The 57,671-nt window shown below is 37.1% G+C and carries 45 protein-coding genes (2 of these 45 cut by a window edge); 15 read left to right on the top strand and 30 right to left on the bottom strand.

Features of this window, described 5'->3' with window-relative positions; all coding sequences use genetic code 11:
- From ACFINF_RS03885 to ACFINF_RS03870, 4 genes are all read left to right on the top strand, one after another.
- A protein-coding gene (locus ACFINF_RS03885; RefSeq protein ID WP_375619756.1) for a hypothetical protein crosses the window boundary here: on the top strand, positions 1-33 show its 3' portion. It extends 330 nt beyond the left edge of the window; only the last 33 of its 363 coding nucleotides appear in the window; the start codon falls outside the window, past its left edge; the stop codon is at positions 31-33.
- Between the two features lie 623 nt (positions 34-656).
- Positions 657-2,054, top strand: a complete 1,398-nt coding sequence (gene thrC / locus ACFINF_RS03880) for a threonine synthase (RefSeq protein WP_375619755.1) — start codon at positions 657-659, stop codon at positions 2,052-2,054.
- Between the two features lie 83 nt (positions 2,055-2,137).
- A complete protein-coding gene (locus ACFINF_RS03875) occupies positions 2,138-3,412 on the top strand; it encodes a M16 family metallopeptidase (RefSeq protein ID WP_375619754.1) in 1,275 nt (424 codons plus the stop codon).
- Positions 3,413-3,812: 400 nt separating this feature from the next.
- Entirely contained in the window at positions 3,813-6,698 is a 2,886-nt protein-coding gene (locus ACFINF_RS03870) for an EAL domain-containing protein (protein WP_375619753.1), read from the top strand.
- A 42-nt stretch (positions 6,699-6,740) separates the two neighbouring features.
- Here the strand turns inward: ACFINF_RS03870 and ACFINF_RS03865 are convergent, their stop codons facing one another.
- Positions 6,741-7,325, bottom strand: a complete 585-nt coding sequence (locus tag ACFINF_RS03865; protein ID WP_375619752.1) for a YqgE/AlgH family protein — start codon at positions 7,323-7,325, stop codon at positions 6,741-6,743.
- Between the two features lie 71 nt (positions 7,326-7,396).
- Between ACFINF_RS03865 and ACFINF_RS03860 the strand changes: the two genes are divergently transcribed.
- A complete protein-coding gene (locus tag ACFINF_RS03860; protein ID WP_375619751.1) occupies positions 7,397-8,275 on the top strand; it encodes a protein-disulfide reductase DsbD domain-containing protein in 879 nt (292 codons plus the stop codon).
- Between the two features lie 27 nt (positions 8,276-8,302).
- Here the strand turns inward: ACFINF_RS03860 and rnhA are convergent, their stop codons facing one another.
- From rnhA to cyoE, 4 genes are all read right to left on the bottom strand, one after another.
- Positions 8,303-8,770, bottom strand: a complete 468-nt coding sequence (rnhA, locus tag ACFINF_RS03855) for a ribonuclease HI (RefSeq protein WP_375619750.1) — start codon at positions 8,768-8,770, stop codon at positions 8,303-8,305.
- Positions 8,771-8,775: 5 nt separating this feature from the next.
- Positions 8,776-9,735 carry a homoserine kinase gene (locus ACFINF_RS03850; RefSeq protein ID WP_375619749.1) on the bottom strand — a complete coding sequence of 320 codons (960 nt, stop codon included), beginning with the start codon at positions 9,733-9,735 and terminating at the stop codon, positions 8,776-8,778.
- 24 nt (positions 9,736-9,759) lie between these two features.
- Entirely contained in the window at positions 9,760-10,791 is a 1,032-nt protein-coding gene (gene ispH / locus ACFINF_RS03845; protein WP_375619748.1) for a 4-hydroxy-3-methylbut-2-enyl diphosphate reductase, read from the bottom strand.
- Positions 10,792-10,985: 194 nt separating this feature from the next.
- Positions 10,986-11,921 (bottom strand): heme o synthase, encoded by a 936-nt coding sequence (gene cyoE / locus ACFINF_RS03840; RefSeq protein WP_375619747.1) that lies wholly within the window; start codon positions 11,919-11,921, stop codon positions 10,986-10,988.
- Positions 11,922-12,252: 331 nt separating this feature from the next.
- Here cyoE and ACFINF_RS03835 point away from each other — a divergent pair, with 331 nt between their 5' ends.
- Together ACFINF_RS03835 and tldD are read left to right on the top strand one after the other, a co-directional pair.
- Positions 12,253-12,792: an invasion associated locus B family protein gene (locus ACFINF_RS03835; protein WP_375619746.1), complete on the top strand. Its 540-nt coding sequence runs from the start codon at positions 12,253-12,255 to the stop codon at positions 12,790-12,792.
- A gap of 109 nt (positions 12,793-12,901) precedes the next feature.
- Complete coding sequence (tldD, locus tag ACFINF_RS03830; RefSeq protein ID WP_375619745.1) at positions 12,902-14,326, top strand: metalloprotease TldD; 1,425 nt, start codon at positions 12,902-12,904, stop codon at positions 14,324-14,326.
- Positions 14,327-14,871: 545 nt separating this feature from the next.
- Here the strand turns inward: tldD and ACFINF_RS03825 are convergent.
- The 8 genes from ACFINF_RS03825 to ACFINF_RS03790 form a co-directional block, all read right to left on the bottom strand.
- Complete coding sequence (locus ACFINF_RS03825; protein WP_375619744.1) at positions 14,872-16,125, bottom strand: class I SAM-dependent RNA methyltransferase; 1,254 nt, start codon at positions 16,123-16,125, stop codon at positions 14,872-14,874.
- The gene (locus ACFINF_RS03820) at positions 16,118-16,867 is read right to left on the bottom strand and encodes a TlyA family RNA methyltransferase (protein WP_375619743.1); all 750 of its coding nucleotides are present in this window, start codon (positions 16,865-16,867) and stop codon (positions 16,118-16,120) included. The genes ACFINF_RS03825 and ACFINF_RS03820 overlap by 8 nt, the downstream gene beginning before the upstream one ends.
- Position 16,868: 1 nt before the next feature.
- Complete coding sequence (dxs, locus tag ACFINF_RS03815) at positions 16,869-18,791, bottom strand: 1-deoxy-D-xylulose-5-phosphate synthase (protein WP_375619742.1); 1,923 nt, start codon at positions 18,789-18,791, stop codon at positions 16,869-16,871.
- A gap of 235 nt (positions 18,792-19,026) precedes the next feature.
- Entirely contained in the window at positions 19,027-19,281 is a 255-nt protein-coding gene (locus tag ACFINF_RS03810) for an exodeoxyribonuclease VII small subunit (protein WP_375619741.1), read from the bottom strand.
- A 7-nt stretch (positions 19,282-19,288) separates the two neighbouring features.
- Positions 19,289-20,401 (bottom strand): 3,4-dihydroxy-2-butanone-4-phosphate synthase, encoded by a 1,113-nt coding sequence (gene ribB / locus ACFINF_RS03805; RefSeq protein WP_375619740.1) that lies wholly within the window; start codon positions 20,399-20,401, stop codon positions 19,289-19,291.
- Between the two features lie 15 nt (positions 20,402-20,416).
- Positions 20,417-21,505 (bottom strand): chorismate synthase, encoded by a 1,089-nt coding sequence (aroC, locus tag ACFINF_RS03800; protein WP_375619739.1) that lies wholly within the window; start codon positions 21,503-21,505, stop codon positions 20,417-20,419.
- Between the two features lie 148 nt (positions 21,506-21,653).
- Positions 21,654-22,472, bottom strand: coding sequence for an enoyl-ACP reductase FabI (gene fabI / locus ACFINF_RS03795; protein ID WP_375619738.1), 819 nt, complete (start codon positions 22,470-22,472; stop codon positions 21,654-21,656).
- Between the two features lie 129 nt (positions 22,473-22,601).
- On the bottom strand, positions 22,602-23,504 hold the full coding sequence (locus ACFINF_RS03790) for a DnaJ C-terminal domain-containing protein (RefSeq protein WP_375619737.1): 903 nt from the start codon (positions 23,502-23,504) through the stop codon (positions 22,602-22,604).
- Positions 23,505-23,829: 325 nt separating this feature from the next.
- On the opposite strand from ACFINF_RS03790, the gene pdxH reads away from it, so the two are divergent.
- The gene (gene pdxH, locus ACFINF_RS03785; RefSeq protein WP_273787902.1) at positions 23,830-24,453 is read left to right on the top strand and encodes a pyridoxamine 5'-phosphate oxidase; all 624 of its coding nucleotides are present in this window, start codon (positions 23,830-23,832) and stop codon (positions 24,451-24,453) included.
- Positions 24,454-24,689: 236 nt separating this feature from the next.
- Here the strand turns inward: pdxH and ubiA are convergent, their stop codons facing one another.
- The gene (gene ubiA, locus ACFINF_RS03780; RefSeq protein WP_375619736.1) at positions 24,690-25,694 is read right to left on the bottom strand and encodes a 4-hydroxybenzoate octaprenyltransferase; all 1,005 of its coding nucleotides are present in this window, start codon (positions 25,692-25,694) and stop codon (positions 24,690-24,692) included.
- 90 nt (positions 25,695-25,784) lie between these two features.
- Here ubiA and purD point away from each other — a divergent pair, with 90 nt between their 5' ends.
- Positions 25,785-27,059: a phosphoribosylamine--glycine ligase gene (gene purD / locus ACFINF_RS03775; RefSeq protein WP_375619735.1), complete on the top strand. Its 1,275-nt coding sequence runs from the start codon at positions 25,785-25,787 to the stop codon at positions 27,057-27,059.
- A 1,160-nt stretch (positions 27,060-28,219) separates the two neighbouring features.
- On the opposite strand, the gene ACFINF_RS03770 is transcribed toward purD, so the two are convergent.
- From ACFINF_RS03770 to ACFINF_RS03740, 7 genes are all read right to left on the bottom strand, one after another.
- A complete protein-coding gene (locus ACFINF_RS03770) occupies positions 28,220-28,747 on the bottom strand; it encodes a DUF6101 family protein (RefSeq protein WP_273787899.1) in 528 nt (175 codons plus the stop codon).
- A gap of 144 nt (positions 28,748-28,891) precedes the next feature.
- Positions 28,892-30,301 (bottom strand): FAD-binding oxidoreductase, encoded by a 1,410-nt coding sequence (locus ACFINF_RS03765; RefSeq protein WP_375619734.1) that lies wholly within the window; start codon positions 30,299-30,301, stop codon positions 28,892-28,894.
- Positions 30,286-31,266 carry an L-threonylcarbamoyladenylate synthase gene (locus tag ACFINF_RS03760; protein ID WP_375619733.1) on the bottom strand — a complete coding sequence of 327 codons (981 nt, stop codon included), beginning with the start codon at positions 31,264-31,266 and terminating at the stop codon, positions 30,286-30,288. Before ACFINF_RS03760 ends, ACFINF_RS03765 begins: the two co-directional genes overlap by 16 nt.
- 12 nt (positions 31,267-31,278) lie before the next feature.
- Complete coding sequence (locus tag ACFINF_RS03755; RefSeq protein WP_375619732.1) at positions 31,279-31,938, bottom strand: ribonuclease HII; 660 nt, start codon at positions 31,936-31,938, stop codon at positions 31,279-31,281.
- 165 nt (positions 31,939-32,103) lie between these two features.
- Positions 32,104-33,012, bottom strand: coding sequence for a 4-(cytidine 5'-diphospho)-2-C-methyl-D-erythritol kinase (locus ACFINF_RS03750; protein ID WP_375619731.1), 909 nt, complete (start codon positions 33,010-33,012; stop codon positions 32,104-32,106).
- A gap of 240 nt (positions 33,013-33,252) precedes the next feature.
- Positions 33,253-34,101 carry a S49 family peptidase gene (locus tag ACFINF_RS03745; protein ID WP_375619730.1) on the bottom strand — a complete coding sequence of 283 codons (849 nt, stop codon included), beginning with the start codon at positions 34,099-34,101 and terminating at the stop codon, positions 33,253-33,255.
- A 191-nt stretch (positions 34,102-34,292) separates the two neighbouring features.
- The gene (locus tag ACFINF_RS03740) at positions 34,293-35,081 is read right to left on the bottom strand and encodes a tRNA1(Val) (adenine(37)-N6)-methyltransferase (protein ID WP_375619729.1); all 789 of its coding nucleotides are present in this window, start codon (positions 35,079-35,081) and stop codon (positions 34,293-34,295) included.
- 180 nt (positions 35,082-35,261) lie between these two features.
- Between ACFINF_RS03740 and ACFINF_RS03735 the strand changes: the two genes are divergently transcribed.
- The 4 genes from ACFINF_RS03735 (at position 35,262) to glyS (ending at position 41,384) form a co-directional block, all read left to right on the top strand.
- On the top strand, positions 35,262-36,338 hold the full coding sequence (locus ACFINF_RS03735) for a polyprenyl synthetase family protein (protein ID WP_375619728.1): 1,077 nt from the start codon (positions 35,262-35,264) through the stop codon (positions 36,336-36,338).
- Between the two features lie 95 nt (positions 36,339-36,433).
- Positions 36,434-38,128, top strand: a complete 1,695-nt coding sequence (locus tag ACFINF_RS03730) for a tetratricopeptide repeat protein (RefSeq protein WP_375619727.1) — start codon at positions 36,434-36,436, stop codon at positions 38,126-38,128.
- A 92-nt stretch (positions 38,129-38,220) separates the two neighbouring features.
- Entirely contained in the window at positions 38,221-39,162 is a 942-nt protein-coding gene (locus tag ACFINF_RS03725; protein ID WP_375619726.1) for a glycine--tRNA ligase subunit alpha, read from the top strand.
- Positions 39,162-41,384 carry a glycine--tRNA ligase subunit beta gene (gene glyS, locus ACFINF_RS03720; RefSeq protein ID WP_375619725.1) on the top strand — a complete coding sequence of 741 codons (2,223 nt, stop codon included), beginning with the start codon at positions 39,162-39,164 and terminating at the stop codon, positions 41,382-41,384. Before ACFINF_RS03725 ends, glyS begins: the two co-directional genes overlap by 1 nt.
- 125 nt (positions 41,385-41,509) lie before the next feature.
- On the opposite strand, the gene ACFINF_RS03715 is transcribed toward glyS, so the two are convergent.
- From ACFINF_RS03715 to ACFINF_RS03680, 8 genes are all read right to left on the bottom strand, one after another.
- Positions 41,510-42,004 (bottom strand): F0F1 ATP synthase subunit B, encoded by a 495-nt coding sequence (locus tag ACFINF_RS03715; protein ID WP_375619724.1) that lies wholly within the window; start codon positions 42,002-42,004, stop codon positions 41,510-41,512.
- An 11-nt stretch (positions 42,005-42,015) separates the two neighbouring features.
- Positions 42,016-42,582, bottom strand: coding sequence for a F0F1 ATP synthase subunit B (locus tag ACFINF_RS03710; RefSeq protein ID WP_012754801.1), 567 nt, complete (start codon positions 42,580-42,582; stop codon positions 42,016-42,018).
- Positions 42,583-42,714: 132 nt separating this feature from the next.
- Positions 42,715-42,945: a F0F1 ATP synthase subunit C gene (locus tag ACFINF_RS03705; RefSeq protein WP_005773968.1), complete on the bottom strand. Its 231-nt coding sequence runs from the start codon at positions 42,943-42,945 to the stop codon at positions 42,715-42,717.
- 54 nt (positions 42,946-42,999) lie between these two features.
- Positions 43,000-43,758 carry a F0F1 ATP synthase subunit A gene (locus ACFINF_RS03700; RefSeq protein WP_026500261.1) on the bottom strand — a complete coding sequence of 253 codons (759 nt, stop codon included), beginning with the start codon at positions 43,756-43,758 and terminating at the stop codon, positions 43,000-43,002.
- Positions 43,759-43,765: 7 nt separating this feature from the next.
- On the bottom strand, positions 43,766-44,200 hold the full coding sequence (locus ACFINF_RS03695) for an AtpZ/AtpI family protein (protein WP_375619723.1): 435 nt from the start codon (positions 44,198-44,200) through the stop codon (positions 43,766-43,768).
- Between the two features lie 1,093 nt (positions 44,201-45,293).
- Positions 45,294-46,718 carry a ribosome biogenesis GTPase Der gene (der, locus tag ACFINF_RS03690; RefSeq protein WP_375619722.1) on the bottom strand — a complete coding sequence of 475 codons (1,425 nt, stop codon included), beginning with the start codon at positions 46,716-46,718 and terminating at the stop codon, positions 45,294-45,296.
- 4 nt (positions 46,719-46,722) lie between these two features.
- Positions 46,723-47,394 carry a tetratricopeptide repeat protein gene (locus tag ACFINF_RS03685; RefSeq protein ID WP_375619721.1) on the bottom strand — a complete coding sequence of 224 codons (672 nt, stop codon included), beginning with the start codon at positions 47,392-47,394 and terminating at the stop codon, positions 46,723-46,725.
- A gap of 595 nt (positions 47,395-47,989) precedes the next feature.
- Positions 47,990-49,762 (bottom strand): SLC13 family permease, encoded by a 1,773-nt coding sequence (locus ACFINF_RS03680; RefSeq protein WP_375619720.1) that lies wholly within the window; start codon positions 49,760-49,762, stop codon positions 47,990-47,992.
- A 354-nt stretch (positions 49,763-50,116) separates the two neighbouring features.
- Here ACFINF_RS03680 and ACFINF_RS03675 point away from each other — a divergent pair, with 354 nt between their 5' ends.
- Both ACFINF_RS03675 and nhaA read left to right on the top strand, forming a co-directional pair.
- Positions 50,117-51,823 carry a hypothetical protein gene (locus tag ACFINF_RS03675; RefSeq protein ID WP_375619719.1) on the top strand — a complete coding sequence of 569 codons (1,707 nt, stop codon included), beginning with the start codon at positions 50,117-50,119 and terminating at the stop codon, positions 51,821-51,823.
- A 145-nt stretch (positions 51,824-51,968) separates the two neighbouring features.
- Complete coding sequence (gene nhaA / locus ACFINF_RS03670) at positions 51,969-53,327, top strand: Na+/H+ antiporter NhaA (RefSeq protein ID WP_375619718.1); 1,359 nt, start codon at positions 51,969-51,971, stop codon at positions 53,325-53,327.
- A gap of 3,591 nt (positions 53,328-56,918) precedes the next feature.
- Here nhaA and ACFINF_RS03665 read toward each other — a convergent pair.
- Positions 56,919-57,671: the 3' portion of an aspartate kinase gene (locus tag ACFINF_RS03665; RefSeq protein WP_012754793.1), read on the bottom strand. 504 nt of this gene lie beyond the right edge of the window; the window shows 753 of its 1,257 coding nt (coding positions 505-1,257); its start codon lies off the right edge, out of view; its stop codon occupies positions 56,919-56,921.

The following is a 57,671-nucleotide window of genomic DNA, read 5'->3' as shown; positions in this document are numbered from 1 at the left end:
GGATGGGCAATAGGAAAACTTAAAGGCAAATAATTCAAAGATACTCAGTTATTTTTTCTATTTAAAATAAGAATATTTTACAGCCTGCTTCACATCATTTAGCAGGCTGTCGTATGTTTTCTATGGATAAACTTTAGGTTCCCATATTGTATAGAACAAATATAATATCTATTAGTATACAAAATAATAAATTAAGCTAAACAAAAATTATTCACAGTATAGATTTGCGCACGAAATGCCATAAAATTACCTTATAAATTTTCCAGTGTGAATTTTGAGTTGTATCATTTCAACATTCATTTTAGCAGATTTAATTGTTACAAAGTATAAGAGCATAAAATAACGATGAATGATTGAGTTTTACAAAAAAGTTCTTCAATAAATACCATTCTATCTATTTGACTTTATTATTTAAGAAGGTGCACAAATGAAGATACGTTGCAAAATTTAAGTGAGTGAATAATAGAGAGAAAATTTTCGACTTTAACAGATTTTCTGTGAAAATTTGACGTTTATATCTCAAAATAAAAATGCTTAAGACTATTTCCTTTCATTATTGGGTTAAAAACTCTATCCATTTAATAATTTAAATATTATGAAAAACGTGAAATAAATAACTTCACCAATTTTCCAGAAATAAAAAAAGGATAAGACTTATGGAATATATCAGCACGAGAGGTGAAGCCCCTGCTTTAAGCTTTACGGAAACGATCATGACGGGATTGGCAAGTGATGGGGGGCTTTATCTGCCAGATAAATTTCCTCAGCTATCATTTGATGCATTACGAGCACTTCGTGGTCAGTCCTATACAACAATTGCTAAAACTATTCTGTGGCCCTTTGTGAATAACGAAATCGAATATACAGCTTTTGAAAATATGATCGCTGAATCTTATGCAACCTTTCACCATCCAGCAATCTGTCCATTACGACAAACTGGAGCAGATGAATTTATCCTCGAACTCTTTCATGGTCCTACTTTAGCTTTTAAAGATGTAGCAATGCAGTTTCTTTCTCGACTGATGGATTATGTTTTGACTAAAAAAAATAGATGTGCAACGATTATTGCTGCAACATCAGGTGATACAGGAGGGGCTGCGATACAGGCTTTTGCTGGAAAAGAACACTCAGATATTTTTATTTTATTTCCTAAAGGACGTGTATCACCTGTTCAACAACGGCAAATGACAACCAATCAATGTTCAAATGTTCATGCCATTGCCATTGAAGGAAATTTTGATGATTGCCAAGCTCTTGTCAAAGCAATGTTTAATGACCACAATTTTCGTAAAAAAAGAGCGCTTTCAGGTGTTAATTCTATAAATTGGGCACGTATCATGGCGCAAATTGTTTACTATTTTTCATCTGCACTTTCCTTAGGAGCTCCTGATAGAGCTATTTCATTTACTGTTCCTACTGGAAATTTTGGTGATATTTTTGCAGGTTATGTCGCAGCCCGTATGGGATTACCTATTGCTCAACTGGTCATCGCAACGAATGATAACGACATCCTTGCACGTACATTGACCACTGGTACTTACGAAACACAACCAATAGTCCATACAACATCACCTTCTATGGATATTCAGGTCTCTTCTAATTTTGAACGTTTGCTCTTTGAAAGTGGCAATCGTGATCCAATGTGGATTCGCAATGCAATGGAAAACTTGAAACAATCAGGACGTTTTACTCTTGATGAAAAGCAACTCAAAAATATTCGTTCCATATTTTCCGCTGGGAAAAGCAACATGGCAGCAACAGCTCAAACAATTGATAGTGTCTATAAGGAAAGTGGCTATCTTGTTGATCCACATACAGCCGTCGCTCTTCAAGTAGCGCGTAAAAACAAAAAAAACCATATTCCAATGATCGTCCTTGCCACAGCTCATCCAGCTAAATTTCCTGGTACTATTAAAAGTGCTTGTGGACTTCATGCCCCATGGCCATCTCATCTCAATGATGTAATGAAACGCGAAGAACACTTTGTAAGTCTTGCTAATGATGAAAAAATAGTAAAAGATTATATCTCTTTAAAATCGCGTGCATCTTATTAAAGTTAGCTGCATTAACTTAAATCAAGAATATTCTAATACCCTTACAATGAGGTATTTAGTTTATTTAATGGAGTTGTAAATACATGGATGTAGATATATGTCGCCTTAGCAATGGCTTGACTATCGCCACACATACAATGCAACAAATTAATAGTGTTGCCCTCGGAATATGGGTTAAAGTAGGCTCACGCAATGAAACCTCCACACAGCATGGTATTGCTCATCTTCTTGAGCATATGGCTTTTAAAGGAACCGAAAACCGCACTGCTTTTCAAATTGCAACCGATATTGAAGATGTTGGCGGTGAAATCAATGCCACAACCAGTATTGAAACAACAGCTTACTTTGCACGTGTACTTAAAAGCGATATCCCACTTGCTATAGACATTTTAGCCGATATTTTAATGCATTCAAAATTTGACGACAATGAACTAGAACGAGAAAAACAAGTAATATTTCAGGAAATTGGTGCCGCTCATGACACTCCTGATGATATTGTTTTTGATCACTTTACAGAAACAGCCTTTCGTCATCAATCCCTTGGACGCTCTATTTTAGGAACAGCTAAAACTATTCAATCATTTACATCTACTGATCTCCATAATTTCATCAATAAACAATATAGTGCAGATCGTATGATTGTCGTTGCTGCAGGAGCTGTAAAACACGAAAGTTTCTTGCGAGAAGTTGAAAGTCGTCTTGGTACTTTTCGCTCCCATTCAACCGCACCTCTTACTAATCTTGCAAATTATGTCGGTGGCGACTTTCGTGAATATCGCGATTTAATGGATACACAAGTTGTTCTAGGGTTTGAAGGGCGTGCTTATCATGCGCGTGATTTTTATGCTGCCCAAATTCTTTCAATTATTCTTGGTGGTGGTATGTCTTCACGTCTTTTTCAAGAGGTAAGAGAGAAACGTGGATTATGCTATTCTATTTACGCTTTTCATTGGGGATTTTCAGATACTGGGCTTTTTGGTGTTCACGCAGCTACCGGACAAGAAGGGCTCAAAGAACTTATTCCCGTGATTCTTGATGAACTTTCCAAGGTCAGCAAAAATATTCACGCCAATGAACTGCAACGAGCACAAACGCAATATCGTGCGAATCTGACAATGTCACAGGAAAATCCCTCTAGTCAAGCACATCTCATTGCTCGCCAAATACTCCTTTATGGTCGACCAATTCCAATGTCGGAAACAATTGAACGCCTCAATCTCATCACGCCTAAAAGATTAACTGATTTAGCACATAGTCTTTTTACAAATTCCACTCCAACATTAACTGCTGTCGGACCTGTAGGACCCCTCATAAATTTTGATGATTTAACGTCAACTCTTTCATACAAGCTAAAGTAAAAAACTTCTTTTCAAAACAGCATCACAATAACATACACATATTTTATCGCAAAATTTACCACAAAAGCTCTTCTCATTAAATAAGTTTTGGAAATATTGGGCAAAGAAGCGTACAAAACTACCCAATTCATACTTCATGTGATAAAGATTCTAATGAGTGAAGCTATATCCGTGAAATCTGGAAATTCATGGTTTAACTTTGCCCTTTTAAAATACAGAATTTCATTTGCTTCAAGTTCCATTGAAGAAAATGAACATGTGGTCTATTTGTATATAAAACCACATAACTTAAGAAAAAGTGATAACAATTTATTATGTAAATAAATTATAAAAGGTGGACGTTTTTTCTCAAAAATCGAAATGAAAGTTAAACATCCTAAAATATTGAGAGTGGGACATTGTGAAGAGTTTGCGTAAAATAATTGACATCATTTTCATTGTAGTCGTTAGTTCTCTTGTCCATCTTACATCAGCACAAGCAATTGAGCCAGTTAAAATTTCTTCTCAGGATGCTGCTCTTGATCTCTCACAAGCAATTGAAATTCACCATACAAACAGCTCTATTTTTCAAACAAGTACAGCACCAGGACCAGATGGTATTGTTTGGCGTATTGAAGTGCAGGCAAAAAATGAAAAATTTTCCGGAAATTGGGCAGTTTTTTCTCTTGCAAATCCAACAGATGAACAAGTCGATCGTCTCATTGTTGCCCCCCATTACCGCATGGCGCGTTCTGGATTTTTTTGGCCAGACCTTGGATCAGCAAGGATACAATCCATAACGCCAAGCGAAGGTTTTTCCCTCGATCGTCAACTTAGTGCAAACTCTGATATCTTTCATATTACTCTTAACCCTGGTGCTGTTGTTACATTTGTGGCCGAACTTAACTCTGCAAATCTACCGCAAATCTATTTATGGCAACCTGAAGCTTATAAAGATGCAATTAATTCTTATACGCTTTATCATGGTATTCTCCTTGGTATATCTGGTCTCTTAGCACTTTTGTTAACTGTTCTCTTTGTCGTCCGTGGAACAGGGCTGTTTCCTGCAACAGCAGCTGTTGCCTGGGCTGTGCTTTTTTATATTGGTATTGACTTCAACTTTTTAAATAAATTCTTTGCAGTTACACTCACAACACAACCAATCTGGCGTTCTGGTACAGAAGTAGCACTTACTGCTACACTCTTCATTTTTCTTTTTACCTATCTCAGCCTTAACCGCTGGCATTATCATTTTAGTTACGGTGCTATCGCTTGGACCATTGCCTTTTGCAGTCTAGGAGCCTTTGCTATTTATGATCCAATCAGAGCAGCTGGAATTGCGCGTTTGTCTTGTGGTCTTACCGCTGTGCTTGGTATAATATTAATCATCTATTTCTCAATCAGAAGCTATGACCGTGCCATTATGCTTATCCCAACATGGTTGCTCCTTAGCTTTTGGTGTGTTGGAGCCTATGCCTGCATAGCTGGATATTTAAACAATGATATTATCCAGCCAGCATTAGCGGGAGGATTAGTGCTCATTGTTCTTCTCATCAGCTTTACTGTCCTGCAACAAACTTTTTCTAATGATGCTTTCCATGAAGGAATATTTTCCGACCTTGAACAACAAGTACTCGCAGCAAAGGGAGCTGGAAATATTATTTGGGATTGGAATATTGAGCGTGACCGTATTGTTGTACATCCAAACATGGCAACCCTTTTTGGTACTGAAATTCATAACCTCAATGGACCTATGCGCAACTGGATTTCAGCCTTGCACCATGATGATCGTGAACGCTTTCAAGCCGTATTAGATATCATTCTTAAAAATAAAAAAGGACGCATTGATCAAATTTTTCGGCTTTCTTCTGGTGGTGGTTATTATCATTGGTTTTCTCTTCGTGCACGTCCGGCTATGCAAAAAGATGGGAAAATCACACGTGTCATTGGAACCATTGTCAATATTACTAACCACAAAAAATCCGAAGAACGCTTATTGCATGATGCAATCCACGACAGCTTAACCGGCCTTCCTAATCAACAAATTTTCTTTGATAGACTACAAAATTATACCTCTTTGGCGAAAGCAAATATCAAAATTAGACCGACTGTCTTTATGATTGATTTTGACAATTTTCGCCAAATTAATCGCAAATTAGGCATAGCAGTTGGGGATACTGTACTGCTTATAATTGCACGTCGTTTAAACCGTCTCATTAATTTTCAAGACACCTTATCGCGCCTTTCAGCAGACCGCTTTGCAATTATTTTACTCAGTGAAACTGAACCACAAAAAATTGCAGCATTTGCAGATCATTTGCACAAAACAATTTCAGCACCTATTTCACTTTCAGAAAACAAAATAATCCTTTCAACGTCTATCGGATTGGTTACATGGAGTGAAAGCCGATCGACGGCTAAAGATATTTTTAATGATAGTGAATTAGCGATGATTCGCGCAAAACAAATGGGTGGAAACCATATTGAACCTTTCCGTCCTAATTTTCGCACTTTGGGTCTCGAACATAATACTCTGGAGAAAGATGTTCATTATGCCATAAAACGTAATGAGATAAAAATCCTCTACCATCCTATTCTTAATTTATCAGACGGACATATTATTGGTTTTGAAACAATTGTAGAATGGCATCATCCCACTTATGGAAATTTAAATGTCTCTGATTTCATAAAAATCGTAGAAAACGAACAAATTGTTATGAATTTGTCACAATTTATCATCGATAATGCCATTATCGATCTTATAAATGTACAAGAAAAGTTTTCCCAACAATCTTTCTTTATTTCAATTAATTTACCAAGCGCAGAAATGATTCATCCTCGTTTTATCAGTCAATTGCGCGCCGCTTTGCTTCGTCATCCGCTCCACAAGGGGCGTTTGATGATTGAAATATCTGAATTCGTCTTAAGAAATAATCCTGAACAATCAGCGCACTTTCTCGAACAAATTAAAACACTTGGAATGAATCTTGCACTCGATAATTTTGGAACAGGTTATTCGTCTCTGACCTATCTCGTACGTTATCCATTTGATATGGTTAAACTTGATCGTTCACTTATCTCAATCGACTCTCTTAAGAAGAAAATTGTTCTCAAGTCTATCATTAATATGGCAACAGATCTTAATTTGCAAATTATCGCAGAAGGTGTTGAAAATGAAAAAGAAGCAATCTTCCTCCGTCAAGAAGGCTGTAAATATGTTCAAAGCACACTTGTAACGAAACCGATTGCCATAGAAGAATTAATTACGCTCGTTCAGAGCCATTTCCCTTATAAAATAAAAACATAAGGGATAAAATAACGTGTAAAGTTAAAAAGCTTAGAAAAAACTCTACGCGTGTCCCATTTCAGAAGCAAGATAAGTTGGATCGATACCCATGCGTATTAAACTTTTATCATACTTGCAGCTTAAATCGCTTTCAAAAAGAAAACTAGGTGATGTAGAACTGATTAGCCAACCATTTGTAGAAATTTCTGCCTCAAGTTGTCCCGCTTTCCATCCAGCATAACCTAATGCTATCAGTGCATGTTGCGGACCTTGTTCGCAACTGATCGCTTTTAATATATCAATTGTCGCAGTAAAACAGACCTTATCTGCAATAAAAACAGTTTCTTCACAAGCATAATCATCTGAATGAAGGACAAAACCACGCGAAGGATCAACAGGACCACCATAGCGAACTGGAAACTGTTTTATTGGTTCAGAAAGGCTTTTTTTTTGGTCACTGTCTATGACTCCCAAGTGAAGCAAAAGCTCTGGAAAATCAATATGATGCAATTGATTAAGAATGATGCCCATCGCACCGGCATCAGAATGCGCACAAATATAAATAACAGAACGAATAAAGCGTTTGTCATTCATCCCAGGCATTGCTATGAGTAATTGTCCACCTAAAAAGCCATTACACCGCTTCATTAATCTGTTATTCTCCATAATTTACATGATAAAAGTTCGTTCATTTAGCATACTAGGAAAATAAAACTCCAATGAAAAAAAGTCATATATTTACAAATTTACAAAATATCGCAACTTTCTTTTATAAAAAGCTTTTAGTTACTTTAAGCTTAACATTCATAGTTTTAGAATTACTTAACATTCCTGTAAATGCTCAAACAAAACAAAAACTCCAGCTTTTCGCAACATCTTGGTATAAATCAGATGGTGGTCGTATCCGATTAGCAATCACAGAACCTTCTCTTTCTGGAATAAGAGAAGGCATTATTGAAATTGAGCTTAAACCAGGATGGAAAACTTACTGGCGTAATCCAGGTAATTCTGGCATGGCACCATTTTTTAATTTCAACCAACAGATTTCTTATGAAATCTTTTATCCTACTCCACAGCTTTTTGAAACAGAAAATGATTGGTCATTAGGTTATAAAGATAAAGTAATATTGCCCTTCAATCTTTCTGGTTCAAGCAAAAATTTAAGCGGTGCTTTCACTCTTGGATTATGTAATAAGATCTGTCTTCCATTTACTGTTAACTTTGATTTTTCGCCATCTGCTCTTAAAAATAAACATCTTCCTGCTTCCTTCTTAAAAAAGGCGCAAGATTCTTTGCCCCGCATGATGCAGAATGCACTAAAAATAAGTGCCGAAAAAAATAACAGTACCCTTCTTATAAAAATACAAAATAACAACAAAACTACACCTTCCTCTCTCTTTTTAGATGGAGGAGAAATGCAAATTGGAGCAGCAAGAAAAATCAGTGATAACGCAGAATATACACTCTTCAGTGCTCCACTCTATTTCGCACCAGAAGAAATAAACCAAAAAATTTTTTATACAGTTTCTTTTAAAGATCACGCCTTAAGTGGAACATTCATATTCCATACGCCGCCAACCCCTCTTACGACTCCGTGATAAAAGAAAAAAGCTCTCAAACAGCAATTATGCTGGAAAACGTCCATTTTCACGATATTGAGTAATTGCTTTGCGAGCAAGCGCATCTGCGCGTTCATTTTCTGGATGTCCCGCATGCCCTTTTACCCAGTGCCATCTGATAGTATGACGAGAACAAACATCCTCAAGAGCTTGCCATAACTCTCTATTTTTAACAGCTTTTTTTGATACAGTACGCCAATTATTCTTCTTCCATCCTTCAAGCCATAAAGATATACCGTTGCGCACATAAACAGAATCCGTATAAAGATCAACAGAACAAGATTCTTTAAGTGCTTTCAACGCACAAATTGCCGCCATCAGTTCCATTTGATTGTTAGTTGTTTGTACTTCTCCACCATAAAGCTCACGTTCATGACCATTCCAGCGTAAAATTGCTCCCCACCCTCCAACTCCAGGATTACCTGAGCAAGCACCATCTGTATAAATTTCGACGATTTTTTGCTTATTTAACATAAAATTCAAAAACCTAATTCACTTAGCGAATTTACATTACTGAAAAAACAAAGCTTGTGCCAATATTCCCACGGATCTTTCTTAACGACAAAACTACCGGGTGGTGTATTAAACCAATCATAAAGGCGCGTAAGTAAAAAGCGTAAAGCTGCACCACGCACCAAAAAAATAATTGCGTTCAATTCTAAGGGCACCAATGGCCTTATCTTTTGATAATTTTCCAATAGTCCACGTGCTTTGGTAAGGTTATAGGAATGGTCCTGTTCAAAACACCAAGCATTCAAACAGATAGCTAAATCATAAGCCCAAAAATCAGTACAAGCGAAATAGAAGTCTATAATACCAGAAAGACGACGATTCAAAAAAAACACATTATCATTAAATAAATCGGCATGAATAATACCTGTTGGCAAATTCGATGGCCAATTTTTTTCTAAAAAAGCCAACTCAGTATCAATTTTTCTTCCAAACTCTTTAAGCAACGTATCTTCACTTGTTTGGCAACTTTTCCATAATAGTTTCCAATCGACGAGAGAAAGAGTATTCCTACGGTTAAGCGAAAAATCCTGTCCTGCTAAATGCAATTGCGCTAGATTATTACCCACTTCACAGCAATGATATATATCGGCTTGACGAACCCACATTCCTTCCAGAAATGTAATAATAGCAGCAGGACGTCCTGCTAATTCCCCAATTGTTGTCCCATCACTTTGAATTACTGGTTGAGGGCAAGGGATTCCACGTCGCCCTAAGTATTGCATAAGACTACAAAAAAAAGGCAAATCATCTTTTGAAATACGTTTTTCATAAAGCGTTAGAATAAACTTCCCTTCCGTTGTATAAAGCATAAAATTAGAATTCTCGATACCCTCCGCTATGCCTTGATAGGACAGAAGTGAACCTATCGAATAACGTGTCAAAAATGCCTTCAAATCATTCTGATGAATATCAGTATAAACTGCCATTATTTTGCTTTCGTTTTAAGCCTTTTATGTATCATCATTTGCATTTGTTAACGACTCAGTTCGACCATTAACGAAAGCCATATCTTTAGGGGTTAAAATGACATCACGCAATTCCCGATTAACTAAAAATGTCTCCGTTTCTACTGCAGTCTCAGTTAATTCTATTTTAACGTCATAACGCTTACGAAAAGCTGTAATAATTTCATTAACAATAACTTCAGGAGCAGATGCACCAGCTGAGAGACTCACAACAGAAAGTGCTCCAAGACGATCAAAATCAATTTCGTTAACACCTTGCACTAAAATAGCTTGGCGCGCACCAAACCTCTCAGCAACTTCTACTAAACGTCGTGAATTAGAAGAATTTGGTGCACCGACAATTAAAAATAGATCACTTCCCAACGCTGCGGCTTTAACAGCTTCTTGCCGATTCGTTGTAGCATAGCAAATTGATTCAGCTGCCGGTGACTCTAACATAGGAAAACGCCGTTGCAACACATCAAGAATCTCCGCTGTATCTTCAACAGAAAGTGTTGTTTGCGTAACAAATCCCAACTTTTGGGGATCATCTGGTTGATAATGTAAAGCATCCTTTACTGTCTCAATTAATGTAACAGCCCCTTTTTCAAGCTGTCCCATTGTTCCTATTACCTCTGGATGACCAGAATGACCAATCAATATGACATGACGGCCATGCCGTTGATGTCTTATCGCTTGTTTATGAACCTTAGAAACCAAAGGACATGTTGCATCAAGATATAGCAAATTATATCGACGTGCTTCTTCTGGTACGGATTTTGGTACCCCATGGGCAGAAAATACAACGGGTTGACCACGATGCTCTTCTGGAATCTCATCAAGCTCTTCAACAAAAATAGCTCCACGCTGCTGCAAGCCCTCAACTACATAACGATTGTGCACAATCTCATGACGAACATAGACTGGAGCGCCATATTTTTTTAACGCGAGAATAACAATCTGAATCGCACGATCAACCCCAGCACAAAACCCCCGCGGACTACAAAGTCGCATTGTTAAAGGAGAGAATTTTAACATAATTTATCCCTTAATATTTATGCTTTTATTACATACCTCAACATACTATTGCTATATATCAGGCAGGAAAAACAGGCAGAAAAAAATTCTGAAATGTTATCTCCTTTATGGAACAGCATTTTAACCTTTTTTAGGTTAAGGTGGTACTTTATTAAGACACGATTTTCAATTTCCACTGCTTGATTACATCAAATTTAAGAGATGAAAAACCTCCAAACTAGAGATTCAATTAAAAGAGCTCCGAATATAGTAGCCAAATAAAATAACGAAAAGAAAAACGTCTTTTTTGCCATTAAAATAGTTGCATCATGCGTATTGGCTTTCCATAAACGATAGGCAAAATAAATAAAGATCATGCTTAAAATTGTCGAAAAAATACCATAGGAAATTCCCGCAAAACCACTCATAAAAGGTCCAGCGGCGCATATTGCCATAAGGACAGTATAAAATAAAATCTGCTTTTTTGTTGAATATTCACCTCGTACATTAGGCATCATAGGAATACCCGCTGCACCGTAATCAAGAGATGAAAATAAAGAAAGGGACCAAAAATGTGGGGGGGTCCACATAAAAATGATTAAAAACAACAAAAAACTCTCAATATTCACCGTACCCGTTGCTGCAGCCCATCCAATCACAGGTGGGAAGGCTCCAGCTGCACCACCAATAACAATATTTTGTGGCGTTATACGCTTTAGCCAAATTGTATAGACAACGATATAAAAGAAGATTGTGAACGCAAGAAGAAATGCTGCAAGCCAATTAATGAAGTTCCCCATAATCAATACCGCAAGCATAGAAAGAACCATGCCAAAAATAAATGCTTTTCGGGAACTGATTTTACCCATAGGAATAGGACGCTTTTGGGTCCGTTCCATCATGGCATCAATGTCAGCATCATACCACATATTCAGTGCTCCCGCACCGCCACCACCGATTGCAATACATAAAATCGCTAAAAAACCATACAACGGATTGATAGGAACAGGCGATACAAGCAAACCAACCAGAGCCGTAAAAACCACAAGAGACATAACACGTGGCTTTAATAATGTGATATAATCACCAATACCGGATTTTGGTGGCGTTGATTTACCATTCACAACCGATAACTCTCCTGAAACTGACATTCCGCTCAAAGCCCTTTTCCATTTCTATCGTTCAAAAACCAATATTATCTAGCGTATGGAAATGATCAATTAAGACCAATCGTATTTTTGAGAAAATATGAAATACCTCGTTCGCACGTATCCCCTAAAAATAGATGGAAATATTGGCAACAAAAATACATTTTTTCAATCAACATTCTCTCCTACATTACAAATGTATCATAAAAATATATCCTATGGATTAATATATTTTGGTAAATACTGATTTTGTGTTATAGTTTTTATGTGGGGAATTCATTTTTTTATGTAAATCTATGCATGGTTGTGTGTGTTGAGTCGGATAGGATTTTCTGTGATACTTTATAAATTACTTAAAAAAAATTTTTTTATTGGTTCTGTTCTTTACACACTTTATAGTAGTTTTATCAATCATGCATTTGCACAAACACCCTATGCGCAAAATGTCCCTGCTCCACAAACTTATGGTGCATGGACAAAAGTTTGTACTCTACCGCCAGGTACACCTAACATGCAGTGTGAAGTTGTACAAAACGTTCATACACAAGGTCGTCATGATATTACCTTGCGTGTTACATTTTATAAACTTCCTCAAAAGCAAGGTGCTTTGATGCGTGTTTTTGTTCCGATTCGCGTTGAATTACGTCCTGGCGTTGGAATTAAAATTGACGATAAAAATATGGGCAGAATGGAATATCGTCGTTGTCTTGGTGATAATTGTGTTGCTGAAGCCTTTCTTAAAGAAGATATATTGCAGCTCTTTTTAAAAGGAAAAATGGCAACCTATTTTATCTTTACAACTCCTGAACAAGGAATTGGAGGTTTCGTTGACCTTCATGGTCTTGGCGACGCCTATGCAACCTTACCTACATGAATGAAATCGATACACTTTAGACGATTAAAATCTCATTGTATATTTTGAAAGCTTCTTAAATTAGATTAATAAAAATCTTCTAAGTCTCCATAAAAATAGGATAATTCTTATGAAATCGCTGATTGATCATTTTGATATTAATTCCTCTAAAGTGCAATCACTTGTACAGGAAACGCTTCATCATGCTGATGATGGTGAGCTTTACCTTGAGTATACAGAAAGCGAAGCTCTTTTATTTGATAATGGACAGCTTAAAAACGGCTCTTTCCATCAAGATATGGGATTTGGTCTGCGTGTCGTTGCTGGAGAAGCTACCGGATATGCATATTCTAGTGAATTATCAGCTGCTGCACTTAAACGTGCCAGTGAAGCAGCTAAAGCTATTACCTATAATAATCATCCAGGGACTTATAGCATAGCACCTCAACAAACAAACAAAAGACTTTATCAACCGCATAATCCCCTTGATGCTCCATCATTTGAAGAAAAAAGTGCTCTTTTGCAAAAAATTGATGCCTATTTACGTGCTAAAAATGATAAATTGCATCAAGTGACTGCTTCTCTTTCCGGCTCGCTACAACATGTTGAAATTTTACGTGCAGATGGTTATTTGGTTCGTGATATTCGTCCCCTTGTGCGACTTTCTATATCTGTGGTCGTAGCTGAAGGCAATCGACGTGAAAATGGTTTTTATGGATGTGGAGGGCGACAAGCATTTGACAAATTTATTCATGAAGACAATTGGAAAAAAGCTGCGGATGAAGCCTTACGTATGGCTTTAACAAATTTAGAAGCAGAAGCAGCACCTGCAGGGTCTTTTGATGTTGTCTTAGCCAATGGATGGCCTGGCGTTATGCTCCATGAAGCCGTAGGTCATGGTTTAGAAGGTGACTTTAACCGTAAAAAAACATCTGCTTTTGCTGGACTTTTAGGACAACAAGTTGCGGCAAAAGGTGTTACAGTTGTTGATGATGGAACAATTCCACAATGCCGTGGCTCTCTCACTGTCGATGATGAGGGGACCCCTTCAGGATATAACGTTCTTATTGAAGATGGAAAGCTCGTTGGTTTTATGCAAGACAGGCTTAATGCACGGCTTATGGGAGGTAAATCAACTGGAAATGGACGGCGTGAATCTTATGCTCATGTACCAATGCCACGAATGACCAATACAATCATGCTAGGAGGAGATAAAACACCTGAAGAAATCCTTTCTTCACTCAAACATGGTATCTATGCTGTTTCATTTGGTGGAGGACAGGTTGATATTACTTCTGGAAAATTCGTCTTTGAATGTACTGAAGCATACCGAGTCGAAAATGGTAAAATTGGTGCACCAATCAAAGGCGCAACTCTTATTGGAAATGGACCGGATGCTATGAAACGTATTACAATGATTGGCAATGATAGTAAACTTGATAATGGTATCGGTATCTGTGGAAAAGCTGGACAAAATGTCCCTGTTGGTGTTGGGCAACCTCATCTTCGAATCAATAATATGACAATCGGTGGAACTGCGCTTATAAAGGAATAAGCTTTCTCATTCCTTTTCAATATTGCCTCCTCCTCATCTATCACGACCACTTTGTGAGGGGGGAGGTAAAATGCATTGATCTATAAAGATAATCTATCGTTGTTCATATTGAATTAGAACCTTGAATACCATAAGATTCTCTCATTTCAAATTCGTTCCATATTGAATCAATCAAAACCTTTCGTTTGTACGTTACAGGTGGGGGGAGTTATATGAATAAAAACTGTAAAAGACAGGACCAAAGATTTCTCTTATGTCCCCTCTCAAGTACCAAAAGTTGTAGCCACATTGGGAGATGGCAAATATAACACTGGCACCGGCTTGTTCAGACACATCTTCTTCGTAATACATTAGTCTTTTGTGTGGGGTAATTTACCTTTTATATATTCATAATAAAAAGTTTAAAATAAAAAACACTTTCTACATTCAGTGCTCTTAATTCAACGAGAAAAAGGTTATTATTATAGATGAATTTTGGAGAGATTTTATAATAATACTCAAGTAAACTTTTAAAAAAATCTTCATGGCATTAAAAAAATTTTAGGCTAAAGCTTCCAAGCTTTCTTTTTTTTCTTTTTGCTTAAAAAAGCAACAATTTCGACATGTGGTGACCATAAAAATTGATCAATCGGTATGATCTGTTCTATTGTATAACCACTCGCAACAAGAAGAGATAAATCACGAGCAAACGTAACAGGATTGCATGAAATTGCCACTACACATGGGATTGTCGCCTTCGCTAATTCACGCACCTGCTCTTGCGCACCAGCGCGTGGAGGGTCAAAAACAACGCACTCAAAACACTCAAGTTCCTTCCCAGAAAGTGGACGACGAAAGAGATCACGTTTTTCACAAGTTACTGTTTTTAAACCGGTCGCAAAACGTGCTGCCCGATTTAGATTCTCTAACGCTACCCCATCATTCTCAACCGCGTGAACATTTACTTTTTTTGCCATACGCAACGCAAATGTTCCCACTCCGGAAAACAAATCAACAGCATTCTTTGCCTTTTTTAAATGAGATAAAATAATATTACTCATAATATTTTCTGCTTCAAAAGTGGCTTGAAGAAAACCTCCAGGAGGAAGTTCAATACGAACATCTCCAAAGCAAACCAATGGTTTTTCTCGTTCAATCAAAACCTCACCTTCAACAGACAGACGCGTAATTCCACATGAAAGGGCTGCATGCACCATTTTCTGACGAATGTGCTCATCCCGCACAACACACCCATTCAAAGCAACGTCTAAGCCATTTTCAACAGACGTTATCGTAATATGAAACCGTTTGTTATGATTACTTACAAGACCACAAAGAACCTTGATATCATCTAATTTAGACATAATCTCTAAACGTGTGACTGGACATTCCTTGAGGGCGATAACATCATGAGATAAATAACGGTTAAAACCAATAATATGACCTTTCTGAGTGGCAAGCGCTGTTAAAGTAATTCGTCGGCGAGTGTGATGTCCACATTCAATTAAAGGAGAAACAGAGACATCAATCCCATGCCTTTTAAGCGCATCAACAACCAGTTGGCGTTTCCAAGAGCTATAAAAATCGCTACGCCAATGCTGAAGCATGCACCCTCCACAATGCTCAAAATGTTGGCAATTAGCTTCAATACGTTCTGGTGATTTTTCTTCTAATGTAATAAGTTTTCCATATTTCCCACGAAGAGAAACTAGAGCAACCTCTCCTGGTAAAGTAAAAGGAACATAGATAGAGCCATACGGTGTATTTGAAATAGCATAACCGTTAGGTCCGATATGGTCGATTATAACTCTGTTATTCACTCTTTTTTTCCCCGAATAACAAATATTCTATATTGCCATCACCACCTGCTATGGGTGAAGGAAGCAAACCTTTCGCGGTCCACTCTCTTTGAGTGTTTAGCCAATCAAAAAGATCTTCAGCAGTTTGTTTTGCTATTGATGGATTTCTCAATACCCCGCCCTTACCGATAGCTTCTCGACCAATTTCAAATTGTGGCTTTACCAATAAAACCGCTTGAGCTCCTTTCCTAGCTAAAGACAAAACGGGAGGTAATGCAAGTTTGAGAGAAATAAAACTAACATCTGATACTATGAGATCAATTTCCCGACCTTCTAAATGTTTCTGTTTTAAATCTCTAGCATTTAAGCCTTCTAATAAAGTTATCGCACTGTTCCCAAATAAACGTGCATCAAACTGATTATTACCAACATCAACAGCAATAATATGTGCTGCTCCACGCTCTAAAAGAACTTGTGTAAAACCACCTGTCGATGCACCAATATCAATGGCAGTTACTTTATCTGTTATAATCGGAAATGTATCAAGTGCACTGATCAATTTTAACGCCGCACGTGAAACATAATTTTGTGCAGGATCACAAACTACAATGTCTGCGTCATTAGAAATGATTTGCCCAGCTTTAAAAACTATTTCGCCATCAACTTTAATAGTTTGGCGTATAATGGCGTCGCGTACCCGTGAACGCGTCGTAAAAAAGTTTTTTTCAACTAAAAAAACATCAAGCCTTTTCTTAACGCCCATTTCATACTCGAATTTTCTGCATTGTCCGCATTTTTCGTCCTAAAGCAGTAAAGACAGTGTTAATAATACCAACAGCATCAAGTCCAATACGCGCAAGAACTGTCTCTGGTGAACCGTGATTCAAATATTTATCAGGAAGTGTTAATGTGCGAACTTTTAAACCATGCTCCAAAAGCCCTTCTTGTGCCAAAAACTGTAGCAAGTGTGCTCCAAATCCACCCATTGCGCCTTCTTCAATTGTTACCAATACTTCATGTTCACGTGCCAAACGACGCATCAAATCCTTATCCAAAGGTTTAGCAAACCGTGCATCCGCAACCGTGGTAGACAATCCTTCTGCACTTAACGCATCAGCAGCCATCAGCACTTCTGACATCCGCGTTCCAAAACAAACCAAAGCGATCCTATTTCCTTCACGCAGAACACGCCCTTTTCCAATTTCTAATAACTCACCACGTTGCGGTAAATCTATACCAATACCCTCACCACGTGGATAACGAAAAGAAATTGGTCCCTGATCATAAGCTGCAGCTGTACGCACCATATGCATCAGTTCAAGCTCATCAGAAGGCGCCATAACAACAAATTCAGGAAGAGTGGTCAAAAAAACAATATCAAAACTGCCAGCGTGCGTCGCACCATCTGCACCCACAAAACCTGCTCGATCAATCGCAAAACGCACCGGTAACTTTTGAATCGACACATCGTGAATAATCTGATCATAAGCGCGCTGTAAAAAAGTGGAATAAATCGCGACAAAAGGCTTGTAGCCTTCACAAGCAATGCCGGCAGCAAAAGTTACGGCATGCTGCTCAGCAATACCAACATCAAACATTCTTTCAGGAAATTTTTCAGCGAAAGAATCAAGACCCGTTCCTGTTGGCATTGCCGCTGTTATGCCAACAATCTTATCATCATGGTGAGCTTCTTCTATTAAAGCTTTAGAAAATACCTTGGTATAGGGTAGAATATTACTTGATGCTTTAACCTGTTTTCCTGTCGTGACATCAAAACGATTAACCCCATGATATTTATCAGATGAGGCTTCTGCAGGTGGATATCCCTTTCCCTTATGTGTGACAATATGCACCAAAACAGGACCATCAGGATATTCACGAACATTTTTCAAAACAGGCAATAAATGCCCTAAATTGTGACCATCTATTGGTCCAACATAGTAGAAACCAAGCTCATCAAATAAAGTTCCCCCAACCAAAAGGCCACGCGCAAATTCCTCTGAACGACGTGCCTTATCCAAAAAAAACTTTGGCAATTTTTCGCTCAACATCTTTACGCGTTCACGCAAATGACGATAAGAAGGACGAGATACTAATCGTGCAAGATGTGCACTCATAGCACCTGTAGGTGGTGCGATAGACATATCGTTATCATTAAGAACAACAATCAAGCGGGCATCCAAAGCACCAGCGTTGTTCATTGCTTCATAAGCCATGCCCGCAGACATTGCACCATCACCAATGACAGCTATGATATTACGTCTTGTCTCTGCTTTCAAAGCACTTGCCACCGCCATACCAAGCCCCGCTGAAATAGAAGTAGACGAATGACCCGCTCCAAATGGATCATACACACTTTCTGAACGTTTTGTAAAACCTGATAATCCACCCTCTTGACGTAATGTGCGAATTTTTTCTCTACGCCCCGTTAAAATCTTGTGTGGATAGGTTTGATGACCAACATCCCAAATAATCCTATCCTCTGGTGTATTAAAAATATAATGTAATGCAACAGTGAGCTCAACAACACCAAGTCCCGCCCCAAGATGACCACCTGTTACAGATACCGCATCAATTGTTGCGGTCCGCAACTCATCAGCCAACTGTACCAAATCAGACTCAGGCAATGCCCGCAAATCTTGCGGAAAACAAACACGGTCAAGTAATGGTGTTAAGACCTGAGACAAAAAAAAACCTTTCTATTATCTTAACTCAAAAAAACGCAACGATAAAATATATCTTCTCTACTCTTATTTACAGTTTGCATCTTTTTTACTGAAAAATATTCTTTCCTATTTAAGATAAGCTATAATTTCCTCATTTTTAACTTATTTTATAAAAAAGAAATCAATAAATTTAATTTTCTATAAAAAAGGTTATTATATCTCCTAGTTTCATAATAAATATCCAAAATATTTAATATTATTCAGGATCAAGTGGCTCTACACCTTCTGGAGAACCTCCCTCTGAAAACTGAATTTTCTCAACTTTAGCTTCAGCTACTTTCAAGAGTTTCTCGCAATGCTTTTTAAGAGCCTCACCACGCTCATAAATATCAATTGATTGTTCTAAAGGAACATCACCGCGTTCCAAATTCTCAACAATCACTTCAAGCTGCTTAAGTGCTTCCTCAAAACTTAACGCTGTAATATCCCCCTTTTTTATCTCTTGTTTCATGCAACCCTCACAAGATATCGGTTTTGGATATACGAATCCCAAAACCTTCTAAACCTACATAATGACGCTCTTTATAAGCGTAAACAATAACAGAACTAATTCCTAAATGTTTCAAAATTTGTGACCCTAAACCAATTTGGCGCCATTCTTCTTCGCGCTCAATTGCCTGTACATGGTTTTCTGAACCTTCTTTTGCCATTTCCTGGATGCTAATAGCTGGTTGGTGACCAACACCAACCGATCCTTCACGCAAATAAACAAAAACACCACGTTTTTCCTTTTCCATCATACGCCGCATGATAGCGGTAATATCTGATGATTGACCAAAAACATCATTCATAATGTTTTCACGATGCAAACGCACCGGAATATCCTCACCATCACGAATATCACCAAAAATGATTGCAACATGCTGAACTGCTTCCCACGGAAGTTGATAACTCTGAACAATAGCAGGTCCTACCGGTGTTTCAATATGCATTTCTCCAACATGCCTGATTAACATTTCCTTACGCTGACGATAAGCAATTAAATCTGCAACCGTTATCATATGCAATCGATTATCTTGGGCAAATTTTGTAACTTCATCTCCGTGTTTAACGCTGCCATCATCATTGACCAATTCGCCAATAACACCAACTGGCGGCAAACCAGCTAATTTACATAAATCGACAGCCGCCTCCGTGTGACCTGAACGCATAAGAACCCCCCCTTCATGCGCAATCAAAGGGAAAATGTGTCCTGGACGAACGAAATCATGAGCACTGGCATTTGGATTAGCAAGATTACGAACTGCCAATGTGCGATCGTGCGCGGAAATCCCCGTCGTTATCCCATGTTTAAAATCCACAGTAACAGTAAATTGAGTCCTGTGCGCTGAATTATTATCTGGCACCATAGGAGCAAGATGAAATCGTTGCGCTTCTTCTTTTGGCATAGGAGCACAAACAATTCCTGTTGTGTGGCGAATGATAAACGCCATCTTTTCCTCTGTACAATGGACAGCGGCAACAGTTAAATCACCCTCGTTTTCACGGCCATCATCATCCGTAACCACAACAATTTCACCGCGTTCAAAAGCTCGAAGCGCAGAAATAATTTTCTTCTGATCATAAGTCATCACTTACCTTTCCAATCAACCCACCTGACCGCGATGCCTTAAATAATGATCAGCAAGAGCACAAGCGACCATCGCTTCACCAACAGGAACAGCACGAATTCCAACACACGGATCATGGCGTCCCTTCGTTATAACATCTACATTGTTACCATCAACATCAATTGAACGACGTGGAATCAAAATTGATGAAGTAGGTTTCACGGCAAAACGTGCAATAATTGGCTGTCCGCTCGATATTCCACCTAAAATACCACCAGCATGATTGGAAAGAAAGAGTGGTTCTCCATCACTTCCCATCCGCATTTCATCTGCATTTTCTTCTCCCCTCAAGCGAGCTGCTGCAAAACCATCACCAATTTCAACCCCTTTAACTGCATTAATTGACATGAGTAATGATGCAATATCCTGATCAAGTTTTGCGTAAATAGGTGCTCCTAAACCCGCCGGAACATTTTCTGCAATAATCTCAACAACAGCACCAACAGATGAACCATCTTTACGGAGTTTATTGATATAATCACTAAAAACAGGCACCATCTCTGCATCAGGTATAAAAAAAGGATTGTTATCAACCTCTGACCAATCCCAACGATCGCGATTAATAGTATGAGGACCAATAGCTATCACAGCGCCCCGTACAATCAGGCTAGGAACGATTTTACGCGCAAGAGCACCTGCCGCAACGCGTGCTGCCGTCTCACGTGCTGAAGCACGCCCTCCACCTCGAAAATCACGAATGCCATATTTAACATCATAAGTATAGTCCGCATGACTTGGACGATACTGATGAACAATGGAGCTATAATCTTTCGAGCGTTGATCTGTGTTTCGAATAAACAGAGAAATTGGCGTACCCGTTGTCACCAATGTCGTGCCATCATCTTGAACAATAACCCCTGAAAGAACCTCTACTTGATCTGATTCTTGGCGCTGCGTTGTATATTTTGATTGTCCTGGTTTGCGTTTATCAAGATAAGCTTGAACTTCTGCAAGAGTAAAAATGATTCCAGGTGGACAACCATCAATGACACAACCAAGAGCAGCACCATGACTTTCACCCCATGTTGTTACACGAAACAAATGACCAAATGTATTATGCGACATGAAAAAAGATCCGTTTCTCTGTCAAATATATACAACGACAACGTATGTTGTGTGCTATATATAAGGTAGCTCTTTGCTCCAAAATACTCTTAGCCACTTTGAATTTGGTCAAATTACTGTTGTTCAATAAAATCCTATAAACCAAACTTTATTCTTTAACGACAGAAATGTCTGGTGCATCAACTGCTTTCATACCTATGATATTATAACCCGAATCGACATGATGGACTTCACCAGTAACAGAACGAGACAAATCTGAAAGAAAATAAAGCGCAGAATCACCAACCTCTTCAATTGTTACCGTACGACGTAATGGAGCATTATATTCATTCCATTTTAAAATATAACGAAAATCACCAATACCAGAAGCCGCTAGCGTTTTAATTGGTCCAGCAGATATAGCATTAACACGAATATTTTGAGGACCTAAATCTACCGCTAAATATTTCACGCTCGCTTCAAGAGCTGCTTTGGCAACCCCCATTACATTATAATTGGGAACAACCTTTTCTGCACCATAATAAGTCAGTGTCAAAATTGAACCACCATCTGGCATCAATTTCTCTGCACGCTTCGTGAGAGCTGTTAGGGAATAAACGGAAATATTCATGGTCATCATAAAATTTGATTCGCTGATATCAATATAACGACCACTTAATTCATCCTTATCAGAAAAACCAATAGCATGAACTAAAAAATCGAGTTTTCCCCATTTCTTCTCTATTTCTCTAAAGACCGTATCAATAGAGACACTGTCAGAAACATCACAATGTCCACAAACAAACCCCTTTAATTCTTCAGCCAAAGGCTCAACACGCTTTTTCATTGCTTCACCCTGATAGGTAAAAGCAAGCTCTGCCCCTGCGCCACTTGCCGCTTTAGCGATTCCCCAAGCGATGGAGCGATTATTGGCCAACCCCAAAATTAAACCACGCTTACCGTACAATAAACCATTACCCTTAGCCATCAGCACTGCCCCATTGTTACTTAAAATTAATATTATTCATCTGCCTATGACACAGGTCAACTTTTTCTTCAAGCAATTGGTTTAAAATCAAACAAAAACTACGCTTTTATATATAAAAAAATTTTAAAATTAATCTTGTTGCATTTGCAAAAACTGTTCTAGCGCGGCATTTTCACCTTCCGGTAACATAATCCGAACATGCACATAAAGATCATCTCTTGTACCATTTTTTAAACGAAGCCCTTTCCCTTTCAACCGTAAAACGCGATCAGAACTTGACCAAGCAGGAATCGTTAAAACCACACGTCCCTCCAACGTCTCAACTTCTTCTTTTGCTCCCAAAACAGCATGTTTAAGAGAAACTGGTAAATCAAGATGGAGTGCTCTTCCTTCAACCCGAAAATGAGGATGTTTTTGAATCTGAATGGTTATCAACGCATCTCCTGCTTGCCCAAGAGGTACCTCTTCTCCCTGACCTTTTAATCGAATAGTCTGTCCGTCTTCAATATAATCTGGAAGTTTAATTTTTAACTTTTTTCCATTTGGAAAAACAGCTTCCACCTTTTCTGCGCCAACCATCTGCTCTAATGTTACAGCAAGATTAGCACGAACATGTGCTCCTTGTTGGGGACGGTTATAGTGTGTGGAATTCGAAAAGCTACCACCTCCTCCAAACAGATCCCGAAAAATATCACTTGCATCAAAACCTGCACCACCTGAAGAGGAAAAATCAAATCCCTTTGCTCTTCCTGAAAAGGGATTTTGTTTATTGCTAAAATTTTCACCAGTACTATAGGCTTGATAAAGCGGTTTTCCTTCCATATCAATTTCACCGCGGTCAAATTGTGCCTTTTTATCCTTATCACCTATAATTTCATAAGCTTGATTAATTTCAGCAAATTTTTCTTTAGCCTTTGTATCATCTTTATTATGGTCTGGATGATACTTCTTTGCTAATCTTCTAAATGCCGATTTAATCTCTTGCGATTTTGCGGTACGTGCCACACCCAAAATCGTGTAGGGATCACGCATATTGCCCTCTTTTCAATTTTTTCGTTTTTAAAATATCAACTGATCCGTTGTTCAATATCCCTTATATCTTCATCAGTCTATTCTAGAGAATAATTTCTTCTTTCCTCTTTATATGTCTATCAATAAACTAAAATACCAGATAAAATGAGACATTTATTTAATATAGCTCATTGTAGTCTATGCTAAAGTAAAAATGATTAAACTATCATAGAAATACACAATAGCATTGGCTTTTTGAAAATAAGAAAAAATAGTACTGTAACTTTTTGATGGTAAAGTAAATGAGAAAATGCCTCACCCATGCTCACTGATATTTGGAGAAACTATGAGCAACAAAATACCAACAGATGATCATTTTATGAAAATGCAAAAACCTTTTGAACTTTTCGCAAAGTGGCTTGAAGAGGCAACGATAAGTGAAATAAATGATCCAAATGCTATGGCATTAGCAACAGTTGACGAAACAGGACTCCCTAATGTTCGTATGGTTCTCCTCAAAGACTACAGTCCCCAAGGCTTCGTCTTCTATACCAATTATGAAAGCTGTAAAGGACAAGAAATTTTAAAATCAATGAAAGCATCCTTAGGTTTTCATTGGAAATCACTCCGTCGTCAGGTCAGAATTAGAGGAATTGTTGAAAAAGTAAGTCAACAGGAAGCCGATGCCTATTTCCAATCGCGACCACGTGGTAGTCGAATTGGTGCATGGGCATCTAAACAATCTCAACCTTTAGACAATCGTTTTGTGCTCGAAAAAGCAATTGCTCAATATACTGCGCGTTATGCTCTAGGCAATATTCCACGACCACCTTATTGGTCTGGATTTCGTGTTAAACCCCTTTCTATAGAGTTCTGGTGCGATCGCCCATTTCGTTTACATGATCGTCTGCTTTTTACACGCGATTGTGTTGAACACAGCGATTGGAAAAGACAAAAACTTTATCCCTAATCCTTCAAACTTCATCGTTATAAAGATTTTTTCTTCCCAACAGTTAAACAAATATTTTTTATTTGAAAAATTCTAAAAGAAGATGATTCATTTTATTTAAATAGAAGAATTTCATTTTCACTGTAAAAGTTCATTGGTAATATTTCCTACTGTATCGCTTAAAACAGATTAGCAACAAGCTAATTTAAAAGAAAATACTGTATTCAGCAGAAACTATGATTTTAGCTAACTTATTTTTAGACAGCAGGATAAAATATCGTCCATATACCCCCAAATACCAAACCAGCAAAAATCACAAAACCAATAAGCGAATTAGATTTGAAAAGCCTGAGGCATTGTGAACTGTCATCTATATCAATGACTTTAATTTGAATAAACATATGGATGCTTGCCATAAAAATCCCCAAAAAGCTAAGAACAGGGACTCCAGCTAAATAAAATGCTAGACTAACAAACACCACAAAACCACCATACAAAAATACTAAAGCACGCTTGGTTCCTTTACCAAAGAGAAGAGCCGTAGAACGAACACCAACAGTAGCATCATCTTCTTTATCTTGATGTGCATAGATTGTATCGTATCCTATGGTCCACAAGATTGATCCCACATAAAGCAAGATTGGTGCCCAGCTTAAACTTCCAAAGACAACAGCCCACCCCATTAATGCCCCCCAATTAAACGCAACGCCTAAAAAAAACTGCGGCCAATATGTTACGCGTTTCATAAAAGGATAAAATGCAACAGCTATCAATGACGAAATACCTAGAAAAAAACTAAACCTATTAAATTGTGATAAAATGACTAAACCAACCAAACATTGTATAAGTATAAAAACTCTTGCTTGAAACCGACTCACATGACCTGTCGGCAATGGACGAGAACGTGTCCTTTCTACCTGAGCATCAATTTTATGGTCAATAAGATCATTCCAAGTACATCCTGCCCCTCGCATAGCAATAGATCCCAGAAAAAAAAGAAAAAGATACCAAACCCAATGAAGAAACATTGATAAAAGAGTATCGTAATGCATGTTATAAGAGAAAAAAGCCATTGTTGTTGACCAAAAACAAGGCCACATCAACAATTGCCATCCGATAGGCCGATCCCAACGCGCCAATTGCGCATAAAACCATAAAGAACAGGGAAGAAAATTGTAGACCCATTGTTTGGAAGATGCATCCATAACCCGTCCCTGACTCTCACAGGATTGAACATGCGCGATATTTTTATTTTTTTTCATCAAATGATTTACCTTTGGTCTTGCGATAGAGACATTTCATTCTTATGAGAAGGAGATAAGATTAATCATCTTTTATGAGAGGAGCAAGCAATGAATATTCTTCTTATTGGCTCAGGTGGACGAGAACATGCTTTAGCATGGAAAATAGCAGCATCACCACTGCTAACAAAGTTATATTGTGCTCCTGGAAACCCTGCAACAACAGAATTTGGTGAAAATATTAATTTAGACATTGATGACCATCCCCTTGTTATTGATTTTTGTAAAAAACATTCTATTGATCTTGTGATTGTAGGACCAGAAGCACCATTGGTTGCGGGTATAACAGACTCTCTTAATAGCGCTAACATCTGTGTATTTGGTCCTACTCAAAAAGCTGCTCAACTAGAAGGTTCAAAAGCTTTTACGAAAGATTTATGTCGTAAGAATAACATTCCTACAGGAAGTTACCAATGCTTTAATGATGCTTCTAAAGCTAAAGCTTACATTCATCAACAAGGTGTTCCCATTGTTATTAAAGCTGATGGCTTAGCAGCTGGCAAAGGTGTCGTGGTTGCAACAACTATGGAAGAAGCATTTAACGCAGTCGATGCCTGCTTCAAAAGTGCATTTGGAGATGCAGGAAATAAAATTGTTGTAGAATCTTTTCTTGAAGGTGAAGAAGCAAGCTTCTTCTGCCTTTGTGATGGTAAAGTTGCTCTTCCTTTTGGATCTGCTCAAGATCATAAACGTGTAGGTGATGGGGATATTGGAGCAAACACCGGTGGTATGGGTGCTTATTCACCAGCGCCCATCATGACCCAAGATATAGTGAATCGTACCCTCAAAGAAATTGTTGAACCAGCTTTAAAAAGCATGAAAGAAATGGGTGCCCCCTTTAAAGGTATTCTCTTCGTCGGATTAATGATAACGCAAAAAGGACCCGAATTAATTGAATTTAACGTACGATTCGGTGATCCTGAATGTCAAGTTTTAATGATGCGCCTCAAAGATGACATCTTGCCAATTTTTCTTGCTGCAGCTCAAGGAAAACTTGAAAATAAGCCTCTTCAGTGGTCTGAAAAAACTGCTCTCACCGTTGTTATGGCTGCTAATGGTTATCCAGACTCTCCCCAAAAAGGTACTGTTATCCGTAACGTTGATAAAGTAAACAATCTTCCCAATGTGAAAGTTTTTCAAGCTGGTACAGTATTGTGTGATGGAGAACTCATTGCAAATGGTGGACGTGTTCTCAATATAACAGCAACAGGAAAAACGATTATGCACGCACAAAAACGTGCTTATGAAGCTGTTGATTGTATTGATTGGCCAGAAGGTTTTGTTCGTCGTGATATCGGATGGAGAGCCATTGCGCGAGAAAACTAAATTCTTTGAATATTCTTTTTTACGATTTGATTATTTTATATAAGAGCATGATACACAAATTTTCTTACTGTTTTACGTTGACTATAATTTTGAAAAAATGAGTGTGCTTTCCTTTGAACAATCAAATATTGTAAATAGGATATCTACTCATGATAAAATAGGAAATTTTTCTGAATATGACACTGTAATATAAACTGATCATTTTACTGTTGTATTTACTTTAAACGTATTTTCTCATCACTTTTATAAACACTTTCTTTCTTATAAAACCCTGAAGAAAAACATATATAGTATCATTTCTTTTATTTATTACGTTTTTTAATGAAATTCCGCTTTTACGAAAAATAAAATGCCAAAAAAAGATCTTGATGTTATTCACGTACAAATTCTTAAACAATATCTCTCATGCTCGTCGCTCCCATTTTACGATACTACCTGCAAATAGTATAAACCCATTCTGCCATCTTTCTGGAATAAAGATAAAAACCGATACTATTATTGTATTTTCCAACTCTCAATATTATGATAACCCTTTCTATCTAAATGCTTTATCAGAGAGTGTTTACTCTTTTTTAATGATTTTTATCCACACTCTAACCCTTCTTATAACGTGCAAAAAAATGATTTTGATTATAGGAGAGAGATGAAGTAAGAATATTTTGCAATATTCAAAGCTCTCATTCAACATAGAGAAATGATTTATAAAAAAAGTAAAAAACACTTCCAGCAATCTGCTCGCGTTTTAATGATGTGGCGAAAACTAAAAATTACACCGCCAAAAAACGGTTTCTATTGTTATGAAAGCCGTTTTACCTCTCCGAGAAAAGCGTTTAACATAACCGATTCCTGCTGCCAATATATGGTGTCAAAAAATTCTCATTTACAATCATTGATTTCCTCTTTGCCTTAAAGAACCAGAAATCACACCAAATCCCATCTGTAAACGTCTGGATTCTCATTGAGCAGGTTCCTCTTGATTCCCACTCATATGCTTCAATTACACAAAGATCGGCAAGCAAACTTAAGAATATTCGCCATATCCTCTAAAAATACTTCATGTGTGAAGTTTACATGCCTTATACTACCGCCCCAAACAACGATGTTTTACGGCACAACAAGATAAATGCTTACGGTAGTACAAAAATGAATGCATATTAATATTACTGGAGTGCAACTCGATTCGCAATCACCAAACGCAAGCCTAACGGATTACTATAACGAAGTAAGAAACGCTTTTGTTTAGAATGTGCTGTTGTACCAAAAAAACGATGTAAATCAGAACGATCTTTTACAACCAGAATGCGATTATCTTCATTGATCATAAGCATGGGGAGGCCATAAGTATCCGCCCATAATCGCCAATCCAGAAGAACATTATTCAAATCTCTGGAAACCAAAAGCGGTATACAAGCTTCCTCATCAGCATGAAGTAATTCTAGTGCAACAGCTCTTTCTCCTGAACGCGTTTTTACGGTACGTGCTGCAATTCCTTGGAAATGATAAGGGGGTATTAAATGCGATAAGCTTGAAGGCATATCCGTTTTAAAAGAAACACCACGCTCATTTAATGAACAAATAACCTGATTACCCGTTTTGGATGAAAAATATGTCGTCGTTTGTGGCAAATGGCACGGATCTAACCGAAATTCAAGCACCGCTTTTGCCTGATTAAAGCATTGATTAGCCATATACATTATCCCAATTTATCTTAAATAAGATACACCCTTTAGCAGCTTTTTCTCATTGGATTATTAAAAGTTTGAATAAAAAACAACTGGTTTCTTTTTTGGTTATTAAAATCTAAACAAAAATACATGATCACTATTCTTGAATTATAATACTTTTCCGGGATTCATTATCCCTAAAGGATCGAGTGTTTTTTTAATCCCTTGCATAATATCCAATGCGACAGGCGATTTAAAAGAACGAAGTTCTTCGCGCTTAAGTTGACCAATTCCATGCTCAGCAGAAAATGCACCTCTATAGTCCATAACTAAACTATGAATGCGATGATTCATTTTTGACCATAACTGCAAGAACACCGTCGTATCAGCTCCTACAGGTTGTGTAATATTATAATGTAAATTTCCATCGCCCATGTGTCCAAAACAAATCACCCGTGCTCCTGGAGCAATATCTTCAACAATAAGTGCTGCCTCAGCAATAAAATCAGGAATAGAAGCAAGTGGAACCGCAATATCATGCTTAATGGACCCTCCTGCTAACTTTTGTGCATAGGATATACTTTCACGCAACTGCCAAAAAAAATCTTGCTGTTTTAAAGATTGTGCAACAATTGCATCTTCTATCACCACATTCTTTAAAGCTTCTTCTAAAATAATACTCAGTACTGATAACGCCTCATCATTGCCTTGCAAAGATGAAATGTTCATTAATACATACCATTCATGCTTCCGCTGGAGAGGAGGCTTCTCACACATCTTATAATCTAAAGCCATTTGCAAACTGAGATTTCCCATAAGCTCAAAACCTGTCAACATCCCTCCTCCATATTCTTGAGCCAGAGATAAAAATTCTAAAGCCTTCGCCGGACTATATAATCCCACCAAAGCAACAGCTTTTCCTTTTATTTTTGGAAACATCTTCAAAACGGCTGCGGTTATAACACCCAATGTGCCTTCTGCACCAATAAAAAGATTTTTCAAATCGTAACCGCTATTATCTTTTTTAACAAAACGCAAATCATCTAAAATACGGCCATCCGGTAAAACAACTTCCAAACCAAGACAAAGATCACGCATATTGCCATAGGCTAAAACAGCTGTCCCTCCAGCATTCGACGAAAGATTTCCTCCTACTTGACAAGAACCTTCAGATGCCAAAGAAAGAGGGAAAAAACGACCTGATTCATCCACTTTTTTCTGTAAATCCTGTAAAATAACACCAGCCTCTACAACAATAAAATTTCCCTCAAGATTTATAGTTCTAATCTTATTTAATCGTTCCATGGATAAAAGAACGCTCCCTCCTCTTTCATCTGGTTGTTGTCCCCCCACAAGCCCTGTATTTCCACCCTGTGGCACAATCGGTGTGCGTGTTTTGCTCGCTAGCTGCATAATCAATGAGACCTCTGCGCAAGAAGATGGACGTAAAAGTAAAGGTGTTTTTCCATGAAAAAGGCCACGCTCTTCAAGCAAATACGGTGCAATCAACGCTTGATCTGTTATAGCATGCTTAGCACCAACAATTTCTCTAAACCCCTCAATTAACTTCTGCTCCATGTTTGTTTCTCCTTTGGAGCCGCAGCCCGTATAAGACGATCATTGATCGCCTCCCCTAATCCGTATGATGGAATAGGTTCTACTGCGATACATCTCACTTTAAATGAATCTAATTCCTTCATATATTGAAATAAATGAAAGGCTGCCTCTTCCAACTTTCCATCTTCGCTAAGATTTAAAATAGAAACGGCATTTTCAGCCCCCATAACGCGCTTTGAACCAAATGCTAAAAGCGCTTCACCATTTTCCACCTTTTCTACATTCAAACGAATCGTGGCATTGGGAGCATAATGCGACTTTAACATCCCTGGAGCTTCAATCGCCGCCCTTTGATCTATCCGTTTTAAAGACTTCCCCACAACTTCTTCAATTTTATCAGCCGCAAGCCCCCCTGGACGCAAAAGATAAATATTTTCATCACAAATCTTAATGATCGTTGATTCAAGCCCTATTTTAGCGGGTCCTCCGTCCAATATCAAAGGAACAGATTCCCCCAAAGATGCAAAAACAGCCTCAGCTGAAGTAGGGCTAAGACGCCCCGACTGATTCGCACTAGGAGCAGCAAGTGGTCGGCCAAAATGTTGTACTACTTCCGCAAAACGACTGTCTGGAAAACGAACAGCCAAGGTATTCAAACCAGAGGTTGTTAAAGGATGGATATTATGCTGTTCCTTTAAAGGCAAAACCAATGTCAAAGGCCCTGGCCAAAATTCCTCCATTAATTGGCGTGAAAGAAAGTCAATCTTCACATAACGTTCCGCCATTTCGATGCCGCTGACATGCACAATAAGAGGATTAATTTGTGGACGACTCTTTGTAGAAAAAATAGAAGAAATTGCCCTCCCATTGGTTGCATCGCCCGCTAATCCATAAACAGTTTCCGTTGGTAACGCTACTAACTTCCCTTGTTTAAGAAGCGCTATTGCCTCTCTTATCGAAGCACTATTAAGTGGTAGAATCGTCATGACACATCATTTCTATAACACATCTTTTAGTGGTGCAAAACTATAACGATGTAATCCTATAATTGGTCCATATTTATTAAGAGCTGTACGATGCGCTAGCGTTGCATAACCTACATGCTTCTCTAAACCATACCTTTTATAAACTTGTCCTGCACATTCCATCATCCGGTCACGCGTTACTTTCGCAATAATAGATGCGGCTGCAATTGAAACCGAACGCTGATCGCCCTTAATCAACGCCATTGCAGGACAGGACAACTCAGAAGGAATATCACGTCCATCAACAAGGACATAGTGGGCTGGAATAGCTAACCCTATAATACAGCGACGCATTGCTTCTAAAGTTGCTTTTCTAATATTAGATTGATCAATTGTACGAGCACAAAGACTAGCGACTGAAACCGCTAATGCACTTTGCAAAATTTCATGATAAAGTCTATCTCGTTGGAGAAAAGAAAGTTTTTTTGAATCATTTAACCCATTAGGAATATGGTCTTTATCCAAGATAACTGCTGCCGTTACCACAGGTCCAGCGAGAGGCCCCCGTCCTACTTCATCAACACCTGCTATCTGAAAAAAACCCTGTTTTTGCAAATCCAATTCGCACGAAAAATTTGGTTGAAGCGGAAAATTAAACATCTTTGATAAATCACAAATACAACAAACATACATTTATTTCTGTAGCCTGATCATTTTTTGCAAGCATTACAGTTTTAAATGGCTCTCCAAACATTCTGCAAATTCTTGCACAAAAGATAAAAAACCCATTTCTTTGGTTCTCCTCTTTCATTGTGTATAATAAAATCATGACGAAATAAAAGCTTTTATATTTATTTATCAGATATTTCCTAAAGTCATGATAGATTTTACAAACCAATTTGGGTGCATTGATTTGATAAAAAGAGCTGCTTGTTGCGCTGTTTGTTTATTTTTAAAAATGCCAAAGCAAGTTGCTCCCGTTCCAGACATACGGGAAAAAAGAGCCCCACATTCATCTAATATAGATAACACTTCAGCTAACTGAGGTGCTATTTTTAATGCAGAAGAAAAAAGATCATTACGCGTTTCTTGTAAAGCTTCAACCAATGAATCAACACTCTTTAAAGCGTCTGTATTAATTTTTAAAGAAGGATTATGACGCTTCTCTAACGCTTTAAAAACAGTTTGTGTTGAAATCTCTTGTCCATGATTAACCAATACTATTGCAAGAGAACAGGCTCTTTTTAGTTGTATCATCTCTTGACCAATTCCTTTGACCAAAAGCGGCTGCCGATATTCTAATGCATAAAGGCACATGGGAACATCAGCACCAAGAACTAAGCTCATTTTTGCTAATTCTTCGTAAGAGCAATCAAGATTCCACTGTTGACGCAACATGCTTATAACCCCAGCTGCATCACCTGAGCCACCACCAATGCCTGAAGCAACAGGTAATGTTTTTACAAGCCGAAAAAAAGCAGGTTGAGCACATTCAGGAAAAGTCTTATGCATAAAATCCCGTGCGCGAATAACCAAATTATCTAAATGAGACACAAGTCCTTTTGCAAACGGTCCCGTCAAAACAAACTGATTATTTTCGCAAGGTGCATAGTGTAGACAATCACCGCTAAGACTAAAATAAACCAAACTTTCTATTAAATGATACCCATCAGCACGTTGCCCCACAACATGTAGAGCTAAATTCAATTTAATAGGCGTAAATAAATAGGAATGTCTTTGGAACGAAGCTTGCACATTTGATATCATATGACGTAATATTCACCTACATAGGGCTCTTTTACAAATTCCCCCTTTTATCCATACTTTTGTTAGCACAAACCCTATAAACAGCTTGGAATATTCTTAATCGTTTTCTAAACAAAAAATAAATATAAAGAACACTCATACAAAATAAACGACATGTTCTCACTCGCATCATTTCAAGCCTTTTTTCTTCTAGAATCTGTTTTTAGATAAAAATCTCTCTGGCTTAAATGATCCTTTCCATTACAAACCATAACGCTGCCAAAGTGCTCGCTCTTCTGCTGCCATCAATGCACTGTCAATGACTGTATAAACCGTATGTGCCGTCACTCCTGAAGGCGTTTTAGGTCCTAAAAAACTTTTTGGAGGCATAATAAGTCGAAGTTTTGCATCATTACCAAAGCGCTCCTTAATAACAGAACCTACATCATTCAATCCATCAACCAGACCAAGCTCAACGCTTTGTTTTCCACTCCAAAACATTCCTGTAAAGAGATTCGAATCATCTGATAATTTTTCAGCACGCCGTTCTTTAACCAAATCGATAAAAGTTTGATGCACTTCAAGTTGGAGAGATTTCAAATGCTCAATATCCGCCTTTTTTTCTGGCTGAAATGGATCTAATGTAACTTTGTTCTTTCCTGCTGTGTATACACGCCGTTCGATACCAATTTTCTTCAAAAGTTCAGGAAAACCAAAGGAAGCTGAAACCACTCCAATGGAACCAACAATTGAAGAAGGATCTGCAAAAATTTCATCCCCCGCACAAGCAATCATATAACCACCGGATGCTGCAATATCTTCAATAAACACAAGAACCTTTTTATTTTTTTCTTCTGACAAGTCACGAATGCGCTTGAAGATAAGACGCGATTGTACAGGTGAACCACCAGGAGAATTAATAATAAGTGCAACAGCCGGTGACTTTTTGTATGCGAAAGCCTTCTCTAAAAGATTTGCACACCTACTGAGGGAAAGGGTACGAGATATAGACGCTGATGAATCCATAATTGCTCCTTGAAGGCGCACCACAGGAATTTCAAGTTTATCGGAAGAAAAACGGCGTGGAATAAAACTTTTAATAACATCCATCAAAACAAAATCTCCTTATAAATTAAGAACAATTAAATAGGAAAGGACAACAAAAAGGAAGAACGCTATAATATCCAAAAGCGCCAATCAATCCCCACATTACTAGCAGAAATATAACTTCACCCAAAGTCAAGCCTCCCTAATAACAAAGTTTGGACTTTAAATAATAAACTAAAAAACACAAGATACTATTAGAAAAGTTCCCACAAACTTATATATCCATTATTAATTGCATCAACTCGGGGTGAAAAAGTATGGTCATTACCTTCATGTATAACCAATGCCGGTAAAATAGATAAAGCTGCTCTGCTTCCTCGTTTTGCGTAAAATAAAAGACGAATTGCTGCTGTTTTGGCACGTGCTTGCACAGGAATTATACAAATACCACCAAAACGCCCTTCTAAAGCACGTAAGATATCTGTCAGCGATTGTGGACGCGCAATGAGCCCTAAGTATCCACCTGGCTTAACAATGGCTGCTGCACTCCGCAACCAGTTATCAAACATCGCTTCAGACATAACATGTGCTTCAGATTTTTGTTTATCAGGTGTCTTGCGATCAGTAGGATTATTAAAAGGTGGATTCATAATCGCAAAATCAAAGCTATTATCTATCAAACCTGCTTTTATACGGGCGTTCCCTTTGAAGGTAACATCTGCTTCTAGCAAACAAACTCGGCTAGCAAATTGTTTATTTTGTTTTAGCATAAGCGTTTTTTGAGCGTAAGATACCATAAAAGCTGAACGTTCAACTAAGGTAACATGAACTTTCAGACAACGCGAAGCAACAGCCAACCCTGCAGCTCCAGCACCTGCACCTAAATCAACAACCTTGCCCTTTAAATTACTTGGAACCAAACTAGCTAATAACATCGCATCTATTCCAGAACGATGACCATATTTATGGGGTTGCACCAAATAAAACTTCCCGCGGTGAAAACTGTCAATTGTTTCACCACTCTGATTCGTTATTTTATCCATTTAAAAGCCTAATGTTCACCTTTATAAACTGCATTTTTGCCATTCAGCTGCTATTTTAATTTTTTTTATTATTTCATAACAACAAGATTACACTCGCTAAAGAACATTTCTTGCCAATAACATTCCAAGCTTACACTTCAAAGCGCCATCAAAAGCTTGAGTCAAAACCAAACCCCCTTTATGCTAGTAAATAAAGTAAATTTTATATATGTCCATTGCAATACTCTAGGAGTAAACACATTGAGCGCAGCTATCAAACCAGAACAAATAAGAAATAATCAAATTTCTCTTCAATCTCTTGTCAATCTTACTCAAAAAGATATGGATCGCGTAAATCAATTTATTCTCTCTATGGCAAAATCAGAGGTTGAGATGATCCCTGAAATTTCTAACCATCTTATTTCATCAGGTGGAAAGCGATTACGCCCAATGATTACGCTCGCTTCTGCTCATATGTTCGGTTATCAAAGTGACGGGCATATAAAACTTGCAACAGCTGTTGAATTTATGCATACAGCAACATTACTACACGATGATGTAATTGATGAAAGTAATTTGCGACGTGGAAAATCCACGGCACGGATGATTTGGGGAAATCAAGCAAGTGTACTTGTTGGTGATTTCCTGTTGGGTCAGGCTTTTAAAATGATGGTCGATGTTGGTTCCATAGAAGCGCTCTCTGTCCTAGCAAGCGCTGCTGCAATTATTGCTGAAGGAGAAGTTATGCAACTTTCTGCTGCAAAAAATATCAAAACCAGCCCTTCAGACTATCTCAAAATCATCAATGCCAAAACAGCCGCACTTTTTTCAGCAGCCGCTGAAGTAGGACCGATTGTTGCTGGGTATGGACATAAAGAGCGTTCTTCATTACGTGAATATGGAGCATCTTTAGGTTTAGCTTTCCAATTGATTGATGATGCACTTGACTATAGCGGTAGTGCTCAAAACTTAGGAAAAAATACAGGGGATGATTTTAGAGAAGGAAAAATAACAATGCCTGTTATTATCGCATATGAACGTGGAGATATAGTAGAAAAAAAATTCTGGAAACAAGCACTTGAAGATGGCAATAACAATAATGAAGCCTTCGCATACGCGCAACACTTAATAGAAAAGTATGATAGTATCACAGATACAATAGAACAAGCACGCATCTACGGAAAACATGCAATTGATTCTCTTGTTCCCATGAACGAAAATCTTGCTTACAATGCTCTCGTTGAGACTGTTGAATTTTGTATTACGCGCGTAAGCTGAATTCTTTGCAAGAATCGCAGTATTTCTCAATAAAGTAATGAGATATGATCTATAAACAACACCATCGATTGATTATCTTGAAAAGGATTAGCTCCATGTGCTTTGCAACGGTATCCCGACTTTTGACCCTCTTTATCGTGGGTATCATGCTGATGCCATTCCCCACCTACAGTAAAACTAGCACCGCAATTCATACAAACTCATTTACAGGTGCTTATTTAGCTGGAATGGTTGCAAATCATGAAAATAAAACAGAACTTGCTATCAATTACTTTAAACAAGCACTCGTTTATCAACCTGATAACATTGAAACACAAAAAGAGCTCCTTGAAGCTATGCTCTCGGTCGGAAACTTTAAAGAAGCTGTCCAACAAGCCCAAAAACTCAAAGAGCAAGATGTTATAACTCCCTTTGTTTCCTTAACCTTGTCAGTAGACAGTCTCATCAAAAAAGACTATAAGAATGCCAATTTTCTTCTGCAATCAAAAGAACCTCCGAAATCCAATAATCCAATACCTGAACTCATCGGTGCTTGGATTACATTTGGATCTGGACAAAAATCTCAGGCAATCGCTGATCTTAAGAAACTCAAAGGTCCTGTCTGGTATGACCTTTTTATATCTTATCATCTAGCACTTATGAGCGATCTTGCAGACCAGCCAAAGGATGCAAAAAAATATTTCATTAAAGCACTTAGTAACAAACAAGGGACTCTTATCGCTCCTAATACCTATGAACGTATTATCATAGCCTATGCCTCATTCCAATTGCGCCATAATATGCGTAACCAAGCTCTTCAAACAATCCAACATGGCGAACAAATGTTGTCAGGTCGAGAAGTCCTTAAAAACTTTCGAGAAAAAATTGAAAAAAATTCTTTCTTAGAGAGAATTATTAAAACACCTCAACAAGGAGCAGCTGAGGTATTATATAATTTTGGAACAGCCCTCAACCACAAAAACTCAGGGCGAATTGCACGTATTTTTAAGCAATTATCTTTCGCCTTATACCCTCAAAATGACGCAACACTGTTTCAGCTCGCACACATTTCTGCTAAATTGAGTGATCCTCATCAAGCAATTAAACTTTATCGCGCTTTATCCCCTAAATCTCCTTATTATAAAGATGGACAACTTCATCTTGCATTCCTTCTTGCCAATAACAACAATTACAAAGAAGCAATAAAATTACTCACATTGTTAAATGAAAAATTTCCCAATGATCGTAATATTTTGATAACGCTCGTTGCTTTTTATATGCAGGACAATAAATTTCTTGAGGCCATTAAGACTCTAGACTACGCTATTGCCCAAATAAAAAACTTTCAGCAGGACGATTGGAAACTCTTTTATCAACGTGGTATTGCTTTTGAACGTTTAAAGCAATGGCCAAAAGCAGAAATTGACTTGAGAAAATCGCTTGAATTTTTTCCAAACCAACCGCAAGTTCTGAATTATTTAGCCTATTCCCTTGTAGAACGTGGTGAGAAGCTTGAAGAATCGCTCCGTATGCTGCAAAAAGCTTCTGCTTTGCAAGCTCACAACAGTCATATCCTCGATTCTTTAGGGTGGGCTTATTATAAACTAAAAGAATATAATAAAGCAGTGCAAATATTAGAAAATGCTGTCAGATTACAACCTGAGGACCCAACACTGAATGATCATTTAGGTGATGCCTATTGGAAAGTTGGACGTAAACGTGAAGCAATCTTTCAATGGAACCACGCAATTGACGGAAAACCAGAAAATTCTGAACAAATTCAAGAAAAGTTGAAATTTGGTTTGCAATAAACAATGCTTAACCATAAACCACATGAAATAATAAACAGAGAAACTAAAATTACTTTTGTTTTTTGTTTAGTCCAATATAAAGAGTATAAAGCGTGAAACTGCCTGAATATCTTAACCCCAAACGTTCTTTTCAGGGACTAATCTTAACTTTGCAAAATTATTGGGCACACTACGGATGTGCAATTTTGCAACCTTACGATATGGAAGTCGGAGCTGGGACTTTTCATCCCGCGACAACATTACGCTCTCTAGGTCCACATCCTTGGCAAGTTGCTTATGTCCAACCCTCTCGACGTCCAACAGATGGCCGATATGGTAAGAATCCAAATCGTTTACAACACTATTATCAATTCCAAGTGCTTCTCAAACCCTCTCCGCTCAATCTACAAGAACTTTATATAAAGTCGCTACAAGCTATCGGACTTGATACAAAACTGCATGATATTCGCTTTGTTGAAGATGATTGGGAAAGTCCTACCCTTGGTGCTTGGGGGCTTGGATGGGAATGCTGGTGCGATGGGATGGAAGTCTCTCAATTTACTTATTTTCAACAAGTTTGTGGCATTGAATGCGCTCCAGTTTCAGGGGAACTCACATACGGTCTTGAGCGTCTAGCGATGTATATCCAAGGGGTTGATAACGTCTATGACCTTAACTTTAATGGTTTGGAGGCAGAAAACAAAATAAGTTATAGAGATATTTTTTTTCAGGCAGAACAGGAATACTCATACTACAACTTCGAATTTGCTGATACAAAACTGCTACATCAGCACTTTATCGATGCAGAACGCGAATGCAGCGCACTTCTTGATGCTGGAAAACCAAATAAAGAAAATATATTACATCGCTGTGTTTTTCCTGCCTATGATCAATGTATTAAAGCGAGCCATATCTTTAATCTTTTGCAAGCACGTGGCGTTATTTCTGTAACCGAACGACAAAATTACATTCTTCGCGTTCGTGATCTCGCGCGCCGTTGTGGGGAAGCCTTCTTACTCACAGAAGCTGGACAAATATATACTGGAGAAGCCTAATGTCTGATCTTCTTCTCGAACTTTTCAGTGAAGAAATCCCCGCACATATGCAACGAAAAGCTGCTGCTGATCTCAAAAAATCTGTTACAAATCAACTTGTGAATGCTGGATTGATCTATGAAGCTGCTCGTGAATATTGGACACCTCGTCGGCTAACATTGGACATACGCGGACTTTCCATACGCTCAAAAGATATCCATGAAGAACGAAGAGGTCCTAGTATAAAATCACCACAGCATGTAATTGATGGTTTTCTACGTGCAACAGGATTAAACGATATTTCTGAAGCACATATTGGACATGATGATAAAAAAGGTCATTTTTATATTGCTAAAATTGTTAAAAAAGGTCGAGCTGCAGAAGAAATTATTGCCGATATTTTACCGAATATTATCCGCAACTTTCCGTGGCCGAAATCTATGCGTTGGGGAAAAGATTCAGCACAAAGTGGTGCTCTGAAATGGATTCGACCTTTACAAAACATTCTTTGCGTCTTCGGACCAGAAATTGGTGAAACACATGTTATTCCCTTTACAATTGGTTCTCTTAAAAGCAATAATTTAACTTATGGTCATCGTTTCTTAAGTGATGGAAAGCCATTTCAAGTGCGCCGCTTTGATGATTATGTTACTCAACTTGAAACCCATAAAGTCATTCTGGATGCCGAGAGACGAAAGAATATTATTTTAGCTGATGCCCAAAACCTCTGCTTTGCCAATGGGTTAGAACTGGTTCAAGACAATCCCCTCCTAGAAGAAGTTGCTGGTCTTGTTGAATGGCCTGTTATCCTGATGGGTGATTTTGACCAATCATTCCTTGATATTCCTCCAGAAATTATTCGCTTGACCATTCGAACCAATCAAAAATGTTTTGTTACCCGTAAACAAGGAGAAAAAGTAAAACTTTCTCATCATTTTATTCTCGTTTCTAATATTCTTTCAAATGATGAAGGCAAAGAAATTTCAAAAGGAAATAGTAAAGTTGTCCGTGCCCGTCTTTCTGATGCACTTTATTTTTGGCAAACCGATCAGCGTGATTTGCCTGATATTCAACAATTGGAATCTTCTATAAAAAAATTTGATCTTGATATAAAAAAACCTCTCGATCAAAGAATGGCGCGACTTGATCATTTAAATGTAACTTTTCATGCTAAATTAGGTACGCAAGGTGCAAGAGTAGAACGCATTGCTACACTCGCACAAGAAATTGCACCTTTGATACAAACAGATCCTCTTTTAGCAAAACGTGCAGCAATCCTTGCAAAAGCTGATTTGCAAACAGAAATTGTCGGAGAATTTCCTGAACTACAAGGAGTTATGGGGCAAAAATATGCCCTTCTTCAAGGGGAAGATCCTCGCGTAGCTGTAGCAATCAAGGACCATTATAAACCTCAAGGACCAACAGATCGTCTTCCACAAGAACCGCTTGCTATAACCGTTATGCTCGCCGACAAAATTGACATGCTCGTTGGCTTTTGGCTCATTAATGAAAAACCAACGGGCTCAAAAGATCCCTATGCGTTAAGACGAGCAGCACTGGGAGTTATTAGGCTTGTACTTTCGCGAGATTGGAAAATCAATCTTATGCCACTGTTTCAGTTAGCAATGGATCTTTTCTTACAACAAAAAAATAAATATGAAATCTCTCAAAAAGAAAATTCACAATTGCTGAATCTGCTTCCAGAAAAAACAGAATATATTTTATCAGACCTGTTATTCTTTTTTCATGACCGTTTGAAAATCTATCTAAAAGAGGAAGGTGCTCGTTACGATGCCCTTGAAGCCGTTTTAAATAAGGATTCTGATGATTTTTTATTGGTTGCACGTCGTGTCGAATCGCTTATCGCTTTTATCAATACCCATGATGGAATGAACTTTGTAGCCTCTGTAAAACGTACTGCCAATATTCTTGAAAATGAATTTCAAAAAAGCACAACAATAGCGAATGAAATTAATCCTGAGCTCTTTGTCGAGAAAGAAGAAAAGCAGCTCTATCATGCAATATGTGAAGTAGAAAAACAGGTTCTTGCTCCCATCAATGCGACAAATTTATCATTTGCACTCAGTGTGCTAGTGCCACTTGGAAAATTGATTGATATATTTTTCGAAAAGGTATTGGTGAATGATAAAAAACCTGATGTTCGTGCTAACCGTCTTGCTCTTCTCAAACGTATTCACATTATTACACAATCGGTTGCAGACTTTTCAAAACTTGTCATTTAGAATCAAAATGTCCTATTAATTGATAAAAATAATGAAGATAAACTTTTCTTTTTTTATGACTTTTATTAATGAATCTTGAGAAAATTATGCAATCAAAGAGGACATTTTTTATCTCTCAAATATCATTAATTAAGATATGTTTTCATTTTGATAAATGATTCTTTCTCAAGAGACTCTTTAATAAGTTCGTCTGCCTTGTTAGAATCTAATTCCTTTGCAATAAGGATACGTGCTGTAGAAATTGCCAAATCAATAGCCGATGAAGAAACCATGCGTATCGCATCCGCTTCTGCTTGAGCAATTTTTTGCTCTGCCAATTTATTGCGGTTTTTTACATATTCTTCTGCTTTTGTACGAGCCTCAGCAATAACAGATTCAACTTCATGTTTTGCTGCTGCAATAATTTCTTGCGCATCTTTTTCTGCTTCTGCATGTTTGCGTTGATATTCAGCCAATATTTCCTGTGCCTCTTCACGAAGACGCAGAGCCTCATCCAGCTCATCTTTGATGCGCTTCGCGCGCGCATCAAGATGGTGCATAACCCTCTGTGGAATTTGGAAATAGACTAAAAGAGCTAAAAAAAGAACTAACCCAACAAATGCCCAAAAAGTATCAGTCATTTTTGTCTTCCTCAATAATCCGCAGTTTTAACAACTGAACGAACAGCCTCTTTGCTAATATCAACGTCAATCAATTTTTTCACAATTTCAAGAGCCACTTCTTCAGCGATAGAACCAACATTTTGCATCGCTTTATCCCGAATTTTTGCTATCTGTTTTTCAGCATCTGCGAGTTTTTTTTCTAAACTCTCTTCAATTTCTTTCCGTTCAAGCTCTGCTTTTTCTTTTAATTCTTCACTAGCTACCTGCGCTATAGCATGCGCTTTCAAACGCGCTTCTGCTAATTTCCGCTCATAAGTTTCAACAACAATGTCTGCTTCCTGCTTCATGCGCATTGCCTGATCTAAATCAGATGCGATTCGATCTCGCCGCGTTTCAATAACACCACCAATACGTGGTACAATTACACGAGAGATAAAAAGATAAAAAAGTCCGAAAGAAATCGCCAACCAGAAAAAATGCGAACCAAAATGTACAAAATCAAAAGGCGGAAACACGCGATTTGCATGTTCTGCCACCTTTTTAATATGTTCTATCGACGTTTCAGTGTTCTGTGCATAAGCGCTTGAAACAAACATCTTCTTTCATCCTTTAAATAGCTTATTAAAGCCCTCTATAACCGATGATAACTGACTGACATCTCTCTGGTTAAGAGCTAAAAGGGTAAATCTTTCCTCATGCAAGAACATGATATACCCTTTTGATGATGATTAAACCCCAAAAAGAAGTAGTAAAGCAATGAGCAGTGAAAAAATTCCCAAAGCTTCTGTTACAGCAAAACCAAAGACAAGACGTCCAAACTGACTATCTGCTGCTGATGGATTTCGTAATGCACCAGAAAGATAGCTACCAAAAATATTACCAAGTCCTAAAGCTGTTCCAGCCATACCAAAGCAAGCAAGACCAGCGCCAATATATTTTGCTGCAAGCACCATTTCCATGTTATTCTCCTTTAAAGCGAAATTGCATTATTCGACGGAAAACCGCCAGTTCTATTAATGTCCTGGATGAATTGCATCATTAAGATACATACAAGTTAAAACCGTAAAGACGTAAGCCTGAAGAAATGCGACCAAAAACTCAAGAGCAGTAATCGCTACAGTCATAATAAGCGGTAAAACCGAACCACCCACACCTACGAGTCCTACCCCAATCATTGAAACAACAAACCCAGAAAACACTTTGAGCGTAATATGACCAGCAAGCATATTCGCAAAAAGACGAAGAGAAAGACTAATTGGACGGGAGAGAAAAGAAATAACCTCAATCATTGTCACCAGAGGCAAAACCACAACAGGAACTCCACTGGGAACAAAAAGTTTCAAAAAACTGACCCCATGCTTATAAAAGCCATAACCAATCACCGTCAAAATTACCACCATTGCTAACGAAAACGTGATCATGATCTGCGATGTAACCGTATAAAAATAAGGAAAAAGACCAATAAAGTTAGCAACCAAAATAAAAGTAAACAGAGAAAAAACTAAAGGAAAAAACTGCATTCCCTGTACACCAGATGATTCCCGCAGAGTCGATGCTACAAACTCATATGCCATTTCCGAAAGAGACTGCATCCGCGTTGGAACCAATCCACGACTTGATGATGAAATGAAGAGAAAAATAGAAGTTACAACAACCGTGAGGACTGTAAACAATGATACATTTGTAAACGATAAATCCATATTTCCTATGGAAATCTTAATCAGCCTTGAAACCTCAAACTGATGAATAGGATCTGGAGCGTGCGCTGTCACTTCAACCTCATTTATCGGACCTCTTATTGGCCCCTTTATCTTGTTTATCTTGGCGCAATACGCCTTTTTTTCCTAATTGACTGGAGGAAACATACCCTACAGACCGAAGAATACTCACTACACCAGCAGCAAATCCAAAGAAGAGAAAAAATACCAATCCCCAAGGATACGAACCTGCTAACTTATCAAACCCTAACCCTAAAATAACACCAACTATAACACTCGCCAGAAATTCACTGGAAAGCTTAATTGCATTTGCCATCCCTCCTTGTGATTTTTCTCGCTTATTCTCATGCTCCCGCTTCTTTAACGCCTGCTTGCGCACTAAAGCTACGCTTAAGTTCCTACTACGACATTCCAAATCCTCTGAATGAAGACACTCTCCTTGCTTTTCCTCTTCAGCCTCCTTACGGCTTATAACGGGTTTCTCGCCCATCGCCATCATTGGCTCCTTAATTAAAAAGCAAAGTAAGAATGCATTTCATAAAACCGTGTGCATCATATTGTTCCCGAATTTATTCGTCAAGATACTAAAAGAAATCTATCACAAATTATCGTATAAATTTTATTGTATAAATAACGTATTTTTTAATTTACATCTTTCTTAAAAAGATATTCTGAGCACCTAAACCGATTTCACGACAGCACCCGTGAATATATAACGAAAAGTTCCCGTGAATGATATAAAACTCATAGAACAGCCATTTTTACGCTTAACAAAAGGTGTAAACTGATACCATCTTATTTTCCGGCTCCCAATATTATATCAATCCTCGCTTTGAAAGAGAACATAAAAAACTAAAAAACAGTATGAGAGCGTTGGTTTGCTCCTTTTATTCAAATAAACTTGCACTTTTTATTTTATGAAAATGATAATAATCAATGGTTTTTATATGACCCTATTCGCAAAGTATTTTACATATGCCATCACAGAACCCATCACATAATGAGCTTGAGGGTATTAAGAGAGGTTTCTGTAAATACGAGATATTAATAAATCTAAAATTTCAAATAGATCAAGCCAATAGAACACAATAAAATTTAAATAAGATCACCATACCACTTTATACAATTTTAATCCACTTTTTTGAATTTTGCCCTTTACAATTGAATATCAGTAGATTCAGGAAATATTTTTGCTTTTTATTTAAAAAAACTATTGTAAGCAAAAGCGCTTATTCATAACCTTTGTTTTTATGAAACGATAATTTAATGCTTCTTTTCAAACGAGCATCATAATTATATTCCCCTACCCTCATATTTGCATCTATTCTTGCATTTAAATAACCCATTGAGAGGATGATGTACTCTTTCTTAAATACTCCCTATTAAACTCTTCTCATAACATGCAAATAAATGATCTTTATCAAGATGAGAGAACTCTATTTAATAGCACTTCATGGTAAACAATTATCGATAAAATTAAAACTTTAGCAAATAAAAATTTCTTCTTTTATGAAAAGAAAGACCATTGAAAAACTTATTTTTAATATTCTTAAGTATAAATTTCATTCATTTAAAAAATTAAAGAGTTATCATTTCTTTTTGGGACGTGTCGCAAAAGGATTATCAGAGGCTCGTAATGATATGCGAACCGGTATACCAGACATATCAAATTTTTCACGTAACCCATTGACAAGATAGCGCAAATACGACTGTGGCATACTTTGGGGGCGCGAGCAAGAAATCATAAATCCAGGAGGACGTGTCTTAACCTGTGTGATGTATTTAACCTTAAGTCGACGCCCAGAAACCGCAGGAGGTGGATGATGTGCAACAACAGTTCCAAGCCATTGGTTCAATTTAGCCGTCGAAATGCGACGATTCCATACACGGTGCATCATCATGACATTTTCCATCAGCTTATCAATCCCTTGACCATATTGTCCTGATAAAGGAACAGCTCTCAAACCACGAACTTGAGGAAGAAATCGCGCACATTTTTCATGCAAATCAATCAATGTGGTCTGACTATTTTCAATAAGGTCCCACTTATTGAAAGCAATAACTGGAACACGCCCTTCACGAATCACGAGATCAGCAATTTGTAAATCTTGCTTTTCAAAAGGTATCGTTGCATCAAAAACAATGACCACCACTTCTGCAAAACGAATAGCACGCAAAGTATCTGCAACAGATAGTTTTTCTAATTTTTCTTGAATTTTCGATTTTCGACGTAAACCTGCAGTATCAAAAAGTTTAATATGACGACCACGCCATTCCCAATCTACAGAAATAGAATCACGTGTAAGTCCTGCTTCTGGTCCTGTTAACAAGCGCTCTTGTTTCAACATGCTATTGATAAGAGTGGATTTTCCTGTATTGGGACGCCCTGCAATTGCAATCCTAATGGGCTTACTTTCATCGTAAATAAGCTCCTCTTCTTCCAAATCGTTTACATCATCACCAACAGATGCAGGCTGTATCGTAATATCTTCTTCTTTGTTGTTGCCAAAAGCACGCTCTGACCCCACAGCATCTATAATTGCATCACGCAGATCACTAAGTCCCAAACCATGTTCAGCCGATATTAGGCACGGCTCCCCCAAACCTAATGACCACGCCTCATACTCTCCTCCTGTTGCCGCTCTTGACTCAGACTTATTAGCAATAAGCACAATTGGCTTTCCTGATTTGCGAACCAATGAAGCAAAATTTAAATCACTTGGTGTTATCCCGCTCTTTGCATCAAATACAAATAAAATAAGATCCGCTTCATCAATTGCAGCTTTTGTATGAGAACGCATACGCCCCTCAAGTGTATGATCACCTGCTTCTTCCAGCCCAGCCGTATCAATCACATCAAAACGTAGATCTTGAAGTTTTGCCGCATGAATACGTCGATCACGTGTTACACCAGGCTTATCATCAACCAAAGCCAATTTTTGCCCAACCAAACGATTAAATAGTGTTGACTTCCCAACATTGGGACGACCAACGATAGCAATGGTAAGGCTCATCGATTTATTCCTTATTTGCCTTGCCCTCAGCTTGTATCAGCTCAAGCATTATTCGAGCCCGATCTGTTATTTTTGAACCCGAAGCACCTTTTTCAGAAATTTTCTTAAAATAATAAACCGCCTCATCCATTTTATCCGCCTTATAAGCAGCTAAACCTAAAGCCTCTCTTGCAGACATACGCATAGGATCGGTATCACTTGTCATATCTTTGATACGCTTTTCAACATCAGCTAATGTCCCTGTATCAACTAGGATATAAGCCGCCCGAATTTTTGCAACTTTCTGCAAAACCTCTGGTGCTTTCTCATCCGCTGCAACAGAATCAAAAATCTCCACTGACTTAATAATGTCACCCTTCTCCATGAGTAAAGAAGCCTCACGTAAACGAGCAAGAAAAGGATACCCTCCAAAATGAGAGGTTTTAACAGTTTCTAATTGCTTTATCGCTTTATCAAAATGACGTGTATCCGCAAAATCAAGACTTTTTACAAATGCATCACCAATATAACCGGCTTTCTTTATTTGCTGATGATGGTAAATTTGATAAGCAACTATCATGAGTATAAAAAGAATAGCTGCTCCAATAATTGAAAAACCATACCGTCTCCAAAAAGCAAGCGCCTTTTCCTGACGAAATTCTGCATTCACTTCAGCAATAAAACTATCATACGACATATATTCATACCTTGAAAAAAGTTACTTTACCTGTGCTTTTACGCATAAATGCACAAAGATGGTAGTCCTAATTAACTAAAAATCTTTAAATTGCTCGTTTATTTATTTTAAATCAACATGTAGCCAAATCAATCGGATTTTTGTAACAGTCTTAATCGAAAATGATATAAAGGCCCTGTTTGTTCACATTACAGCTTTTATATAGCTTTTATATATTGTCTTGAGTCTTATAAAAAATTCACTGTTTTAATATTTATCATGATTGCCTATCATCTCAAACGGACTTTCTCCCCATTATATAGGGAGATAATCTTTTAGAGTCTTCAACGCAATCGTTGATAATATTGGATTATAGAATTATAGTAGAAAAGACAATTCTTTTAAAAACTTGAACAAAAAATAAATTTCCACGAATACCTACTAAAACCAAATAGATAAATCTTATCTTTATCAAAAATACCGAAGTGCCATAATTAAAGTGTGGTATAATTTCAAATCTTCAGTTAAAGCTTTTTATACAAAATGTATCCCTTCAACTTATCTTTATACGATTAACAACCTTTTGTAATTGATCCTTAAAGTTTCTAAAAATATCCTATTGTAAGGGCCAGACCCACATAAGCATTGGGACAGCAATAATAACGATCAACACCGCCAATGGAGCACCCAAACGTGGATAATCACTAAAACGATATCCTCCTGGTGCCATCACGAGCATATTACTTTGATGTCCAATAGGTGTAAGAAACTCACAGCCCGCACCAATTGCAACAGCCATCAAAAAAGCTTCAGGCTTATAATGTAGGGAATGAGCAAAACTTGACGCAATTGGTGCTACCATCATCACTGTTGCTGCATTATTCAAAAATGGCGTGACCAACATAGCTGTCACCAACATAAGTGCTAAGGCACCAGATGGTGGGAAAAATATTGCCAATTGGCTCAGCCATTGACCAATGAGATCCGTACATCCTGTTTTTTCTAACGCTTCACTCACTGGAATAAGAGCCGCTAATAGTACTAATATTTGGCCATCTAATGCCTGATACAGATCACGCGCGGGCAAAACGCGAAAGATAACCATTGCAGCAGCAGCAGAAAAAAAAGCAAACGCAACGGGAACAATATGAAAAGCTGTAAAAATAATTGCTATAAATAAAACAGCTAAAGAGATGAAACCATGTCGTAAATTTCCAAACACAATATTTCGTTTTGCTAGGGGCAGGCATTTCAATTCTCTTAATAAATTTGGAATAACTGCATCCTGTCCTTGCAAAACAATCACATCGCCAAGATGGAAAATAATATCATCAAGTCTTCCCCGCACCCTTTCATGTTGACGACTTAATGCAAGCAAATTTACATTATAGTGATCAAATAGGGAAAACTCTTTCGCACTAATACCAATAAGAGGTGAATTATGGGTGATGACTGCTTCAATAATATCGATGTCACTATCCTTATCACCTGCAGCAATAGTTCGCCCCTTAGAAAACTCTAAACGAGCAGAGTTCATCACGCTATCTAACCCTGTATGCGACCCTTCCAGCAAAATAATATCATTTTCAGATAAAACAAAATCTGGTAACGGTGAAATAGATACTTTGTTTCTGATGATTTGAATTACCATAACGTCACCACTTGATGGCTTAACCAAATCAACAATATTTTTCCCTATAATCGGTGAATTTATTGGAATACGCACTTCTGCAACATAATTACGAATATCAATGGCATCATCAAATGATACACCTGAACGCACACGTACAGGCAAAAGCCAATAAAAAAAGACTAAATATACAACACCAGCCGCCGCAATAACCGCACCAACTGGTGTAAAATCAAACATAGTAAAAGGTGTTCCTGCTAAACGTTCTTGCATCGCTGAAATAACAACATTAGGAGATGTTCCTATCTGTGTCATAAGCCCCCCCAACAAAGAACCAAAGGCCATGGGCATCAAAAAGACAGAAGGAGAAACCTGAGAACGACGTGCAAACTGAAAAGCTATCGGAAGCATAATAGCCAAAGCACCAATGTTTTTAACAAACATTGATAATACGACAACAGAAAGAACTAAAAAAGCTAATTGAAAACGCACAGATTTCACGTCTGGCCATATCCGTTGAATAATAAATTCCATTATACCAGAGCGCGATACGGCCGTACTAACAACAAACACACTCCCCACGATAATAACAATATCATTACTAAAACCGCTAAAAGCTTCCTTCGGACTGACAAGACCAAGAGCACAAGCTATTAATAACGTACAAATAGCAACAAGATCATAACGAAATCGATCCCAAATAAAAACAACCATCATGAGACCAATGATCGAAAAAGCCATTATTTGATTTTCTGTCATAACACTCACCTCTCCCCATTAAATTATAATGCACAAAAACATATTTTTTATGTTTTAAATATTCCTATAAACAGCAGCAAGATAAAAACAGACATCGGAATATTTTAGGATAGTTTTAAAGTGACAAAAAATTATGATGCGCATAAAGTTACCTCTCCTTATTATGCGTTCTTTTCTATAAAGACCTAAACCCAAAGAAAATTGATAAAAGTTGATAAAGCTATATTGCAAAAAAGATGAGAATAACTCTAATATAGAGAGTAGATAATTGTTGAAACTGGTACACGCTATATTTAAACCTTTGTCGTTGCTTAAAAGAATTTATCTTCACTCTCAATTCAAAGAGTGATAAAAATGAAAGAAGAAAGAATGGTCAATCTTAATAGTGGGTATCAAAATAACCTCAGATATTGGCTCACTTGCATCATTGGATTTGTTGCTATCTTAGCAATTATAATTGTTGGTGGATTTTATATCGCAAAACCCTATCTTGACAGTTTTGTAAAACAAGAAATAGCCCGTCGTGGTATAAAAGCCCGAACATCTGAAGTAAGCATTCTAGGTAGAGTCAATTTGAAGAATGTGACATTACCCGTTCCAACTGGTACATCACTTAGAATTGGTGCCATTTCTGCCCGTCCTCCTCTTTCCTTTATTCCCGGAACTTTTACATTTTATAATGTTGATTTAAAGCATAATAATATTCATGTGACAATTCCCCAAATTTCTCTTCGGAGTGTATCCTTAAAAGAAAAAGATAGAACGATAACATCACGGCTTTTACAATCAATGATGCGTATTGAGCTTTCTTCAATTATTGCTCCCAATATACAACTTTCTATAGAAAATAAAAATAACCGAATAGAAACGGTTGAAGTCAAGAATTTCCAGCTTTCTGATTTTAAAAATGGCCATATCCGTTCAGTTAGTATTAAAAATATAGATCTTAAAACAGTTGCAGTAAATGGTGCCAAACAGATACAGCTTATGGCTAAAAGTGATAAAATAAAAGCCCATGATATCGACATCAACTATGCCTATTCTATCATTTTTGGAAAAAACAACGCTCTCAACAAAGGCAAAACCGTTACTGGTCCCATTTCTCTGAATAATGTAAGTATCGATGTTTTTGAAGAAACGGAAAAAAGCAGTTCTTTCTTCCTCGGACAGTTTAAAACATCTGGTTTAAAAATGAAGCCGCTTGAACAAACTCCTGAAAAATTGATCAAAGCTTATCTTAATGCAAGAAAAGAGAATAATAAAATCGCTGAAAAAATAGCACAAAATGGTCTTCTTCTAAACATACTGCTCGCCATTACCTCAGCGGATGCCAAAATTGATAATATCACCGTTGATATACCGCAGTTGAAAGCAACACTCGAATCACTCCAATTTAAACCAACCTTGTGGAAACAACCTATCCCCAAAAAGCTTTTTCTTTCTCTCAATAACCTTTCTGTTTTACCTAAAAAAATGAATGAAAAAGACTTAGAGTTCTTCAAAAATCTGAACTTTGAGCGCTTTGACATTTCAGGAAAAATTGATATTTCTTACGATGAAAAAAAACGTATGCTCCTTCTTGATGCAATGTCTTTTAATATGAAAGACGTTGGATCTGGGAACATATCGGCTAAAGTTATTGATGTTGATGAAAAGCTTTTTTCTGGTCAGAAAAATGTAATGATTGCTGCTTCTAAAGACTTTGGCATCAATGAAATTGATGTGCAATATAGGGATGCCGGTTTTATTGATAAGCTTTTTTCTTATCTTGCGCAAAATCTTAATGACAGCCAACATGATCTTAAAAAAGAACTCTATGACGATTTCTATCTAATGATGACGCAGACCCCAAAAATGCTGCTAAAAAATCATGACGAAGCAGAAAAAATTTCAAAATCCTTAGGGGAATTTGCTAAAAATCCACAAACATTAATTGTTAAAATTAAAGCAAAAGATAATAAGGGGCTCACAATGGTTGATCTCGAATCTGCTCTACAAAATGATCTATCTAAGGCTTTAAGCAAAGTACATCTCACTATAAAAAATGAAGCATCACCTTAAACATTTTGTGCTTTAAATATGATGATCTTGTCTATAAATTAAGAACTTTATTCCTCTTTTTGCTTTTATATGATACAGAAGGTACCATACGGAGTCATTTACACAGAGAATATAGAATCTAAAATGTCGATGCTTGGAGTTGTTCATGTCTGATTTATCTTCAAATCGCCTGCCTAATCGCGCTTCTCGTGTCACCAATCAAGCGCTTTCTGCTATCGAGCGTTTTCTCCATATTGAAGCTCTTAGTGGTATTGTTCTTTTATTAGCTGCTGCTTCTGCACTTATTTTTGCCAATTCTAAATATGCTGCTTTCTATGAATCTTTTTGGCATACACCTCTTGGCTTTAATTTGGGTCATTTCACTCTTTCATGGGATTTACATTTCTGGGTTAATGATGCTCTTATGACTATTTTCTTTCTCGTCGCAGGAATGGAAATTCGACGCGAAATTCATGAAGGTGCTCTTGCCGATTTTAGACAAGCAATCTTACCAATTGTTGCCGCAATAGGAGGCGTTTGTGTTCCCGCAATTATTTACTTTATCTTCAACTTTAACGAGGGGCATATACGCGGTTGGGCTGTGCCAACAGCAACAGATATTGCCTTTGCTCTAGGTATTCTTGCTCTTCTTGGAAAAAAAATTCCTTCTAATCTTCATATTATTCTTCTATCATTAGCGATTATTGATGATATTATCGCTGTTCTTATTATTGCTTTTTTCTACTCAACAAACATTGATCCTAGCGGTTTAATGATTGCAGGAGCAGGTATTGCTTTGGTGCTATTTTTTCAGTGGATCGGACTTGCATCAGCATGGCTTTACATTTTACCCGGTGCAATCATCTGGTGGGGTTTAATGGTAACAGGTGTTCACCCATCACTTGCTGGTGTAATCTTAGGAATGATGACTCCCGTTCTTCCTACCCGTACTCTTGTGGCGCCACTCACCATGCTCAGTAACGCTATGCAAATTCTTCAAGAAAAAAATACAAAAACAGATCTGCATCATATTTCAACCGCATTGAAAAAAATGCGCAAAGGACAACGGGCCATGATTGCTCCAGTAACACGCGTTCAAAAAGCGTTGCATCCATGGGTTGCATACGGTATCATGCCGGTCTTTGCCTTCGCAAATGCAGGAGTAAGTTTTGCAAACTTTGATCTTTCTTCTGACAAATCATTCTTGATTGTTTTGGGTGTTGTCATTGGTCTTTTCGTTGGTAAGCCTCTTGGTATTATCACAGCCAGTTATATAGCCGTAAAATCAGGGCTATGCCGCCTACCCCCTCATATGACATGGACAGGTGTTTTACTCATTGGTTTTTTAGCAGGAATTGGCTTTACAATGTCTATCTTTGTTTCAATGCTCGCTTTTAAAGATATTATTCTGCTTGATGCTGCAAAAATTGGCGTCCTTTGTGGCTCTGGTTTATCTGCTCTTATTGGTCTGGGATATGGATTTATTTATATTAAGCGCAATAAAGGAATTTCTCATAGTTCCTAACAAACTAACTGAAAATACATTTTTATGCAAAACTCTTAAAAAGTGATTTTGCTCATTTGTTGGATTCGGACAATATTTAATGTGAAATCCGTTGTCTCACCTCATCTTTACACTTATGAAGGAGAAAACTAATATCATCATACTATTTACTAGTCTCTAATGTCGCAACACCTTTGATACTTAAGAAGATTCATAAGAAATATTTTTATTCCTTTCTTCAATAATCTTTTATTCATACACTAACTCCAATCGTGATATACACAAGAATGATTTTAATTGTTTCAATATAAAAGGCTTCGTGGTTTCAGAGAAGCTGCCTTTCGTCGGGAAGTTATTCACTATAAAGAAAAATTTAATTATTATAAATCAATATCTTATCTTTAATTATACGAAACAGATAAGAATAAGCAAAATTCCGTAATCAGTTAAGTAATTCCATGGCTTATTTTTTCCCAATAAACCACCTTCCTCGTTACTGATTTTATTGCCGGTATTCTAAAAAACTTTAATTTTCATCTTCTTAAAAGGCTCATTATTTTTTTGCAAAAATATTTGATTTATCATTATAAATCTTGAATGGAGTCCCAATATCGTAAGATTTTCTCATTTCAAATCTGTACATGATCAATCAATCAAGACTATTCGCTTACACGTCACAAACCGAGGAGGAGTATGGAGTAAAATTATTCGAAGAAAGAAATAAGAATGCTTCATCATGTCAACACAAGAGCTGTTCAACACGAAAACTAAAAATAAAATGATGACGACCAACTGACACCTCTGATTTCAGTAAAGGAGATGGTTCCCAATAAATTTTACGTTACGCCATCCACAGGCGCTGTAATGGGTTTGGGGAGAAATATTTCTTTAAAACAAGCGCGTAAATTGGTAATAAATAGCGTTTTGTTTTACGTGAAAGGCATATACGATTTAAATAACGCGATAAACAAAAACGTGAATCAATATGTAATATCCATTATTTAAAAGATATTGCTGTCAATGCCTTTGAACGTTGTAAAGCAGAATTAAAAGGAAGTTGTAAAATGGAAGCTGGTTTTCACTTTTATGGCTTCATATTCTCCCCAATTAGGTTTTATCTCCATTTCAGAGATTCCTCCAACAAGTTATACGCAACATCCTTGTCCCTATCTGGCATACAAAAACAGGAGTTGCTCGTAGTCCCCTTATCCATCTCAATATATCGTCAAACATGCATCTGCGCTGACATTAGATATTGATATAGGTAACAAGAAACAAAAGATTTATTTGGAATAACAACGTTATAAAATCACCACTAGATTGACAATGGAGAGGAAAAATATCATCGTTTTTTATCATAGACACATCGCTTGTCTCTCCCCCCATGAAAGAATTAAACTTGAAGCATGCTTCCATAGAGAGCACTCTAGTTTACGTAATTAACTCGCGGGAAAAAAGAAAACCATAGTCATTTAGACTATTCTAAAACATATGATCAGTGGAAAAATAGAGCATATATATCGTTGCTCTCCCCTTTTCCCGCCCTTATTTGATATTCATTTTCTTTTTGTTTACAGAGCTAGCTTTATATTTCTTGATACCATAAAATACTCTTTACAGATAATTAAAAAAACAATATTTCCGAGACTTTCGAATTATACAACGCTAAATTAAATACAATAAGAGTAAAATAATATTTCAACTAAAATCTTTATATATTAATCAAGTAAAATTAACACGCATTATATAAAAATAAATTATAAAGAAAATTTAGTAAGCCACCTCATATTTAAAAACCTTATTCTACCAGCTGTAATCTCCAGAGGAATATTTGTTGCTTCTTGTGAACATAATACTACACAGGTACAGATAACAAAAGTTGTAAAATCAAAGACATACGTATATCAAAAAAGATCTTTACAACTAAAAAAATCGTAAACCATCTAAAAACTATAGACTATACTACTCAAGATAATTTTTTCATTTCGCATAATTCTGAATTGTTAAAGAAACAAATTAATAGTAGGCAATTTAATACAGCCAATAATGGCAGAGAAATTTTAAACTACCTCTATGTACTGGTTACTCAAGCGTATTATCTTATCCTTAGTGATGAAGTATATAATGAAATGCTATAGAATATTTACAATTTAAAGTTTGTAGTACTCAAGATGCTTGCTATTATCGCAGCTAATATTAAGTTAATAGTCAAGATATTTGAAATAATATAGTGGAAGATTGATAGAAGAACCAATTATTCTGCCTAGATACATAAAATATAGAATCGTAAATATTCCCAGTGGTAAAGCGTACAAAGATGCACAAAAGAAACAAGTTGAAGGAGTCACTCTACCTGCAGAATACTGAAAAACTGAGATATGTAGAAAAAATTGAGTAATAAAAGATACCAGACAAGCACAAACTAAAAAAAATACAAAAGACTATAGAAAATAATATTTATAAAAATAGCATTATTGGGAATAAGTGTATTAATTATTGCACTTTGATAACATATCTTATATTCACCTCAAATGGATATCCTCATTCGAATGCATTATGCTATTAAAAAGCAATTACAAAACAAGAGAATACGTTTCGCATTCATATAATAAAAACAAATTGTGGGAAAAAATATTTAACAAAATTAGAATAATAAAAATGGCTATATTTCTTACAAGAAGAGTTTTACTTACAAAAACAACCATTTGAAAAATATGTAAACATGATAAGAAACTAGCACAATATACAGCACAAAAGAAATAATGTATTTCATGCGTGATTGGCAGGATGACAAAGAAAATACTTTTAATAGAGTAGTCAAGGGAAGAAAGTTAACCTAAAGAACAATATGGAGGTACCGAAAACTCTGAAAATCTTAATCATAATTGAAAAAAAGATAAATAGACATGAGAAAAAATTTAAGTAATGAAATCATGCAAGCAACACGCTATGACATTATCATTTAATTTTGATCTATCGTTACATGATTTTATGAAAAATGCTTCTGAAGAGCTATAAGCCGTAAACGCATAAGATATAGTAATTTTATAACTTATAGCGTAACACAAATATTGTCTACAGAGATATATTTTTTATTGCCTCATAATACGGAAAAACTAAATTTACAAGGTATATATAAAGCCATAAACAACCATTTGAGTCAAGTTAAATATCTCTAGAAAATACATCTTCGATTCTATTTTTGGTAATTACATCACTAATCCAATGAGCTCAAATTTCTCTAAGATTTATAATATCAAATCTGTATGCACGAGGCTGTCCCTCATGCACATGCATCCTTTGAATAAACGCAGTGCATTGTTCCTTATTCTATAAGCTTATTGTAAAGACTTCTCCATCACTCTCTATAGGCTCTAAACGTTTATAGACGGCATATTTTATATCCCTTCTTAAACAGTTTTTACCCAAACATCTTTCTCTTGTCATGTATAAGTAATCATTTTTAAATTCATCATGAACAAATTTAAAATAAGAGAGTTTTGCTGTATTAAATATTCTATTTAAGTTAAAAATATAAATTATCCTTAACAAAAATTATTAATATATATTAAAGCTTTATGTTATTGAAACTTTGTTAAAACTAAAAAATGCTCATCCCTTATCAAGTGCATAAACAGCATGTAATGTTCTAACCGCAAGTTCAGTGTAAGCACTATCAATCAAAATAGAAATTTTAATTTCTGAGGTCGTAATTGCTTGAATGTTAATACCCTTTTCAGCCAAAGCCTTAAATGCTGTAGCGGCAACACCTGCATGGCTACGCATTCCAATACCAATCACAGATACCTTGGCAAGATCACTTTCAAATTGGAGAACATCAAATCCAATTTCTTTGCGATTCTTCTCAAGAAGTGCAACGGCTTTTTCTACATCTGATGATGGTACAGTAAAAGTCATATCAGTTTTTGAGCCATCTTCAGAAATATTTTGCACAATCATATCAACATTAATGCGCTCTTCAGCCAAGGGACCAAAAATTGCTGCCGAAATCCCTGGACGATCGGCAAGCCGACGAAGGGAAATTTGCGCTTCATCCTTAGCAAAAGCAATACCAGTAACATTTTGTTGTTCCACGATTTCATCCTCATCGCAAATAAGTGTTCCAGAAGAACTCATTGGATCCTCCATACCTAACGCATCAGGATCCTCAAAACTTGAACGCACAAAGGTACGAACCTTATGAACCATTGCCAATTCAACAGAACGAACCTGTAAAACCTTTGCACCAAGAGAAGCCATTTCCAGCATTTCTTCAAAAGCTACTTTTGGTAAACGACGCGCTTTCGGTTCTATACGTGGATCCGTTGTATAAACACCATCTACATCCGTATAAATATCACAGCG

Origin of the sequence: Bartonella sp. TS25HLJMH (assembly GCF_042193505.1) — a bacterium.
Taxonomy (GTDB): Bacteria; Pseudomonadota; Alphaproteobacteria; order Rhizobiales; family Rhizobiaceae; genus Bartonella; species Bartonella grahamii.
Note: the sequence above shows the minus strand (reverse complement) of the source record. Positions and strands in the feature narration are given on the sequence as shown.

Coding starts and splice junctions, on each gene's coding strand:
- thrC (WP_375619755.1), top strand. CDS start 657: ATGGAATATATCAGCACGAGAGGTGAAGCCCCTGCTTTAAGCTTTACG.
- ACFINF_RS03875 (WP_375619754.1), top strand. CDS start 2,138: ATGGATGTAGATATATGTCGCCTTAGCAATGGCTTGACTATCGCCACA.
- ACFINF_RS03865 (WP_375619752.1), bottom strand. CDS start 7,325: ATGAAGCGGTGTAATGGCTTTTTAGGTGGACAATTACTCATAGCAATG.
- ACFINF_RS03860 (WP_375619751.1), top strand. CDS start 7,397: ATGAAAAAAAGTCATATATTTACAAATTTACAAAATATCGCAACTTTC.
- rnhA (WP_375619750.1), bottom strand. CDS start 8,770: ATGTTAAATAAGCAAAAAATCGTCGAAATTTATACAGATGGTGCTTGC.
- ACFINF_RS03850 (WP_375619749.1), bottom strand. CDS start 9,735: ATGGCAGTTTATACTGATATTCATCAGAATGATTTGAAGGCATTTTTG.
- ispH (WP_375619748.1), bottom strand. CDS start 10,791: ATGTTAAAATTCTCTCCTTTAACAATGCGACTTTGTAGTCCGCGGGGG.
- cyoE (WP_375619747.1), bottom strand. CDS start 11,921: ATGTCAGTTTCAGGAGAGTTATCGGTTGTGAATGGTAAATCAACGCCA.
- tldD (WP_375619745.1), top strand. CDS start 12,902: ATGAAATCGCTGATTGATCATTTTGATATTAATTCCTCTAAAGTGCAA.
- ACFINF_RS03820 (WP_375619743.1), bottom strand. CDS start 16,867: ATGGGCGTTAAGAAAAGGCTTGATGTTTTTTTAGTTGAAAAAAACTTT.
- ACFINF_RS03810 (WP_375619741.1), bottom strand. CDS start 19,281: ATGAAACAAGAGATAAAAAAGGGGGATATTACAGCGTTAAGTTTTGAG.
- ribB (WP_375619740.1), bottom strand. CDS start 20,401: ATGACTTATGATCAGAAGAAAATTATTTCTGCGCTTCGAGCTTTTGAA.
- aroC (WP_375619739.1), bottom strand. CDS start 21,505: ATGTCGCATAATACATTTGGTCATTTGTTTCGTGTAACAACATGGGGT.
- fabI (WP_375619738.1), bottom strand. CDS start 22,472: ATGGCTAAGGGTAATGGTTTATTGTACGGTAAGCGTGGTTTAATTTTG.
- ACFINF_RS03790 (WP_375619737.1), bottom strand. CDS start 23,504: ATGCGTGATCCCTACACGATTTTGGGTGTGGCACGTACCGCAAAATCG.
- pdxH (WP_273787902.1), top strand. CDS start 23,830: ATGAGCAACAAAATACCAACAGATGATCATTTTATGAAAATGCAAAAA.
- ubiA (WP_375619736.1), bottom strand. CDS start 25,694: ATGAAAAAAAATAAAAATATCGCGCATGTTCAATCCTGTGAGAGTCAG.
- purD (WP_375619735.1), top strand. CDS start 25,785: ATGAATATTCTTCTTATTGGCTCAGGTGGACGAGAACATGCTTTAGCA.
- ACFINF_RS03770 (WP_273787899.1), bottom strand. CDS start 28,747: ATGGCTAATCAATGCTTTAATCAGGCAAAAGCGGTGCTTGAATTTCGG.
- ACFINF_RS03765 (WP_375619734.1), bottom strand. CDS start 30,301: ATGGAGCAGAAGTTAATTGAGGGGTTTAGAGAAATTGTTGGTGCTAAG.
- ACFINF_RS03760 (WP_375619733.1), bottom strand. CDS start 31,266: ATGACGATTCTACCACTTAATAGTGCTTCGATAAGAGAGGCAATAGCG.
- ACFINF_RS03755 (WP_375619732.1), bottom strand. CDS start 31,938: ATGTATGTTTGTTGTATTTGTGATTTATCAAAGATGTTTAATTTTCCG.
- ACFINF_RS03750 (WP_375619731.1), bottom strand. CDS start 33,012: ATGATATCAAATGTGCAAGCTTCGTTCCAAAGACATTCCTATTTATTT.
- ACFINF_RS03745 (WP_375619730.1), bottom strand. CDS start 34,101: ATGGATGTTATTAAAAGTTTTATTCCACGCCGTTTTTCTTCCGATAAA.
- ACFINF_RS03740 (WP_375619729.1), bottom strand. CDS start 35,081: ATGGATAAAATAACGAATCAGAGTGGTGAAACAATTGACAGTTTTCAC.
- ACFINF_RS03735 (WP_375619728.1), top strand. CDS start 35,262: ATGCTAGTAAATAAAGTAAATTTTATATATGTCCATTGCAATACTCTA.
- ACFINF_RS03730 (WP_375619727.1), top strand. CDS start 36,434: ATGTGCTTTGCAACGGTATCCCGACTTTTGACCCTCTTTATCGTGGGT.
- glyS (WP_375619725.1), top strand. CDS start 39,162: ATGTCTGATCTTCTTCTCGAACTTTTCAGTGAAGAAATCCCCGCACAT.
- ACFINF_RS03715 (WP_375619724.1), bottom strand. CDS start 42,004: ATGACTGATACTTTTTGGGCATTTGTTGGGTTAGTTCTTTTTTTAGCT.
- ACFINF_RS03710 (WP_012754801.1), bottom strand. CDS start 42,582: ATGTTTGTTTCAAGCGCTTATGCACAGAACACTGAAACGTCGATAGAA.
- ACFINF_RS03705 (WP_005773968.1), bottom strand. CDS start 42,945: ATGGAAATGGTGCTTGCAGCAAAATATATTGGCGCTGGTCTTGCTTGC.
- ACFINF_RS03695 (WP_375619723.1), bottom strand. CDS start 44,200: ATGGCGATGGGCGAGAAACCCGTTATAAGCCGTAAGGAGGCTGAAGAG.
- der (WP_375619722.1), bottom strand. CDS start 46,718: ATGAGCCTTACCATTGCTATCGTTGGTCGTCCCAATGTTGGGAAGTCA.
- ACFINF_RS03685 (WP_375619721.1), bottom strand. CDS start 47,394: ATGTCGTATGATAGTTTTATTGCTGAAGTGAATGCAGAATTTCGTCAG.
- ACFINF_RS03680 (WP_375619720.1), bottom strand. CDS start 49,762: ATGACAGAAAATCAAATAATGGCTTTTTCGATCATTGGTCTCATGATG.
- ACFINF_RS03675 (WP_375619719.1), top strand. CDS start 50,117: ATGAAAGAAGAAAGAATGGTCAATCTTAATAGTGGGTATCAAAATAAC.
- nhaA (WP_375619718.1), top strand. CDS start 51,969: ATGTCTGATTTATCTTCAAATCGCCTGCCTAATCGCGCTTCTCGTGTC.